Genomic DNA, 45211 nt, shown 5'->3' with positions numbered 1-45211 from the left:
TTTGTGGTTAAAAACATTGTACCGTATCAGGCACTCATATGGCCTTTTCTTTTTACACAATTATATGGACTTTATCCATCAAACACTTAGTGGTTCAAAGCTTTATTACGAAATCAACAAAATTAATTTTCTTGAAGGACTGTATCATGTAAAACGCGGGAATCAAGAAAAAGGGTTAGCCCTTGCTAATAACGCTCTTATGATAATGAAAAATTTGAAGGACTTTGAAAGTGCTCAACGTCATGAAGAAATTTTACAACAATATTTAAAAGAATAGCGCTACTCCCAAAAAACGATAAACACCTCAAAATATCTTAAAAAGATGCTTTGAGGTGTTTTTATTTTATACTGAGTTTAATCCTTCACCATCTTGTTGGACAATGAGATAAAGAATCGATTTTTCTTCACGCACCACAGCGCCATTACGAGGACCTTTTCTTGTGTGGTAGCACACTGGTTAGTCGCATTACTATCTGCTTGATAATTTATTTCAAAAATAAAAATCTCCCAGTAAACCACTGTAAAAATAGTTTACTGAGAGCTTCGTGTTTCTTATTATTAATCATAAATATTTCTTCTATGTCCTATTTGTAAAGCTAAAACAACTAATCGTTCATCTTCAATCTCTACTACAATACGATAATTTCCTACTCGATACCGCCATTGACCAGACCAATTAGACGTTAAGCCTTTACCATACTTGCGTGGATTGTCAATTCCTTGAATATTTTGATATAGCCATCTTGTAATCAATGTGGCTTGATACCGATCCATCTTTTTTAATTGTTTACGAGCTTCAGGAGTAAATTCAAGTTGATAACTCATTTTAAATTCCCAAATTCTGTTAAAATTTCATCCATGGAAATAGTTGGTTTTCCTTTTTCTTGCCAATATTTTAAAGCAACCTCAGCCGTTTGGCGGTCATACTCATCTTCCAGCTCTTCCATGGAATAGTTTTTGATTAAATCAGATAAACTCACTCCGTAAAACTCTGCCATATAGGATAACCATTCTTTTTCTGCATCACTAACGCGAATCGTAATTGTTGCCATAGCATCTACACACCCTTCCGTACTACATTGTAACACAAAAGGGTGTGTAGTGTAACTATTTTCACCAGCTCTTGTCTAGAATCTGTCCACAAAAAAACGTAACCTCATCTGCGATACAAGATGATGTTACGCTTTTTACTTTCACTTAAATGCGTTCAAAATAACGGTGATGACCAAAACTAAAACGTAACTGGTGTTGAAGAGTAAGAAGTTGTCGATGGAACGTTTGAAACTAATGGGATGAGGAACTTCTCGTTGGTGACGTTTTAATGTTTGAATGGCTTTAGGTAAGGTTAACAAGGTCAAGAGCACCGGCCATTGGAAGACGCCCGCGACAAACCCCACCACCATCACTAAGTAGCAAGACAGCATCAATACTTCAAATAAAATAATGCCGTGAGGCCGTCCTAAATAATACACTAGCGTAAAACGTTCATTGACGATATCCGTGTCTAAATCCCGCAAGTTGTTGGCTAGCATGATGTTGGCAATCGTAAAGACCAAAGGCAGACAGGCCCAGACGAGGGCTACCACCGCCGAAATTTCTCCGGTTAAAGCAAAGGTATTGTCTTTCATTTCAAAAAAGAAAAGTTTGTCATTAAAGGTATTGAGATAAACAGTCATGGCGGGAATTCCAATCCCCATGGTCACGCCGGAAAAAATTTCTCCTAAAGGCATACGGGATAAAGGAATTGGGCCGAAAGTATAAAAAATACCGATGAAGCAGCAGACCGCGCCAATGAAAAAGAAGAGCCAGCCGGACAACACGCTGAGGATTAAACCAATCAACATCGCCATGCCCCCCATGCCAAAAATTAGTTTCCGCACGGTGGACTCTTCTAAGTTGGCCTTACCGATAATATTTTCTTCATACTTATAATGTTCGTCCACAGCTTTCACGTAGTCTTGATAATTATTAATCGCCGTCGTGGTCATATCGAATAAAATCATAGCAATAAAAAAGAGAATCATATAAAACCAGTTGACGGTATGAAAATAACTCCAAGAGAAAAATAAACCAATTAAAAAAGGATAAACGCTAGCAATTTTCGTTTGGATTTCTACTAGCTTTAAAAAGTCTTTTAATTCCATTGATACACCTCCACTATACATAAATAGCACAACTCTTCACAAAAAAAAAGAAAAATCAACAAAATCTGCTGATTTTTCTTAATCACCTTATAATTTATTGCGATCGCCGTAAGTATAGCCGGATTCGTCGTTTAAGACAAATTCATCCTTGACGCCGTCAGTGACAAAAATTTCATCGTCTGTTGTGACAAAAATTGCGTCAACACCATCTAGACTTTCTACGTATTCCAATCCTTTTTTCACACCCATGGAAAAGACCGCCGTCGACAATCCATCGCCATCAATGGATAAGTCGCTAATAATCGTCACACCGGCAATGCCATTGTCAAAAGGATAACCTGTTTTGGGATCAAACAAGTGGTGATACGTTTTGCCATCCACCACCAAGTAGCGCTCGTAAATGCCGGAAGTCACTAAAGACTTATTGGTTTCAGGCACTTGTCCCACGGTCGTGTTCCGCGCTTGGTTCGGATCTTGAATTCCCACGGTCCAATCCACCGCTTTTTCCGGTGTCGAACGAACGCTGTGGCCTAAGACATAGACGTTCCCTCCCAGGTCAACAATCGCCGTTGTGACACCCGCATCTTTTAACAAGCTCACCACTTCATCAGTAATGAAGCCCTTAGCAATCGCTCCTAGGTCCAACTTCATCCCTTTTTCCTCTAGGTAAATGGTTTGCTTCTCATCATCTAAAATAACTTTATGATAGTCCACCAACTTTAACGCTGCGTCAATTTCAGCTTGGCTCGGCTTACGGGCATCATCAAAGCCAATGTGCCACAAACTTGTGATGGGACCAATGGCCATATCAAAGCCGCCATTGGAATCTTGGCTATATTCGTAAGCTTTTTTCGCTAAACGATAGACATCATCAGACACGGCTACCGGCGCAACCCCAGCTTGCTCGTTCACTGCATCCACTTCAGAACCTTCTTGGTTAACAGTGATTTTATCGCCAAGTTCTTTCACGCGGGCAAAAGCATCCTTTAAGGCTTGCTCTTTGCCGTTGTCGTACACTTTAATATTCACGTAAGTCCCCAATAAAAATTGCCGATCCTCGTAAGGTTCCTGATTAATATTGCTGTTGGCTGTTGTCGTCCCACTACTACTGCTGGTGGTGTCCGCCTTTTTACCAGTGCAACCCACTAAGCCAATCATTAGTAAAAGGAGTACAGCCATACTCCCGTATATCTTTTTTCTCGTCATGCTTTGTCCTCCTCTTTAGCCGGGGTGACGGCTAACCACGCAAGTGCTTTTTGAATCCACGTATCCCAAAATTGCCACTCATGCCCCCCGGGACCTTCTTGCCAGTCGACAGTGAAGCCTGCCTTTTGTAAAAGGCCTTGGTAATACGCACCAGCTGGGTGTAAGGGATCTTCTGTGCCGCACGCAACAAAAAATTCTGGTTTTGGGCTAGTCTTGGAAAATTCCCGCACCCAAGTAAACGGATCATGGCAACTATTGGCGAGATCAGCCAACGGTCCAAAGATACCTTCCCAATATGCGCGGTCCCGTGTTTCTAAAAGCAACGCTTCTTGACCTTGCAACACTAATGGCGCCGATAAAACAATTGCTTTGCCGAAACGTTTCGGTTGCAACAGCGCCCATTTACAAGCTCCGTAACCCCCCATGGAAAGTCCTCCCACAAAAGTTTTTTCCCGTTTGGTTGTTAAAGTTGGAAAAAATTGTTGCATCAGTTGTGGCAGTTCTTCAGAAAGGTACGTCCAGTAACGCAAATCATAGGTGGTATCTGTATACCACGCTAAATCCGTTGCGGGAAAAATCACCGCCAATTGTGCTGCTGTGGCGTAACGCTCAATGGATGTCTTCCGCAACCAAACCGTCTCGTTGCCTCCCATACCATGGAGCAAATATAAAACAGGAATGTCCGTCACGGGTGCTGTCGAACTTGTCCCAATTTTTTTGACGGTTGTCTGGGGGATAATGACGTTCACTGCCACTTCCATCCCTAAAACATTTGAGTAAACATTACATTGAAATAAAGCCATCTCGCCACCTCCTTTCATACTTTACCATGAATAGAATAGCTTTGCCAACTCGATTGGAAGTGCTGGCATAAGACAGAAGACACGGAAAATTGTTCTACAAATTTTTTGTGGCTTTTGGCTTATGACCGACTCTTCTAGTTGGCAAAGCTGGACAACAGAAGAGGTAGACAAGCTTGGGAAAAATTTGGATGATAAGTCGGAAAGGACTGGAAAATTGCTCCTCAGATTTTTTAGGACTTTTCACTTATCACTACAAAAAAACGAAAAAAAGAACCACCCTGACGAATCAGGGTAGTCCCCGTAAAGATATTCTTATTTACTCATCACAATGTTGTCTACTTCGATTGGTGTCGTGTCACCTTTTTCAGCAGCGTTTAATAATTGTTGTGCATAAAGGATGAAGCCATGTGTACTGTGCGTTGCACCTGTGACAACTTCTACATCAGCTGCAGAGCCATCTTCTTCTCCCATTGCTTTTAAGAAGCTATCGTTTAGAGCTGGAATAAATTCAGCAGGACCTACGCCAGATTTAGCTTTCATGTTTGTTTCGTATTCGGTGTCATCTTTTTTAGATTTGCCGTCAGCGTTCTTGTAATCGAAGTTAGATTCAGTTACTTTTCCGCCACTAACCGTGATGGCAAAGTCTACATGATAACCATTAGAATCATTTTTTTCTGTTAATTGGTAAGTGCCGTCTTTCAAGTCAGCACCGTTATCAATTTCAATTGTATCGGTTTTACCAGCTTGTGCTGCTTGAATTAATTGTTGTGCATAGTTTTGGAAAGATTCACTAGTGTGTGTCGCACCAGTTACGACTTCGACGTCGCCAGCGCTTTGTGTAGCTACTAAGCTTTCGTTTAAGGCTGGAATAAATTCAGCAGGACCTACGCCAGATTTGGCTTTCATATTTGTTTCGTATTCGGTATCTTCGGTTTTAGATTTGCCTGCTTCATTCACATAGTCACCGTTAGATTCGGTGATTTTGCCGTCTTTTACAGTAATGGCAAATACTGCCCGGTATCCGTTGCTGTAATTTTTTTCTTCTAACTTGTACGTGCCGTCTTGCAAATCAGCACCTGCTGTTTTCGCTGGTGCAGAAGATTCCGTTGTTGCGGCATTGGAACTTGACGTTGCCGTGGTAGATGAAGCTGTCGTGCTGGCAGAGCTAGCTGCGCTGTCTTTGTTATTGTCTGAACTACAAGCTCCTAAAACCAAGGCTGAAAATGTTAAAACACTTAATCCTACCATCAATTTTCTAACTTTCATGAGTGTCTCTCCCTTTTTGTTTTTGTGGATTTTTTCACAAACCCGCTTACTTTTTATTTTAAAGAAATCTTCGGGGATGTCAACCTTTTTTTAAGCGCATTTATGAATTACCAGGTAAAATTTCCCATTTGTGCAACTTTTTAAATAGCGAGTGTCATCTGTGAAAAAAAATTCACAAATTTTTAGTGAAAAGTTAGACAAAATGGTCCTTTTTCTTTATAATTAGGTCGGTTGTAACTTAACTTAATTTATTGAGGAGCGAATAAAATGACTACACAAAAAATTGTCGTAGTGGGGGCTGGGTATGCCGGGGTTTCTGCCACTAAGCTGCTTTCAAAAAAATTGAAAAAAGCTGACGTAGAAATTACGCTAATCGATCGTCACTCTTATCACACCATGATGACAGAACTCCATGAAGTTGCCGGTGGGCGCGTGGAACCAACTGCCATTCAATATGATTTGCAACGTCTATTCTGTCGTCGGAAAAACGTGAAACTCGTTACAGACACCGTGACAGGTATTGATAAAGAAAATAAAGTCGTCCGTACGGCTTTAGGCACCTATCCTTTTGATCATTTGATTTTAGGGATGGGGGGCGAACCTAACGACTTCGGTACGCCTGGGGTTAAAGAGCACGGCTTCACTTTATGGAGCTTTGAAGATGCTTTGCGTTTACGGGAACACATTGAAGCTACCGTGCAAAAAGCGGCTTTAGAACCTGATGCTAACTTGCGGAAACAAATGTTAACTTTCGTCGTTTGTGGTTCTGGTTTTACCGGGATTGAAATGGTGGGGGAACTCATCGACTGGAAAGATCGTTTAGCTAAAGACTACAAGTTAAACAAAGATGATTTCACTTTGATGGTCGTGGAAGCTTTACCAACTATTTTAAACATGTTAACGCGAAATGACGCGGCGAAAGCAGAACGCTACTTGGCAAAGAAAAATGTTGAATTAGTGTTAAGCTCACCAATCATTGAAGTTGATGCCGATCACATCGTCTTAAAGGGCGGTCGTAAGATTCCCACCAACACCTTGATTTGGACAGCTGGGGTTAAATCTAACTCTGATGCGGCAGACTTTGGTTTAGAAGCAGCGCGTGGTAACCGTTTAGTAGCCAACCAATACATGCAAGCTAAAGGTTATGAAGATAAAAATATTTACATCGTTGGGGACCAAGTGTACTTCGAAGAATTCGAACACACACCAACACCACAAATCGTCCAAGCAGCTGAACAAACTGCTCATGCGGCAGCTGGTAGCATCATTGCCGACATTAAAAAGACGGATAAGCATCCTTTTAAATCCAATTACCAAGGGTTCATGGTTTCCATTGGCGCTAAATGGGGCGTGGCTAACTTATTCGATAAGATTCATTTAAGTGGTTTCTTAGCCATTATTATGAAACACATCGTCAATTTGAAATACTTCTTTGATATTCGCTCTGGTTATTATATGTTCCAATACTTGATGCACGAATTCTTCCACATTAAAGACGATCGTAACGTAGCGCGTGGTCATTCCTCTCGTTATGGGAACGTTTTGTGGTCCGTGCCTTTGCGGATTTTCTATGGTTTAGTTTGGTTAGTTGAAGCAGGTAAAAAAATTATCGGTAACGGTGAAATTTTAAAACCTAGCACTTGGTTTGGAGAAGGTTCTTGGTTTACTGGTAATTCCGTTTTCCCTTGGACTTGGGGCTACCCAGCGGCTGACGCTGCAGCTACCACGGCTTCTTCTTCTGATGTAACATCTGGCGCTTCCACGCTAGCTTCTACTGTTGCTTCCACCGTTGCTAGTTCTGCTGATGTGACTTCAGCTGCTTCGGCTGCTACCACCGCTTCTTCTGGTGCGAGTGATGCGGCAGCAACCACCGTTACTAACGTAGCTCACTTTGGTTTAAGTTATGCTTACGGCGAACAACCCATGGTGGTAATTGAAAAATCACCAAACTGGTTCACAAAAATGATGCAATTCATCATGCCTAACCAAGACGTTGCCATGTTCTTCCAAAAATTCATGACTATTTTTGAAGTCTTGTTGGCTTTAGCTTTAATCGCTGGTCTATTCACTTGGTTATCTAGTGCCACCACCATCGTCTTAGTCATCGCCTTTTGTATGTCCGGGATGTTCTATTGGGTAAATATCTGGTTTGTGCCAGTAGCCTTTGCCTTAATGAATGGTTCTGGTCGGGCTGTCGGGCTAGATAAATGGGTTGTACCATTCTTACAACGGACACTGGGCCGTTGGTGGTACGGGACCGAGCGCAGTTTATATCAAGATAAATAATTTCTTACACCGTTGACTTGAAGGACTGTGACCGTGGTCACAGTCCTTTTTGCTCAATTCGTTCCTTTTAGCGCGGCTTTTTTCGTGATTTTTTCATGAGGAAAACGTTTTAAGGAGCCCCTTTTTATCCCAGAAAAATGCAACCTATGCTATCATAAAAAAGAAAAGTCGAAGGCTGCACGCCAGAAAAAAATTCTTTAGCAAATAGCCACTGGCGTAATCGTAACAAGACAGCTCAAACGTTGATAAAAAGAAAGGATGGCCCCATGAAAGAATTTATTCATAAAAGTCGCTTAAAGCCGTGGGATGCGGTCATCATTGTCTTTTTAATCCTCATGTCTTTTTTACCGGTAGTAATCTTTGGCTGGCAAGAAAAAAAATTGGCGGAACGAACTGACAATGTAACATACGAAGCGGTCTTGTCTGTCGATGGTCAAGAAATTAAATCGTTTCCTTTAGTGGCTGGTGCTAAAAGCTATACGTATCGCTACGAAGATGCCGATGGGGATTATAACCTTATCGTCGTTGACGGGCGCAGGATTCGCATCGTGGAAGCTAGCTGTGGCGATCAAGTCTGTGTGCAACGGGGTTGGATTGAAAAGTCGAAGGAAACCATCGTCTGTCTGCCCCACAAATTAATCATTGAAGTCATCGCCTCTGACGGGAGTCAAGACGGCAATTTAATCTACTAGAGGGTCGTGCCTATGGAAAAACGTTTATCCAAACTTATTTATATCGCCCTATTAGTCGCTCAAGGTGTCGTCATTGGCTTGTTGGAAAATATGATTCCTTTTCCCTTTGGCTTTGCGCCAGGAGCGAAATTAGGGCTAGCCAACTTAATTACCATCATCGCCATTTTCACCATGAAAAAACGCGATAGTTTTCTTTTGGTGTGGCTGCGTCTTTTTTTAACCACGTTACTGGGGGGAACCCTCTCTACTTTCTTTTATAGTATGGCTGGCGCTATCTTAAGTTACTGCGGCATGCTGTTGGTGAAAAGTTTAGGCCCTAAGCGCGTCAGTATCATTGGCATCAGTGCCACTGGCGGTTTTTTGCATAACGTGGGACAATTAGTAGTAGCGAGCTTTATCGCCCAGTCTTGGTCCGTGATGCTTTACTTACCGGTGCTTTCCATCATTGGGATTTTTGCCGGCATCGCTTTAGGTGTTTGTGCCAATTATTTATTAGGCCACGTGGCGACACTACGGAAGTTCCAACAAGCTTACGAAAAGCCTTTAGCCCCGCAAAAAAGATTTACCCAACTGCCTTAATTATCGACTAATTTTTACAAAGGAGTTTCTATGAAGATACATGCTATGTGGCAAAATTACCCCACCATTCAAAAGGAACTGAGTCAAACGTTAACTTTAATGGAAAAAACGATTCAGCTGAATAACGCCGAAGTGCAAGGGGCCATCTTAGACATGATTCACGCTGGCGGCAAGTTATTACGCCCTGCTTATCAGTTATTATTTTCCCAATTAGGACCCAACAGAGAACCGCAAAAAACCATCGCTTTAGCCGCATCTTTGGAATTACTCCACACTGCGACTTTAATTCATGATGATATTGTGGATGTCTCCCCTTTACGCCGTGGTCTGCCTACGATTCAAGCGCGCTTTGGTAACGATGTTGCAGTTTACGCTGGGGATTACTTATTTATCTGTTGTTTCAAGTTGTTGACGCAATATACTAGCTCCTTAAGAAGCATTGAATTAAATTCCAACAGTATGGAAAAAATTCTCGTAGGAGAGCTAGGGCAAATGAATATGCGCTACGACTACACTGGTGGCAAGGACGCTTATCTGGATAATATTCGCGGCAAAACTGCTGAACTTTTTGGCCTAAGTTGTTTTGTTGGCGCTTATGAAAGCGGGCTGAATCAAGTGACCGCCAATAATGCGCGGCAAATTGGTTTAAACATCGGGATGGCCTTCCAAATTATTGATGATGTCTTAGATTATTCCGAAGATGCTACGACGATTGGCAAACCTGTTTTACAAGACGTGCAACAAGGGGTTTACTCCTTACCATTGTTGTTGGCCTTGGAAAGTAAAGCCGCTGCCTTATTGCCCTTACTAGCCAAAAAAGAGCAGCTGACAGACGAAGAAGCACAAGAAATTTTTACTTTAGTCCAACAAAGTGACGGTGTGGCTAAAGCTCGTCAGTTAGCGGCCAAGTATACTGACGACGCTTTAAAAGGGATTGCTAAACTCCCGGAGACGCCGCAAAAAACGCGGGAAAATCTCTTGCAGTTAACGGCGACGATTTTAAAAAGACATAGCTAAGGAAACAAAACACAAAAAGAACTGTCGGTTAAAAAAACACGATAGTTCTTTTTTTAATTCATCAAATTCTTATTGTAAAAGCGTTTTCAATATAGGAGAATAAGAATGTAAAATAAATTTCCATCAGCAAAAATTATTTTTAGATAACATTCTTTTTCTGTTGATTGTTTCATTCACATTTATTTTCCTTAAGGAGGCGCATCATGTCACAAAAAATTATGGCCATTAACTCAGGTAGCTCGTCTTTGAAGTTTCAATTATTTTCCATGCCGGAAGAAGAACTTTTAGTGAAATGTCTCTTTGAGCGAATTGGCTTAGGTCAAGGGCTCACGTTTACTTACACCTATCAAGGCGTGAAGGAAAAAATGGCCATTGCCGGCAACACCCACGCTGATGCTGTGGCTTATTTGCTAGACTTTTTATTGGCCAAAGAAATTGTCGCCGACTTAAAAGAAATTGTTGCGGTAGGCCACCGGGTTGCTCACGGTGGCGAAACCTTCCAAAGTGCCAGTCTCATTGAAGAGGCCGAGTTACAACAAATCGAAGCGCTCTCTCCTTTAGCGCCGCTTCATAATCCTGTCAATGCCATGGGGATTAAAGCTTTTCAAAAAGCTTTACCTCACTGCCGCCAAGTCGCAGTCTTTGATACCTCCTTCCACCAAACCATGGCGGCGAAAAATTATATTTATCCCATTCCTTACAAATATTATGAAGAAGATGGCATTCGTCGCTATGGCTTCCACGGCACAAGTCACGCTTACGTGGCGCAAGAAGCGGCCAAACATTTAAATAAAGATTTAGCGGATTTAAAAATTATTACTTGTCACTTAGGGAACGGCGCTAGCCTTTGTGGCATTGCCAACGGGGAGTCGGTGATTACGTCCATGGGCTTCACACCTTTAGCCGGCCTCATGATGGGGACCCGTTGTGGTGATATCGATCCTTCCATCTTACCTTTCCTGCAAAAAAATAAAGGTTTATCCAGTGAAGACATCGACCGCATGATTAATCACGAATCGGGCCTCTTAGGCGTGTCTGAAATTAGTAGCGATTTTCGCGATGTGATGGAAGGCGACGTTTCTCAATATGACGGCAATCCAGAATTGGCGGTGGATATTTTTACCACCAAAGTCAAGCAAACCATTGGCTCTTATGCCGCTGAACTTGGGGGCTTAGATGTTTTAATCTTCACGGCTGGTCTCGGGGAAAATTCTTACGAAATTCGACGTGACAGTTGCCAAGGCTTAGAATTTTTAGGCCTTGAAATTGATCCGGAAAAAAACTTTACCAACCAACTGATTATTAGTACAGAAAATAGTAAAATTCCCGTGATGGTGGTTCCTACCAACGAAGAGTTAATGATTGTGCGGGATACTTTTGAAATTTTAGGTGCTTAAACTAAAAGTTAAACCGATGCTGGATTCGTTAGAGTCCGGCTAGTTTTGGCTTTTTTACGTCGCAAGTCCTAGCAACTTTTCCGCCTGACGCCAGAGGTGCAGAACATTTTTTCATGGTAAGTTAAGATTATGGAGGAATGTGATGAAAAAAATTGTTTACGCTCTCGTTTTGATTATTGGTTTGCCTTTGTTGGTGGGTTTCGGGGCTAAAGTTGCTACCACCAACAGCACTAGTGACATTGCCAGTGCCGTGGATTCTTTGAATCCCTTAGTGCGCCCCAGTACGGTCTACGTGAAAACGGTAGCGCCGCAAAAGGTGGATCATCATGGGATGGCTTTTTATCAGCAAATGGCCGTAACCAAAGATGGTGGGACGCGGCCCATTGCGTTTATGGGCATGAAAGAATTACAAGTGGATCACTATTTAGCCATCGACATTAAAGGCGCTTACGTGAAAACCTATCGCGAGGTGGCCAGAGAAGATTTACCAGCCGCCGTTTTAGCTGAAATTGATGAAGAAAAATAAAAACAAAAAAGACTGATCGTCAACAAGTTAATCCTCAAAGACAGAGGACTAACCCGTTTAACAATCAGTCTTTTTTTATTCCGTTACGGCCCAGTTGCCGTTTCTAAAAAGTGGTACCCGCGTGCCATCTGCCCGCACGCCGTCAATATTAGTGTTGGGTGAACCAATCATAAAGTCCACGTGCACTTGACTGCGGTTCAGACCAGCAGCAATCAATTCTTCTTCTTTCATCTTTTCGCCACCTTGCAAGTTAAAGGCGTAAGCTGCCCCTAACGCTAAGTGGTTCGAAGCATTTTCATCAAAGAGGGTCGTGTAAAAGGTAATATTACTTTGGGAAATTGGTGACTCATCAGGCACCAAAGCGACTTCTCCCAAACGGCGGGAGCCTTCGTCCACTTGCAATAAACTTTGCAACACTTCATCGCCTTTTTCCGCGTGACCGGCGACGACTGCCCCATCTTTAAAGGTTAAAGTAATCCCTTCAATAATCGTTCCAAGATAACTTAAAGGTTTAGTGCTTTTCACGATGCCGTCCACCCGCTGAGCATCGGGTGCGGTGAAGACTTCTTCTGTCGGCATGTTGGCCATAAAGTTCACGCCACTGACACTAGTGCTGCTGGCAGCATCCCAAAAATGATTTTTCGGCAACCCCACCACTAGGTCCGTACCCTCTGCCGTAAAATGCAAGGCGTTAAATTGTTCCGCGTTTAGTTCTTGCGCTTTTGCCACTAAAATATCCCGGTGATGTCGCCACGCCGCAATGGAATCTGGCGTATAAATACGCGTCGTTTTAAAAATTTCATCCCATAAAGCGGGAACTTGTTCAGCGGCTGGCAGTTCCGGGAACACTTTAGCCGCCCACTCTGGACTGGCGGCACCTGATAAGTTCCAACAAACTTTGTTGGCTTGCGCCGCATTGCGAAAACCGGCTAATTTTTTATTAGTCGCTTGTTGGAACAAAGCTAAGCGCTCTTGCGGTACGCCGGCATAAGCGTCTGGTGCCGAAGAAACCAAGTTGATGCGGCTAGCGCCTTTGGCTAAGAGCCGTTTCCCTTGCAACATGACATCCTCCGGCACCTCGCCAATTACTTTTTCGTCGGCGTGAAGCAAAGTTTCTTTTTGAATAAAATCGTCTTCCCAGTTGACGACGACTTCGCTGGCTCCTTTGGCGTAAGCTTCTTTAACAATCAGGCGCGCTAAGGGATATTGATTAACCCGCGCTTGTAAAACGACAGTTTGGCCGGGCTGTACGTTAATTCCAAATTCCACAATCAACTGTGCGTATTTTCCTAAGTAATGTTGAAATTCTTGTGGTTCCATCAATAGTCCTCTCCTTTGAAAAAAGTCGACAATTCGTTGAAAGCACGAACTGCCGACTATTTATTTCTTGCTTAGTTCGTTACTAATTCTGGCGTTTTAACTGTGGCCACCGTTTTAATTAATTCCACCACTAAGTCCACCGCTTTTTCCATTTCGGCAATGGAAACATATTCCTTCACCGTGTGAATTTCTTCGTAACCGATGGATAAGTTCACTGCTTCTAAGCCATTGGCATTGAAAGCATTCGCATCACTACCGCCACCGCTAACTTCTTCTTGCACTGTCAGACCTAATTGATCACACGCTGTTTGCAACGTTTGCATCACTTTTTGCTCTTTGTTGATTCTAAAACCGGTAGCATATTGATTGATTTCAATTTCCACTGAGCCGCCCATTTCCACAGCTGCCGTTTCAAAGGCTTCTTTCATTTCGTCTAATAAAGTTTCTACCTTACTTAAATCGATGGAACGCACTTCACCGTAAACCGTCAATTTGTCTAAGACGATGTTGGTTACTTCACCGCCATGGATGGAACCGATGTTGGCTGTGGTTTCCGCATCAAGACGACCCGTTTTAATTTTAGGCAAAGCTTGCGTTAAAATGTCCACACAAGAAATTCCGGTTTCTGGTGCTAAACCAGCGTGGGCGGATTTTCCAGTAATCGTCACGTTATACTTGAATAAGTATGGACTAGCAATCGTTACCCGACCGACTTCGCCAGCACTATCTAAAACATAGCCCCGTTTCGCTTCCAATAAACTGAAGTCTAAAGCTGAAGCTCCTACTAAACCTAATTCTTCCCCTGGGGATAAAACGAATTCTAATGGTCCAGTTTCAATGCCTTCTTCTTGAATTCTTTGGATAGCTTCCAACATAATGGCAATACCCGCTTTATCGTCAGCGCCTAAAATCGTTTCGCCTTTGGAGTAAAGCATGCCGTCCCGCTCTTCTACTTCAATTCCTTTCCCTGGGACCACTGTATCCGTGTGGGAAGAAAAGAAAATCGGTTCTGCATCAAGGGTCCCTGCTAGTTTCGCTACTAAGTTATTAGAGCCTAATTTGGTGGTTGCCATACTGTTATCTTCAAAAGTGGTTAACCCTAACGATTGAAATTTATCCAGTAAATAACGGTGCATTTCTTGTTCGTGCCAAGTCTCTGAATCGATTTTTACCATTTCAATAAATGTATTTAGCATTCTCGTTTTTCCCATAAAGCGCCTCCTAATAAGTTATAGTTCATCACTGCACTTAAATGATAGCACTTTCAATAACGATGAACAATACTATTTTAAATAATAAATAGTGTTGTTCATCACTTTTTAATTTAAATAAAATAACAATATTTCTTTATAAATAAAAATGGCTGACGGAATATTTCCATCAACCATTTTTTATTTAAGTTAAAGTGACGTCCCGCTTTTTGAAAATTAAATTGGCTAAAAGGTAGACGACTAGTGAACTCAAGACTAGCCCCAAGGCCATTTGCCAAGTGGACACGTAAAGGTTAGCGACTTTATCCACGCCAACACTGTAATGCTTCATGGCTTCTGCGTAACCTTCCATGACGGAATCTTTAATTTGTAAAAAGTTTAGGGGGTTCCATTTGAACCAAGGGTACTTCGTCATGATTAACATATTAATCATGCTTAACACCGAGCTGCCGAATAAAAAGGCCACGCCAAAACCCACGGCTAGCGCTTGTGAGCGGGTTAAAGTTTGTAATAAGAAGACGATGGCTAAGTAAAAAAGAATTAAGAAAAAGTTTAAACCCAGCTGCGTCAAGGCGGCAATTAGAGCCGGCTGTTGATACGTTTCGATTTGGACCATTGGTGATTGTGGTTGTAAAAAGATATTGGTTAAAGCCAAAGTCGCTGCGAAAAGTAAGACACTAAACACGAGACTGTAGATAATCATCACGATAAATTTCGCCAACAAAATTTGACTGCGGGTGTACGGGCGAATCAGTAAAAATTTTACTGTCCCTTTAGAAAATTCGGCTGAAACCATGCCAGAAGCAATCACTACGATACCTAAGTTCATTAACGTGGGTAAGCCCATCAAGCCGGCTAAAAAGCTGCCGGAATCTGGAACTTCCATTGAAAAGTTGCGAATTGCCGCTAAATATAAAATACTCAAAATAAGTACAATTAAGGGAACTACCCAACTAATTTTTTTCTTTCGTAGTTTAAAGAGTTCTAAATGAATCAAGTTCATCATACTAATTCTCCACCTTTCGTCCAATTTAAGAAGTTGTCCTCTAAGGTTGGTTTTTCTAGCATAATGGTTAAGACATCTAGTTGGGCTTCCACCAACAACTTCACAATGGCGCCACGGGTATCTGTCATTAAGTGGAGACGCAAGACGTCCTCTGCTACCGTCACTTGATAGCCGGCAGTCGTTAAGAGAGCGGCGGCTTTTTCATTGTCGCTAGTTTCAATATGCAAGAGTCCGGTCGTCACTAAGTCAGCGGTGGTTTTTTGCAAGCTTTCTTGACGAGTCACCACACCTTTTTGTAAAATAATTAACTCATCACATAAAATTTCAATTTCACTCAATTGGTGGGAAGAAATTAAAATTGCTACACCTTCTTTAGCCAATTGAAATAATAATTCCCGGAACTCCCGCATCCCAGCTGGATCTAGTCCATTCATAGGCTCATCAAAAATTAAAACGCGAGGATTGTGGACCATCGCTTGGGCTACGCCTAAACGTTGCCGCATCCCTAGTGAATACGTCCGCACTTTTTGATCCTTTTGCTCTTTTAAATGCACAAAAGCCAGTACTTCTTGAATCCGTTCTTCTGTGATGGTCCGGTCTGACATTTTCGCTAAGATACGTAAATTTTCCGTCCCCGTCAAATAATTATAAAACTCTGGTGTCTCGATAATCGAACCAATTTCCCGCATCGCCTTGGCAAAGTCCTGCTGTAACGGTGCGCCGGTGATTTCAATTTTGCCGGTTGTCGGTTGCATCAATCCCACCAACAAACGAATAATCGTCGTTTTCCCTGCGCCGTTTGGTCCCAATAAACCGGTAATTTTCCCTGCGGTTAGTGTAAAGGAAACATCATGGACGATGGTCTTGTTCTTGACCTTTTTCGTTAGCTGCTCCACCACTAAAGGTGTTTTTCCCAAGTGAACCCCTCCTTCATTTCTACCTAGTGTAGCAAAAAAATGAGCAGCTGACCTCGGACTTAAGGTGTAAAAAATAAAAGTTATTAAATTTTTAATGGTTGGTGGAGCTGCCCCGCCTAAGAAGGCTAACTATGGGTACTTAAATATGCTATAATGTGACGGTAGAAAAGTTAATGACGGTGGCTATCTTTTGGAAGGTGGTGGTGCTTATGTATGTAGCGCTGAAATCTAAGAAAGGAGATGCCTTTTGTCTGCATATGAAACAATCCAGACTATGCTGGGCTTTGGTATGTTTACCATTGCTTTGATTAGTCTGGTTGTAACATTGCTTAAAAATGACAAAAAGAAATAACCGTCTACTTTAGCGAGAAACGGTTATTTCTTTAACCCTAAGCTACCGTCTTAAACGGTTCTACGAGAGAGGTATGTTAGCGCATATCTCTCTTTACATATGCATTATAGCATCTCTTTGGGCGATACGCAAAATTAGCGACAAGCTCCTTACTGTCTTAACCTTCAGCAATCCTTTGGCGCTGAAGGTTTTTTAATTATGCCAACATCATTTTTTCTTGGCTCGCTTCTTCAGCAGTTTCTTTTTCGTAGTCTTCCGTAAGATAAGTAATCCCTATCCTTTTTTCCGCATCAAGAAAATACCCACAAGGGCGCCTAACAAAACAAAGGGCGCCAAGCGCACAAAAAGCCACTCCAAGGCGTGTAATCCGACACCCACCACCGCCGTTTCTGGATTGCTGTAATCCCACGTTAAATACGGCGACTTGAACTTAATAATCAGGACAAAAGTTAAGACAATCAGGCCGCACAAAGCCAGCAGAAGTCCCCGCAAAATTTTTCGTCTAGTCTCACTTTTTTGCGCTAGTTGTAAGTTAATTAATGCCAATTTTTCAGCCAGAACGGTTACGTCCTGATCATGGGCTGGCGTCTCCTTCTCCGCAGTTGTAGCTCCTAGCAAAGTGCTGACTGACGTCTCCAAGGCGTCGGCGAGGGCGATTAATAAATGCGCATCTGGTACCGACAATCCTTGTTCCCATTTAGAAATAGTTTGCCGCACCACATGCACTCTTTTTGCCAGTTCTTCTTGCGAAAATCCTTTTGCTTGGCGGCTTGCTTTAATATTTTTACTTAACATCAGCTATCCCTGCTTTCTTTTTCTTACTTCCATTGTATGAAAAATCAGCCGTTGCCGCTAGCAACGCTGGTTAACATCAGGTTTTGTTAAAGAAAATAGCCCTATCTTTAACTGGATAGGACTAGCTTCTGAAATAATTTATTTTTTCTTACGAATCATATCCCCGACAGCCACCGGTTCTGCTACCGGCATGTGTAAAAGCATCATGGGATTTGGTGCGCGGTCAATGGACTCGCCCTCTTCATTGGTCATTTCCGTTACCGTTTGGTGGAAATGATGGAAGCCCGGCCCGTAAAATTCAATTTCATCGCCAACCGAAAAATGATTGCGCTGACGAATGGTGGCCATTTTAGTCGCCGGATCATAGGCTAAAACTTCCCCGATAAATTTGTAAACAGGAATTTTCCGCCGTGGTCCAAAGAGTTGTTCGTTTTCCGTTGGCGTTTTAAAGTAAAAACCAGTGGCTAACTCTCGTTGCGCAACCTTCCATAACTCGTCAATCCACTCTTGCTTGCAGACGTAATTATCAGGGTCGGCCATATAGCTGTCGACAGCGGCTTTATAGACGTTAGAAACCGTCGAAACATAATGAATGGATTTCATGCGGCCCTCAATTTTAAAACTGTTGACGCCGTTTTGAATTAATTCGGGAATGTGTTCAATCATGGTCATATCCACCGCACTCATGGAAAATTCTTCGGCAACTTTTCCTTTGACGGGGCGCCGTTCTTCCCCAAAAGGCATGTCGTACAATTCGTACTTCCAACGACAAGACTGACTGCAGCCGCCGCGGTTGGCATCCCGCATCGACATGTGATTAGACAACACACACCGACCAGAATAAGAAATACACATGGCTCCGTGAATAAAAGCTTCAATTTCTACTGAAGTTTTGGCCCGAATCGCTTCAATTTCCGCCATGGAAACTTCCCGCGCCAAAACCACGCGTTCCAACCCTTCCTTGCGCCAAAATTCCAGCGTTTCCCAGTTGGTTGCTGAGGCTTGCGTGGACAAATGGACTGCTAGCCCTGGTGCTTCCGTAATGGCAATTTCAATTAAAGCTGGATCACTGACGATCACCGCATCAATGCCAATATCCCGCACTTTGCGGAAAAATTCCCCAGCTCCTTTTTCGTTGCCTTCATGGGTCACCATGTTGGCGGCCACATAAACTTTCGCGTTGTGGGCGCGGGCGTAAGCCAGACCTTCTGCCATTTCTTCATAGGTAAAGTTGCCGGCGCGCGTCCGCAAACTGTAGGCATTGCCGCCAATATAAACTGCATCGGCGCCGTAATGAATCGCCGTTTTTAATTTTTCTAACGTGCCGGCTGGTGCTAAAACCTCTGGCCGCACTAATTTTTTCTTACTTGTCCCCAAGATATTTCCTCCCTTTCTTTGGGTCAGGTGTTACTGAATCGCCGCTGGATCGATTTCAAAGAAACCTAAATCCAAACCACGTTTCGCTGGATGGGTCCGCCGTACTTCGGCGGTTAAATGATCCCGCACTTGCGGTGTAAAATCTCCCGCCAATAAGCGCTCCTTGGCTTCCACAAAACGAGTCGCCACCTTGACAAAGTCAGCTGTCGGTGTGAACAAACCATCTAACTTCCAATGATCATAGCCACACGCATAAAGCTCTGGCAAGACTGGTAATAAATTCAAATCATTGTTGGCAAAAACGTGGGTGCCGTTGCCATCTTCAAAAATTGCATAGTGGGTTTCCGGTTTTTTCGGCTCGGATAAAAACCATTCCCGCTGCCGATCTTTCTTTTCTTCCACTTTCGTATAGTTAAAATAATTTTGCAGTAAAGGACGCTTAGATTGATGGATACAAGTAGGGCCAAAGACTTGAATTTCACCGAAGACGTTTAAAGCTGGAGCCATCGCTTGTAACTCGGCAAAAGGAACCTCCCGCGCAATAACGGCGCCAATTGCTCCCCGTTTACTCCAAAAGTTGACTTGCCGTGCGCTAGTGACTAGCGTTTCGGCGTCATATAAGTAAGGAATTGCTAAATCTTGCGTTTGCATCACATAAACAATCCCCGGATCCCCTAAAGTAATTTGATCCACTTGGGCTTCTTTTAAAAAGGCTAGGTAAGCTGGAATCTGCAACATTTTTTCGGGATGCATAATACCATTGACGGCTACCGTCACTTTTTTCTGGCGGGCATGGGCTTCTGCAATCATGGTGCGCTGTTCATCCCAAGTAAAACTTACAGGCAAACGCAAACCAAACTCTTCCATCCCGATATATAGTGTATCCACGCCGGCGTCCAACAAGGCAATTCCTTGTTCGATGGAGCTAGCTGTAGCTGTGATTTCAATCATCCTTGTACCTCCTTTGATAACTAACTTATCTTATCATAGCTTTTCTTAAGTTTAAAGGGGGTTTTTCGAGTAAAAAACGAATGTTTTGGTAAAAATTTATCCGCGCTATTTGTGAAAAAATGACACAAAAAAACAGATGGATAATTGATAATCATCCACCTGTTACTTATTTTATTGATACTCACCAACGTACTCATTGTAATTTCCGTCGTAGTAATAAACCGTCATTACTTGCTCGCCGTCTTCTTCCGTTAATTCCACTCTGTCTGCTTCTTCTAAATCAACGTCACCGAAAAACAAACGATCATCATCCACATCCACAAAGTAAACATCATGGAAAAGATAAGCGTCCACTTCTACTAATTGCGAGCTGTCTACATCTAAAAATTCTTCTAAGTCATCGTAGCTTAAATCTATCGGACTGCCCGCTTCTAAAAAGTAGCCTTCTACAATATCGTAGCTGCCATAATTTGCTAAATCAAAGAGGAAAGTTTCAGTGTATTCTTCTTCATCTTCCACGACTGCATCTAACTCTTCCACTTCATCTTCTTTTGGCGTTTCTTCTTTTTCTTTAGCAACCGTAGAGGTAGTGGTCTCTTTATTGCGATTGCCCCCACTGTCTTTAGAATCATTACCACAAGCGGCTAAACTGCCAGCTCCTAGTGCTAAAATCATCCCCATTGCGACTAATTTTTTTGCTTTCATCCTGTAGTCCTCCATTTTCTTATTGTTTCTTACAATTATAACAATATCATGAGAATAGATTAAGAACAAATTAGAACACTAGTGATTTTTTAATGCCGGGACAATAAAACTCTCTAGCTATCCCACGATAGCTAGAGAGTTCGTTCAATATTAATTAATTTAGTTGCAGTGCTTTTGCTTCCCGTTTATCATTTTTCACCGCTACTGTAATCTTGCCTTTGGAAGCGCCAATGGTGACGTGATCGCCTAAAGCGATTTGGCTAGACAGTAAGGCTTCACTTAAACGGTCTTCGATTTCTTTTTGTAAAGCACGGCGAATTGGGCGCGCGCCATATTCAGGATCAAAACCAGCTTTGGCAATCACATCGATGGCTGCTGGCGTGATTTTTACCGTCACATCTTGTTCTTTCAAACGTTTGACGATGGCTTTACTCATAATTTTGACGATTTCGTGGAGCTCTTCTTTGTCTAAGGACTTAAAGACAACGGTCTCGTCAATCCGGTTAAGAAATTCAGGACGGAAAGCTTTTTTCAGCTCTTCTAAGATGCGTTTTTCCATCGCCCGGAAATCTTTTTTCGTATCGGCAATAGCAAAGCCGACGTTTTTTTCTTCTCGCAATTGGGTGGCCCCAATGTTGGAAGTCATAATTAAAATCGTATTGCGGAAGTCCACCTTGCGCCCTTTGGAATCCGTCAGGTAACCATCATCTAAGACTTGCAGTAACAAGTTAAAGATATCGGGATGGGCCTTTTCCACTTCGTCTAAAAGTACCACGGAATATGGTTTTTGGCGAATTTTTTCCGTCAATTGACCGCCTTCTTCATAACCCACGTAACCAGGAGGCGAGCCGATCAAACGGGACGTGCTGTATTTTTCCATATACTCGCTCATGTCCACACGAATCAAGGCATCTTCGGAACCAAACATCGCTTCAGCTAGTGCTTTAGCCAATTCTGTTTTCCCCACCCCTGTTGGGCCTAAGAACATAAAGGAACCAATGGGACGATTAGGATCTTTCAAACCAGAACGAGCGCGACGAATGGCGCGAGCCACGGCTTTCACGGCTTCGTCTTGGCCGACAACCCGTTGGTGTAAGACGCTCTCTAAATCTAACAAGCGTTCACTTTCGCGTTTTTCTAATTGTTGCAAAGGAACACCGGTCCATTGGGAAACGACACCAGCCACATCTTCAGCGGTTACTTTGTTGCCGTAGCCACTCGCTTTTTTCGCTTCTTTGGCAATCAATTGGTTCAACCGTTCCCCTTGTTTTTTCTCTTCTAGTCGGAATTTAGCCGCATCTTCAAAGTTTTGACTTTCGATGGCGGCTTCTTTGGCCCGTCCTAAATCATCCACGCGATTTTTCAAGGCGGTAATAGCGTTAGGTTCATCTGCTTGGTCTAGCCGCACTTTGGCCGCCGACTCATCAATCAAGTCAATCGCTTTATCCGGCAACTGACGAGAGTTAATGTAACGCACCGACAAACTCACAGCCGCGTGAATCGCATCATCAGTAATTTCTACTTTGTGGTGATTTTCGTAACGACTCTTTAAGCCTTGCAAAATTTCTTCAGCTTCTTCTGGCGTGGGTTCGTCCACTTGAACTTTAGCAAAACGGCGTTCTAAAGCCGTATCTTTTTCAATATATTTTTGGTATTCCCCTAAGGTGGTGGCCCCAATCGTTTGGAGTTCCCCCCGAGCTAGGGCTGGTTTTAAAATATTGGAAGCATCAATCGCCCCTTCAGCACCCCCGGCACCGATTAACGTATGCAACTCGTCAATAAAGAGGATAACCTCACCGTCGCGATAAATTTCATCGATAATTTTTTTCAAACGGTCTTCAAATTCCCCACGATACTTGGTGCCGGCTACTAATGAGCCCATATCTAGCATCATGAGGCGTTTATTTTTCATATCGTCTGGTACTTCGCCGTTAATAATTTTTTGCGCTAAGCCTTCTGCAATGGCGGTTTTACCCACTCCAGGTTCCCCCACTAACACGGGGTTATTTTTCGTGCGGCGACTTAAAATTTGAATAATGCGCCGGACTTCTTTACTGCGGCCCACCACCGGATCCATCTTGTCTTCCCGCGCCAATTTCGTCAAATCCCGCGCTAAAGAATCCAAGGTTGGCGTGCCTTCTTGTTCGCCACGACCTTTGACTTTCGGCCGAGCAGCACTAGCTAATTGCTTCGCATCATCGACACCAATTTTTTTCAAAACGAGTTGCCGCGTCTTAGGTAAATTTAAACCGAGATTGGCTAAAATCCGCGCCGCTAAAATATCTTCATCCCGCAATAAACCTAATAATAAATGTTCCGTGCCAATTTTTTCCGACCCTAACCGTTTAGCCTCATCACCAGCGTAGACAAATACTTGTTTCACACGAGGAGAATACGGTAGGTAGGCGTTTTTCGGATAACTTTTCACGCCCCCGTGGCCCGTCATATGTTCAATTTCATCAATAATATCGGTGGGATTGGCTTGGGCTTGCCGTAAGGTTTTCCCCGCCACCCCTTCTGGTTCCAAAATCAAAGCTAACAACAAATGCTCTGAACTAACTGCTTGATGGTGAAACGCTTTGGCCTGCTCTTGGGCAATGGCTAGCGCCGCTTTGGCCCGTTTAGAAAAGAGTTCTTGCATCTTCATCACTCCTCATCTTCATAACTAAGACGCTCCAAAAAAGCTTGCATCAGGTGCGCCCGTAAGTAATTTTCCTCTTGAAAGATCCCCAATACTTGGGGACTTAAGGTGGCTAAAAATAAATTGCCTTCCCGCTTCGTAATCAATTGTTCCTCATAAAGTTGCTGTAACAAAAGTTGCGCTTCTTTAGCCGTCATCATTTTACCGACAGCTCGTTTTAGCTGCTTCAAATAACTCCGTTGGTCGGAAAAACGTAACTTAACGATGCGAATATAGCCGCCCCCACCGCGTTTACTTTCCACTTGATAGCCTTGTTGGGTAGTAAAGCGGGTATTGATCACATAATTAATTTGGGAAGGCACGCATTGAAACAACTCCGCCATCTCACTGCGCCGAATCTCAACTTGGTCATTGCCGGCTAAAATTTTCTTCAAATAAGCCTCAATCAAGTCTGAAGTATTGCGATTACTCATGGAAATCATTCCTTCGTTTGACTAATATTGACCTTTATTATACAAGAAAAAATTTGATTTTCAAAACAATAGGTTTTACAGCTTGCGCACGGAATCCCGCTGAATAATTTTCGGGGTAAAAAGAATGTCGCCACCGATTTTTTGTTTGCTGACCGCTTCAATAATCCACTGGCCACAGGCAATCCCCATCGCCTCTTTCGGGTGGGCAATAGAAGTTAAAGGCACTCTTCCTGTGACGGCCAAATTGGAATCGTCTAGCCCCACAATGGAAATATCTTGCGGCACCCTTTTACCGTGGGTGCTGAGAGCTTCCACCAGTAAATTAGCGCACTCGTCGTTATAACACACAACCCCCGTCACGATGTTATCGACTGCCGCCAAACGTTGCGCCAAACTTTCCACTACTGCCAAACGATTTTCCGTGGTAAAAGGCACCACCGCACTCGGTTGAAAAGCTAGATGGGCTTTTTCGTGGGCGTGGATAAATCCTTCTAACCGTAACTTTCCTTGTAAATCGTCCGTTTTAGAGAGCAGTGCTAAGTGCCGGTGCCCTTTTTGCAATAAATAATCTGTCGCTTGTTGACCGGCTAAGACATCATCGAGGACAACTTTCGGTAACTTCAACGCCTCGTAGCTGGCGTTCATCATCACCACCGGAATCCCCGCTTCTTTTAAAGATAAATAATAGGAAAGATTAGGATTAAACTCATTACTTTTGGTGGGCTCCACGATTAAACCATCTACGTGGTAAGCCAACATCTTTTGCAAACACGCTTCTTCCTGTTGGAAATCATTGTTAGTGCTGGCTAGCAACAGGCCATAACCTTGTTGCCGCAATTCCTTTTCAATCCCCCGAATAATGTCGGGAAAAATATAGTCCGATAAATACGTCATAATGACGCCAATGGTTTTAAGCCCTGGTGTCACCCGTGGCTTTTGGTAAGCATCAATCACAAAGCTACCGGCGCCTTTGGTTTTTTCGATATAGCCTTCTTTCACCAAAACATTTAACGCTTGCCGCACTGTCGCTCGGCTCACTTGATAGTGTTCTTGCAACTTCAACTCCGAGGGTAAGCTGTCCTGTTTTTGCAGCTCCCCGGCTTGAATTTTTTCTTTTAATTCCTGGGCAATCACTTGATATTTCGCTAACATAAGTGCTCCTTTACAGACAAATTTTTGCAACTTGTCTCTATTATGCCATTATTTTTAAATTTGTACAGACAGGTGGTGGGTTTTACAAATAAAAAAATCCCCACTAGTTTTTTCCTAGTGGGAATTTTTTTAACCATTCACCGTCGCCATGGCGTTGCCTAAAGCGTCGTCTTTGGTTTCTTCTAAAATAATTGGTAGATAAGGTTTGTGACGGGCGATAATTTTTAAAATCTCGTCTCTTTTCATGACGCCATCGCCAAAGTTGACGGGTTTGATGCCACCTGTTTCTGTCACGACGAAATCTTTTAAGTGAAAGGCGATAATTTTATCACCAAACATGGCGAACGCTTTTTCTACGAGGGTAACTTGTTCTAAATAGGTTTCACCGCTAATTAAATTAGTAGGATCCAAGACGACGCCTACGTAATCGGAGTTGACTTTCGTCAAGAGTTCTTGCATCTTGCTTAGGGAATAAATAGGATGGTTGCGACCGGGTTCGACACCGATAAAGGTCTGATATTTTTCCCCAGCTTGGGCGAGACGTTTCACGGATGAAACGACTTTGGCAAAGGCCGCGGGGGTGAAATTTTCTTCCGTGTATTTAATTTCGGGGAAAACGCCGCCAGTTTCTGAAGCCACCATGGGAGCGCCAAAGTAGCGGGCGTATTTGACGTAAGCTTCAAACTTACTTAAAAGCTCATCCCGCACCGCTTCATCAGGGTGAATCATGTTAATGTAGCAACTTAAAATCGCCACTTGGATATTTTTTTGTCCTAAAATATTTTTCACGTACGTGCCAAAACCGGGGCTCAAGTTAGCGCCTTCCGTGGGTAAATTAGGAAAAGATTTACCTAAAGCTAATTGGACGTTAGGCATCCGTTGGCTAGCTAATTTTGCCGCTAAATCTTCAAAGCCCGCCGCTGTGGTAATGTCGTGGCCCCGTGCGCCTAAATTGTAAAATGTTTTATCGCTCATAACTGTGCTCCTTTTCTGCTGTTTCTGCTTTAATTTTAATATTGACATTGTTAAAAGACAAATCCGTTACGCCGGTAATTTTGCCAAACTCGGAGACGGTGAGGTCCAGATCTTTAAAGGTGATGCCGGTCATGGGTTCTTCCAAATTTCCTTCTAAATAAAAACCACAGGAAAGAGGAATGTCATCAAAATCGGCGGTCACTTTTTCAATGTGGAGGTTGCTGACCTGCGTTAAACCCGCTGGACCTTTGACGTCAGCGATAATTTTTTGCCAATGTTCCGGCATCGCCGCGATATCTTCCACCGGGCCAGAGTAACTATACGCCGGGAACCAATTCAACATCAAACGGAAAGGATATTGCACATTTTTCATGGTGAGATTTTTTACGTGAATATCTTTAATGTAGCCGCCACGATTGCGGGAAGATTTAATACGGAAGCCCACACCCGTGTGATCAAAATAATTATCACAAATCGTGATGTCTTCAATCCCACCAGAAACTTCGCTGCCTAAAGTAATCCCGGAGCCGGCGCCTAAATGACAATTTTTAATGGTGACGTTTTTAGTGGTGTGCCCTTCTGCCTGCGCTTCTAAACCACGGCCAGATTTAATACAAATATTATCGTCATTGCATTCTACATAACAGCCCTCCACCACCACATCTTCCGAAGAGTCGATGTCAATGCCATCGGTGCTAGGACCTTGGCCATTTTTAATGGTGAGTTTTTCTAACGTAACGTGGCGACTGTCTAAAACTTGCGTATTCCAAAAACCAGAATCTTGTGAAGTAAAATCAGCTAAGGTCACCTTTTGACAATTTTGTAGCAAAATATTGCGGGGGCGTTGGCAATCGTAATCCACGTTCCAGCGGAGACCTTTAGCTTCATAGTCGGCTAACATAGCGCTTTTTTGATCTGCACCCCAAAATTTCAGCCACCAAATTTTTCCTTGGCCGTCAATTTTACCTTGGCCACAAATGGTGACATTGTGACAATCAATGGCATTCACTAACGCCGCCGGCCACGTCATGCGAATGCCGGCAATACGGGTGGCAATTTGCGGATAGTCTGCTAACTGTTGACTGCCTTTTAAACAAACATCTTCATTTAAAACTAGCGTCATGGCACTTTTTAAAAAGATAGAACCAATCTCGTACTCGCCAGCAGGTAGTGTCACTGTGCCCCCCACCGGACAAGCGTCAATCAGTCCTTGGATATATTGTGTCGTTGTTTGAATACTCATGATAACCCTCCTCTAAGCTCTGCAATACTCCCCTTCATTATAACGATTTTAGAAAACGAATTCATTTCAGCATCTTAAGAGATGTTTGCATTATATTGGTAGAAACTTATAGTGATGCAAAAAGGACCTTGAGGCGTAATCCTCAAGGTCCTTACTTTTTTATTATTGCGCTTGAATGATGGTGCCGCCCTGATTATCAGGACGCGCGGTATAAAGTGTCACTTCTTGATTCACGTTCCCCACCACAAAAGTAAATTCCACGTTGGTAGCTACACCCCAATCACCAGTGTTATTCATGGCAATTAAGGAAAACGCTCCGGCTTTACCGTAACGTTTCGTCAGTTCCGCATCAAAGCTATAAACAGCTTCATCACACGCTGCTTGTGGCGTTAAGCCAGCCTTCATTAGGCGGACAATCTCGTAGGAAAGACAGCCCTTCATTAAATCTTCCCCGAGACCCGTGGCACACGCGCCCCCCACTTCAGCGTCCACATATAACCCAGAACCGGCAAGAGGCGAATCCCCCACCCGTCCAGGACGTTTCATAAAAAGACCTGAAGTTGAAGTGCCGGCCACCATGGAGCCTGTGTCATCCAAGCTCACCATCCCCACCGTATCGTGGCCGTCATAAGGACTGAGATTACTTTCCGCCATCGCCTTTAACCGTTCTTGGTAGGCTTGCGCCGCTTTTTCCGTCAGCATTTCCGTCATAGTAAAGCCCACTTCTTTAGCGTAGGCTGTGGCGCCGGCCCCCACTAAAAAGCTATTAAACTTTTCGTGACTTAACTTGCGGGCCACTTTGATGGGATTTTTCACGTCAGTAATGCCCGCTACGGCCCCTAGTTGAAAAGTATTACCATCCATGTAGGCCGAATCCATTTCCACCACGCCTTGCGCATTAGGCAACCCGCCATAACCCACCGATTGAAAAGTCGGTTCATCTTCCACCGCACAAATTGCTTTTTCTAAAGCATCCGCAGCGGTACCTGAATTTTTCAAGTGGGCTAACCCCTTTTGTAAGCCATCATAAGCCATTTCCCACGTCGCAATCATGCCATATGTCATTTATCTTACCCCATTTCTCTTGTCGTGTTCATCATAGCAAATTGTCTCCCACTTAAAAAGAATTTCTCTTGATGAAACCGTTTTCTTTACAATTTAAACATGATACACTAACCTTGTAGTCCTGCTCTGTCGTGCGTTCCCGTAAGTTTGGAGGTCCATCATGAAAAAGAAAACTTTTTACATCCTCGTCTTTGCTATCTTGGCGTTTAATCTCGTCCTCTTGGCTAGCTCCTTACGTTTGCGCCGCCAATTACCCACAACAAAGAATACCGCCACGGCGGCAGTGACGATTAACCTCGCGACTTTAGAAGAGGAACTGCGCCAACTTACCCAAGCCCCCACTGACCAAACTCGCGTCAGTGTTACCGCCTACGACGGTCGCAAAATTTTTGGCGTCTTTACATATCAAGACCAAGACACCTGCCAAAGCTATCTGTTCCGCGGCGAATATTGGTCAGACGGTAGCGTCACCCAACTGAAAACCTTAGCTGCCGACGCTGATTACAGCGCATTTATTCCTGAAGCGACAGTAAATGAATTATTTCAAGAACAACTGAGTGCGTTTGTTGCAGGAAACCAAGAGGCGTTGGCGGGGGAATAGTTTGAAGTTGTTAGCGAATAGAAGCGAACATAAAAAAGAAAAAAGTCTTTCCGGAAAACCTAGAAGTCTCCCTTGTCGCAGCTACTTGCTTTTCAAAATTGCCCTTGCTATAATTCAGGTGTAGGGAAAAGACATTTGGGGTGTCTCTTCCAGTTTCTACATGGCAATGGCCGAGTGCGACTCTAAAGATTACTCTTTAGGGTCTTTTTTTAGTTCATGGGCGATTTCAATCATCAACTTAATGATGATTAAAATGTGCCAAATGCTTTCCAGCATTTTTAGAACCTTTCCCGCTTCCCGGCGATTCTTTCATTGGCATCCGCCTCCTTCAGCACCAACTTTTCTAGAATTCGTTGATTGTTGCTTCGGAGGTGACCAAAGTCCATGTGAACTACACCTGAACGATAGCAAGGACATCATTTTGTCCTCTTACAAAGAAGATACGCAAAAGATTCTGAAATGCCCTCTATTAAAATAATTTTTAGGCGGATTACTATTTTTACGTTTACCCAACTATCCGGAAAAATTTAACCATATGAAAAGAGGTACAAGCACTGTCAAAACAGCCTTTGTACCCCTTCAAAAAATTATAATTCCTTAATTGTAAAAAAAGCGGTGAACGAATTCACCGCTTTTAAGTGCGCTCCGCAAAGCAACACCGCTATTAGTAATGACAGTATACCATTGATAAGCAATTAAACCTATACAACTAATTACAAAAAATTTCAAAGCTTCAACGCAGTACTACTTCTTATTATCATACATCACTAAAAATTGTTGACGCGTCTCATTGCTATCTTCTTTGCGAAATATCTCCATAAACTTTTGATAATCTTCACGATTTTTTTCTGGGATAGGAATCAGCTGCGGTTGTACTACATCCGTTTGATTTAGCCCCCAACTACTTAATAGCGCAAATAATTCATCAGAAATTCTAATATCTCGTTCTCGAATATCACTTAAGCCCCAATCTTGATGGCTTTTGGATAATTCTAACAAAATAGTAACAGTTGACTGCTCATAACTAGCTTGCTTCTTAGCAAAGTAACCATTGGAGGCTACAATATTCAATTTCTTTTCAAAGGGAATCTTATTGCCAATATGCTCCACAATTTCTTTTACTTCTTCATCTGAACTTGTCGAAAAGTAACTATTTTGCCACTTTTGCGGTAAAATGTGCTCAATTTCCCACTTTTCAGGCAATAACTTTTCTTGATGTTGATAAGCCAATATTTTTAAAATCATCCGTACCGTATTGCGATGGGCATCTTTAATTTTTTCTTTTAACTGTTGCTCGTTAATCCTACTAAAATCAAATTTCGGTGTGGGGGATTTCATAATTTCGGCGTTGAGATTTAAAATACCCCCTTTAACTGCATTAATTGTAGGGGTAACAATGTATCTTGCCGCCAAAACAGCCAGTAAACGCTGTAAAAATTTCAAAAAGTTATTCTCAAAATCTGATTGTTGATGATATTTCAAGTAATAATTCACTACTGGATATTTCCAAAATTCATTAGGATAGGAATCCAAAGCATCTAAAGCTTGTCTAATGGCCATATTTTGAGACCAAGACTGATTTTCGATTTCAATTTTATTATTCACTACAATCCAAAGGTTAAGAATCGTACTTAAATCATCTAAGACTTCTTCTTGGTATAATTTTTCAAAATTGTTTTTGGAATAATACTTACGAATACCTGGAGTAGTAGTTTTGCGGTCGTTTTCTAATGCGCGCAAGTAAAACATATAATAATAAAAGAGTTTTTGAATACTTTCACCAACATCCGTAGCATCTTCATCTAGTTGTTGCCACTTTTCAATAAAAATTTTCTTTTCAGCTTGGGGCAAATGATTATAAATTTTAGCTTTAAAAATATCTGCATCTGAAAGAGCTAAACCACGATCATTTAACGTCGAAAAAATCGTTAAAGCAGTATCCTGTGAATCTGCCGTGATAGGGAGCATTATCGCTTTATTTAAAACATTGTTAATGAAGTAGTAAAAGGCGATAGGATCTTTTGCAGCGTATGTTTCTAACAGTTGTTGAAAAAGTTGGTAATTTTTTGTGTAGTTACTACAAGAGTTTGGATTGATGGAACCTGTCTGTAAAATTTCACTGAACTCTGTGTTCCCTTCATTCCCCATTACGCGTGAGCTGATTAGAACTTTATCTTGTTTTACTTCGCCAGTTAAATTATCTTGTTCCCATAATGCCGGCTCCATTTGACTTCTTAAATAAATAGCTTTCTTTTCTGTGCTTTGCTCCAATTTGACATACAATGCTCGCAACAATAAAAACAATGAAGTAATTCTTTGTTGACCATCGATAATTTCTTGCTCACCCTTTTCATTCTCATAAGCAACAATTGCCCCTAAAAAGTAAGTGCCTCTATCATTTTCGTTGTTTTCACTATTATTTTCTGTAAACTCTACTAAATCATCAAAGAGCGTCTGTGTCTGCTCTTCAGTCCAAGCATAAGGCCGTTGGTATTCAGGAATGACAAATTTACTTCTTTTCCCAGTTTCTAACAGTTGTTTCACACTTTTTTTATTTACTTCAATGGATGTCGCCATATTTATACTCCTATCTAATTATTCACTTTTTTTCAAAGAATACGTCCGATCTTTGTTCCCGCCATGAGCTTCCAAAAGACCTAAAGAAACAAAACTAGCTAAATACTTGCGAACTGTTGCCGCTGATTTGCCAAGAAGTTTAACTGCTGTGGCAGTTTGAATCTGCTCGTGCTCTAATAAATATTTTCTCAACAAAGGATAAGCTTGACCAGCAGCTCCTGTTAATCCTATTGGAATTTCTACTGCCGCTTTTGCTATGGGTAACACACTTGTTTGATAAGTTTGCAGTGTCTCCAGAATAATGGCTAACATAAATTCAATAAATATATTTGATTCATTCTCTTGGTCAGCAAATCCCAGTGTCTCATAGTATTCTTTCTGATGTTCATAAATCATCGTTTCAACCGGGAGCCAAGCAAATATTGGATGCCAGTTGGCAAGAATAACCGTTTGCCATAGTCTACCCATCCGACCATTACCGTCAGCAAAAGGATGAATCGTTTCAATTTCATAATGAAAAACACAACTTTTAATAATTTCTGGCGTATCATCTGTTACTCCCCATTGAAACAAGTCCGTCATTAAGTTGCCGACAAATTGCGGGCGTGCACCCATATGAACAACATTCCCGTAATCATCGAAAATACCCACGTCCTTTTGCCGATATTGCCCCGCTTCCTGAACAATACCCGTAGTTAACAGGGAATGAGCTTTTAAAAAGTCCTCTTGACGATAAGGATTGAAAGTTAAAATTTCTTCGTAAGCATCATAAGCATTTTTTACTTCCCGAATTTCTTTAGGATTCCCTAGTACACGTTTTCCAGCAATAATAGCCGTCACCTGTTCTAAAGAGAGAGAATTTGCTTCAATAGCTAACGAAGAGTGAATCGATTGAATTCGATTTTCTTTTCGCAACTTTAAATTGCGTTCCACTTGAAATTCTAAATTACCGATAACTTTAGAAATTTCCACAACTTTATTCAACATGTTATTGGTAATAGAAAATGGTGGCTTCATCTTTTTCTCCTAGGTTTTTCTTTTTATTATACGCTAAAAATAAATTTATCGCTCATTTTCAAGCGATAAACGAGCGATAAATGAGCGATAAATTTTATATTTGGTGCATTCACTTTTAACCGTTTGCAATTCCAGACGATTAAAAATAAACTTGCTTGGTTCCCGATAAAATTCAGTTGTTGCCAAAATGGAAACAACTGAACATTTTCATCAAAAAACCTCCCCCAGCCACAAAAGCTAGGGGAGGTCTTCCTGTTAACAATGAAAAATTAAATTTGTGCCCAAACACTTTCTAAGACATTAGTTTGGGTCCGGTCTGGTCCTACTGAGAAAGTAGAGATGCGGACGTTGACTAATTCAGAAATGCGATGCACGTAATTGCGAGCATTTTCTGGTAGCTCGGCTAATGTTTTACATTGGGTAATATCTTCCGTCCAACCAGGAAGTTCTTCGTACACTGGTTTGCAACGGGAAAGTTCTTTTAAGCTGGCTGGATAATGGTAAATCAATTCACCATCTAAATCGTAAGCTGTACAAATTTTTACCGTTTCAAGACCGGTTAAAACATCAATGGAGTTTAAAGATAAGTTAGTAATGCCTGACACGCGTTTCGAGTGGCGCATCACGACCGTGTCAAACCACCCTACTCGACGAGGGCGACCAGTTGTAGTGCCGTATTCATGTCCCACTTCGCGAATTTGGTGACCGACTTCGTCAAACAATTCAGTTGGGAATGGTCCATCGCCAACCCGGCTGGTGTATGCTTTACATACGCCGACAACTTTATTAATTTTAGAAGGACCGACACCACTACCAATCGTCACACCACCAGCAACGGGGTTAGAAGACGTTACAAAAGGATAAGTTCCTTGGTCGATATCCAACATTACTCCTTGTGCTCCTTCAAACAAGACGCGTTTGCCGTTGTCTAAAGCATCATTCAAAATAACGGAAGTATCCGTCACATATTTTTTAATTTCTTGACCATAAGCGTAGTATTCTTCAAAAATGTCATCGAATGCTAATGGTGCATGGTCGTACATCCGCATAAAGATGCGATTTTTTTCCGCCAAGTTGGTTTTTAAGCGTTCTTCAAAGATTTCTCGATCTAATAAGTCAGCAATCCGAATCCCCACGCGAGCAGCTTTATCCATGTACGCTGGTCCGATGCCTTTAATAGTAGTCCCGATCTTTTGGTCCCCTTTGGCATCTTCTTGCAATTGATCCAACAAAATATGGTAAGGCAAAATAACGTGGGCGCGATCGGAAATCCGCAAATTGTCCGTCACCACACCATGATCGTGTAAATAATTTAATTCTGTCACTAAGGATTTTGGATTCACCACGACGCCATTACCAATGACGCTAATTTTTTCTTTGTAAAAAATCCCAGAAGGAATCAAATGCAACTTGTACGTTACGCCATCAAAACGAATCGTGTGACCGGCGTTGTCCCCTCCTTGATAACGAGCGATAACTTCGGCATTTTCACTTAAGAAATCCGTAATTTTTCCTTTTCCTTCATCGCCCCACTGCGTTCCTACTACAACCACTGAAGACATATGATTGACACCTCTTTTTAATTAGTCAATAACCCTATCCATTCTAACAAGGTTTTAGCAAAAGGGCAACTAAAATTCGAATGTTAGCTTTTTAAAAGTTTTTTTTATTATTAAAACACGAACAATATAGCTTGTTGTCAAAAAATAAAGCGAAAGAAACGAATTCTTTCGCTAATTCTCCATCATATTGGAAATGGAGGAAAATTTATTAAATTCCTTCAGGAAAAGCAGTTCCACTGTACCGCGGGCACCGCTCCGGTTCTTTTCAATAATGACTTCCACGATATTGTCACGGCCTTCGTGTTCGTTGTCATCATCGTCGCCACCTTCCCGCTCATAGTAATCGTCCCGATATAAAAAGGCAACGATATCGGCATCTTGTTCGATGGATCCGGATTCCCGAATATCAGAAAGGACTGGACGTTTATCTTGTCGCTGTTCCACACCCCGGGAAAGCTGGGATAAGGCAATTACCGGCACTTTTAATTCTTTGGCTAATTTTTTTAATTGGCGGGAAATTTCCGAGACTTCTTGTTGGCGATTCTCGCGTCCGGTGCCTTCAATCAGCTGCAAGTAGTCAATTAAAATTAAGCCCAGATTACCTTTTTCTTGGGCCAGCTTGCGGCATTTGGCGCGAATCTCGGTAATTTTAATGCCTGGCGTATCATCAATATAAATATTGGCCCGGGACAAACTCCCCATGGCGATAATTAAATTTTGCCATTCCGCTTCTGAAAGTTGGCCCGTCCGCAAGTGGCTAGCGTCAATAGAACCTTCCGCACATAACATCCGGTTGACGAGGGATTCAGCCCCCATTTCCAGACTAAAGATGGCGACAGCTTTGTCGGTTTTAGTCCCGACGTTTTGGGCGATATTTAAGGCAAAAGCCGTTTTCCCTACTGCCGGACGAGCGGCTAAAATAATCAGCTCTTCTGGTTGTAAGCCGGCGGTCATTTTATCGAGGGCCGGATAACCGGTGGCTAAACCGGTGATTTCTTCGTTATTTTGGTAAAGTTGGTCGATGTTGGCAATCGCTTCGTTTAAAACATCAGCAATGGCTAAAAAGCCGCTGCGATTTCTTTTTTCAGAGACTTGGAGAATACTGCGTTCCGCCTCGTCTAAAATCGCCGTGACATCTTCTCCTTGTTCAAAGCCTTGGGTCACAATATTGGTGGCCGTTTGGATTAAGTTCCGCAAAAGGGATTTTTCTTCCACAATTTTAGCGTAGTAGACAATGTTGGCTGCCGTGGGGACCGCTAAAGCTAGTTCTGACAAATAGCTTAAACCGCCGGCATCTTCTAAGACGTTATCTTGTTCCAACTGGTTTTTCACCGTCACAATGTCGATGGCTTGATTATATTCGTTTAAGCTGAGCATGCTTTGGAAAATTAAACGGTGACTGCGTTTGTAAAAGTCATCCGCTGTGAGATATTCTTGGGCTTCCACCAAACGATCCGCATCTAAAAAAATTGAACCTAAGACGGCTTGTTCCGCTTCAATATTTTGCGGTGGGATGCGTTCTTGTAAAGCTTCGTTCATTTTGGTGGCCCTCCTCTTTTAAACTTTTCTTTCTCTATTGTATATAAAACGTGCTAAAACTACAACGCCTTTTGCCTTTGTAAATGAAACTTCATCTTTGTAAACAAACTATCGGCAGCCGAAAATGAACCGCTAAAACAAAAGTAGGAATCCTCCTGGCAAACTCAGGACAATTCCTACTTTTTAAATTTTCTTTATGCTAAATCTAATTTAACCGATACTTTTTGCACCGGTACGTCGTAAAATGGATCTTCCCGTCGTCCTAAGAAATCTTTGGCTTGTTGTGGGAACAAAGCGTACATTAAGACATCTTCTTCGCTTCTGGCATATTGTTTAATTTCTTCCCGGAATTTTGGTAATTGCGGGGCGATTAAATCAGCCGGACGGACAGTAATCACTTCATCGTTGCCGATAATTTTTTCCCGCAGCACAGGATCAATTGGTGCTGGGGATTTTCCGTAAAAGCCGCGGACATAATCTTTAATTTCCATGGGAATTAATTTGTAACGTTCGCCGGAGATGACGTTCATTAAAGATTGGGTTCCCACCATTTGGGAAAGTGGGGTTACCAGTGGCGGATAACCAAGGTCAGCCCGCACTTTTGGCACTTCTTTTAAGACTTCTTCGTACTTATCTTCTAAGCCTTGTTCTTTTAATTGGCTTAAGAGGTTGGAAAGCATGCCGCCCGGTACTTGATAAATTAAAGCTTTAGGTTCAGTGTCTTTAACTTTCGGATTCAATTTGCCTTCATTGCGGAATTTATCCCGCACTTGGTTAAAATGTTCGGCAACTAAGGAAACTTTATCCATATTAAGCCCGGTATCATAGCCTAAACCTTCTAAAGCTAAAGCCACAGATTCCGTTGCTGGTTGACTCGTCCCACCGGAAAAAGAAGAAATCGCCGTATCGATAATATCAGCGCCAGCTTCCACAACTTTTAAGTAAGTCATTTCTGAAATACCAGCGGTGGCATGGGTATGGACTTCTAAAGGTAAGTCTGTTGCATCTTTAATCCGGCTCACTAATTCAAAACCAGTGGCTGGCGTTAAAACGCCGGCCATATCTTTGATACAAATGGAATCGGCTCCTAAAGCAGCCATTTCTTTGGCTAATTGCGCAAAGTATTGCGGCGTATGAATTTTAGAGGTGGTATAAGAGATGGCGGTTTGACAGTGGCCGCCAGCTTCTTTAGCGGTGGTGATGGCGGTTTGTAAGTTGCGAACGTCATTTAACGCATCAAAAACACGAATGACGTCAATCCCATTTTGAATGGATTTTTCCACAAAGTCCCGCACCACGTCATCAGCATAGTGTTTGTAGCCTAAAAGGTTTTGTCCTCGTAACAGCATTTGTAACTTAGAATTTTTAACGATTTTCCGTATTTGACGAAGTCGTTCCCAAGGGTCTTCATCTAAGAAACGGATGCAGGAGTCAAAGGTGGCGCCCCCCCACATTTCTAAGGAGTAATATCCCGCCTCATCCATGGTTTTTAAAATAGGCAACATATCTGAAGTAGGCATTCGAGTGGCGATTTGGCTTTGTTGACCATCGCGAAGAACTGTTTCCATGAAACGTATTTTTTTTGCCATGTTAGTTTTTTCCTTTATTAATTATTTCTGCAATTTTTCCTTGCATTTCTAAAACGGAATGTCGGCGGGCACGACCGCAAACTTTCGCGTCTTCCTCACAAATCAGGCAGCGCCGGGGAGCAAAGCCAATCGCAGTACGACTTAGCCCCGTCACTTGACCATCTTTTAAAAATAAAACATCTAAATCAAAGAGCCGCCCGTAAGGATGGTTGCTCTCAATGGCAATCATTTTTTCTTTTAAAGTTACCGGATCTAAATTTAAAACGGCAAAACATTCTGATCCCGTCTTTTTCGCTAAAATTTCTTTCCGCACCAAGACGTCTTCCCCTAAGTTGCGAAAGACTTCCCGCAACAAAGAGAAAAAGACTTCGGTTAAAACAGGAGAATTTTTAATTGCACCAGGAATATTCATGGTGGCACACAGGAGACTAGCGCCAGGAGCCGCTGTCGTTAGTAACGCCAGCTGTTTAGCACTACGGTTCTCCCGGGCCATCATCATGTCACTTAAATTTACCGGGGTGCCTTGGAAAACATCCTTAGACATTTTTAACAACGTCAATAATGGAGCCATCACGGTATTCAATTAAAGCGACAACTTTATCGCCGTATTGAATTGGATTTGGCCGACCAACGATGCTGTAAGCTTTTTCTTTTAATTCTTCAATGGTAAATTGTGGCACGTCTAATTTCTTGAAGGCTTCCACTAAATCAGGACGGTTCGGGTTGATGGCTACCCCAAGTTCAGTAACTACCACATCCACACTAGTCCCTGGTGTAACCACGGTATTGACTTGTTCCACAACAGTGGCAATCCGACCACGAACAAGAGGCGCAATCACCATGGACATCTTGCAGGCAAAACTTGTGTCAGAGTGACCACCAGAAGCGCCCCGAATCACGCCATCAGAACCGGTAATGACATTGACGTTGTAGTCAGTGTCGATTTCTAGGGCAGACAAGATTGCGATATCCAATTGGTTAATAGCTGAACCTTTGCTTAATGGTGAAGCGTACATGTTGGCGTCAATTTCATAGTGGTTTTTATTTTCCCCTAAAGAAATAGCGGAAGGATGGTCAAAGTCTTGCACGTCTAATAATTTTTCTACGAGACCTTCTTCTAACAATTCCACCATAGCGTTGGTAATCCCGCCAAGAGCGAAGTTGGCTTTAATGCCATCTTTAATCATGGATTCTCTTAAGAAACGAGAAACAGCTAAGGAAGCGCCACCCGTCCCTGTTTGGAAAGAGAAGCCTTCTTTGTAGTAAGGAGAAGCAGTAATCACTTTGGCTGCATATTCAGCGATCACTAATTCTTTCGGATTTTTAGTGAAACGGGTTGCTCCTTTGGCAATCCCATTTGGGTCACCAATGGCATCAACAGTTACTACATAATCGACATCTGTTTGCGGAATAGAAATTGGTGTGTTAGGGAATGGTACTAAGTGGTCCGTAATAATGACTACTTGATCAGCATATTTAGCATCAATCATGGCATAACCTAAAGAACCACAAGTGGCGTTACCCACAACCCCATTGGAGTTACCGTATTCATCAGCACTTGGGGCGCCTAAGAAAGCCACGTCAATGTGAATGTCGCCAGCAGCAATGGCCCGCGCGCGGCCACCATGAGAACGAATCACCACGGGATTTTCCATAATGCCTTCAGAAATAGCGGCACCGACTTTATCCCGTAAACCAGAAGAAGTGATGTTAGTAATCACGCCTTGTTTGATGTAATCAATAATCGGTTCATGAACGTTAGCGATAGAACTTGGGGCAATGGAAATATTTTTAATCCCCATTTTCGCAATTTCTGCTAAGACCATGTTCATGACAAAGTCACCTTCACGGAAATGATGGTGGAAGGAAATGGTCATGCCGTCTTTTAAGCCGGTTTTCACAATAGCATCATGAATGCTGTTTAATAATTTAGAATCTTGCGGTTTCACAGGGTGAACTTTCCGACTAGCTTCTTGATAATCTTTAATATGTGCTAATTCGCCTTCATAAACGCCATATTCATCAGCGTATGTTTGGGGAATTTCTCTACCTACTTTGTTTAAGACCATGATTACAAATCCTCCTCTGTGATTAATTTGGCAGCTTTAGCTAAAGCAATCACCCGTTCTGCCCGTTCCACAATTGGTTTATCCACCATTTTTCCTTTTAAGGAAATCACGCCGGAACCTTTTGCTTCGGCTTCCCGAATTGCCCAAATAACTTCTTTAGCGTTTTGAATTTCTTTTTCTGTTGGCGCATAAATTGCATTTACTAAAGGAATTTGGCGCGGATTAATCACGGATTTACCGTCAAAGCCTAATTGTTTAATCATGGTAACTTCAGCTTTAAAGCCTTCTGGATTATTTACATCAGAGTAGACCGTATCAATAGCGGCAATGCCAGCAGCCCGAGCAGCGTGTAAAATCATACTACGAGCAAAGAATAATTCTTGGCCGTCAGGGAAACGACGGGTTTTCATGTTAGTAACGTAATCTTCAGCTCCTAAAGCAATCCCGATTAAGCGGTCAGAAGCCGTAGCAATATCCCGGGCATTTAAAACGCCGACAGCTGATTCAATCGCCGCCATCATATGGGTGGTGCCCACTGGAATATTGTTTTCTTTTTCAACTTTAGTAATCACTTCATCCACGTCGACAATATCTTGAGCCGTTTCCGTTTTTGGTAAACGAATCACGTTTACGCCAGCTAAAACCATGGCTTCAACATCTTGTGCGCCACCAGCTTCTAAAGCATTAATGCGGACCACGGTTTCTACTGAGCTGTAATCAAAAGTCCGTAAAGCAAAATGAACTAAAGCGCGGGCGGAATCTTTTTCTTTTAACGATACAGCATCTTCTAAATCAAACATAATGGAGTCAGCGCCGTACAAGGTAGCATCCCGTAACATAGCAGCATTAGCACCTGGTACAAACATCATTGTTCTTCTTAAGCGTTCCATGAGTCAATCTCCTTCCAAGCAAAAGCTTCTTGGCCGCAAGCGCGGTAAGCAGCCGTAATCGTGCGGGCTTGAATGGTGCAATCTAAAGCACCTTTATCGACAGCCGTAACTTTAACAGCTTTCAATCCTAATTTGGTTAAAGTTGCGGTAATCAAGGCCCGAATTTGCGGACCGTATTGTTTTTCCACGCTACTATCTAAAGAAATGGCAATTTCTTCTTGGGAATTTGGTTCAATGGTAATCATGATATCGCTAGATTCAACTGTTCCAGCGACGGCAGTTTGTTTAATTTCCACTTTCTTCACCTCTAAATTTTATTTTGATTCTTCATATAATCAAAAGTTGTCGGTGGCAATAAGCTTTGTAAAAGCTCGAGATTCTCTTCTTTCATTGCTTGGCGAACTTTTGTTGCACTAATGACTCCCCCGTTGATTTCTTTCCGCGGTAGGATTTTTAAAACTGGCGACCCTTGAAAAACTGCCGCCATGGCCTGGTTATAGACTTCCGTTACTGGTGAAAGAGGCTCACTCCCCACGTAGCGACGAGTAATATTTAACACCGGCACAATTTTTTCTTTAAACAAAGTCGCATCCAAAGTGGCTTGCTCCTTGGCTTTGGCTAAATCGGCGTGTTCCTTTAAAAAGTAATCGGGAAAAGTAGAGCTAGAAACTAGGTAATCGGCTGTTTCTAAAACGGTAACGTTGGCCAGGTCAGCCACGCCAGCTTTCACCATCGCCACCCGATCTTCCGTGGAAAATAAGGAACGATCTTCGGATAAAACAAAGACGTAGACGTGATTATTTTCCGCAGCGGCCGTTTCCACCAAGTAGCGGTGCCCTTTGGTAAAAGGGTTAGCATTCATGACGATGGCTGCATTTGCCCCTGATTGACGCAGAGCCTGTAACTTTTCTAGATAGCTCTTAAAGTCCGGACTTCCTTGTTCCATAAACAACACATTTTGGGTGGCGACAATTTTCTTAAAACCCAAAGACTGGAAGAAAATTTCATTTTTCGGTTTCGTATAAACGAAGCTATGCAATTGGTTTTCTTCCCGCAAACGTTCTTGTAAAGCGGTCATCACTTGCGTTAATAAGTTTTCTTGCTGATACTTTTGACAGACAATGACACATTTAATGATGTTTCCTAAAAGTGAGCCCGTGGCAATCAAGGTGTCCTCATGAAAAATCCCCACCGTATAATCGACGGTTTCATTGGCACTTAAACCACCTTGTTGCAAAAGCTCTGACCATTTGGCCCGCATCGCGGCGTCTTTGTCCAACCATAATCTTTTTAAAGGATACATAGGATTCACCTACTTTTGCGCTTTATGCGCCGGGAAAAACTTCGTTAGTAACATGGAAGTGATGTAGATAATTCCTAAAACTAGGAATACGCCACCCCAACCAAAGAGTAATAATCGAAAAGCTGTGAGTAAGTCTTCTGACATTGTGGTTCCTCCTTTGATTTTATCTAGACTTTCATTACGCTAAGAAGGAAAGCAATAAGCCCCCAGCGATAACTGAAGCAATTTGACCCGCGACGTTAGCGCCAGCGGCATGCATCAAGATAAAGTTTTGCGGATCTTCTTCAGTGGCCATTTTTTGAATAACCCGACTAGACATTGGGAAAGCAGAAATACCGGCCGCCCCAATCATTGGGTTGATTTTTTCTTTGCGGAAAAGATTTAAGAATTTCGCAAACAAGACGCCACCCACAGAGTCCATCACAAAGGCCACTAAACCAAGACCGATAACCATTAAAGTATCTAATTGTAAAAATTCGTTGGCTTGCATCCGGACGGAAATAGAAATTCCTAGTAAAATACTAATGATGTTGACTAATTCATTTTGCGCTGTTACAGATAAACGGTCTAACACACCACATTCCCGTAATAAGTTCCCAAACATTAAGAAACCAACTAACGGTAAGGAAACAGGGGCAATTAAACCAGCTACAACTGAAATGACAATTGGAAATAAAATTTTTGCTGTTTGGGAAACTTCCCCAGCTCGGTAATTCATGCGAATTTTCCGTTCGTGTTTCGTAGTTACCATGCGAATTGCTGGTGGCTGAATAATCGGCACTAACGCCATATAAGAGTATGCCGCCACCATGATAGCCCCCATGTATTTGGAATTTAAGGTGTTGGCCACAAAGATGGACGTTGGACCATCAGCCGCTCCGATAATCCCAATAGAAGCCGCATCATTTAAATCAAAGCCTAGTAAGACAGCGGCGATAATCGTAAAGAAAATCCCAAACTGCGCGGCCGCCCCAAACAATAGTAAGAAAGGATTTTGTAATAGCGGACCAAAGTCAATCATGGCCCCAATCCCGATGAATAAAAGTAATGGGAATAACTCAGTCGTAATCCCGGCATCAAACAACACTTGGAAAGGACCCGCTTCACCCCCGGCTGATAACACGCCGGAATTTGGGAAGTTCACTAAAATCGTTCCTAGCCCCATGGGTACTAATAAAGTTGGTTCATATTCCTTTTTAATTCCTAAATACATTAAGACGCAACCAATGACCATCATGACGATGCGGCCTGGTTCTTCACCTAAACCAATAACACCTTGTACTAAAGTATCCAATCCATGCACTTCCTTTTCTTTATTGAATAGTAATTAAAGGATCCCCTGGGTTCACCATGGCTCCTTTGTCAACGTGAATGCCCACTACGGTACCGTCTGTTGGCGCAACGATTTCGTTTTCCATCTTCATGGCTTCTAAAATCATCACCGGTTGGTTTTTCTTCACGGCATCCCCGGGGTTCACGAGGATTTTTAAAATAGTCCCGGGCATTGGGGCAGTTAAAGCATCACTACCGGCAGGAGCTGAAGCCACTGGTGCAGCTGGCGTTTCGGCAGGAGCCGCAGGAGCTGGTGTTGGGGCAGCCACCGGTGCGGCAGCTACTGGTGCTTGAGGGGTGACGGGTGCTTGGGGAACGCCGCCAATTTCTTCCATCTCCACTAAATATTCTTGACCGTCAATGCTAATTTTGAATTTACGTAACATGAGAAGTCCTCCATTAATTGATTTTTTTTAAAATTCTTTTCACTACAAGTTGGTTGTCTTCAGCAACTTCGCTAGCCAAGCTAGCAGCGATAATGGCCACTGTTTTTGCTTCTGGGTTGCGTTTTAAAATCTTTTTCACTACGAATTGACTGTCAGGATGATCCCCGGCTGCAACAGCTGTAGCAATGACACTAACCAGGCGGTATTCTTCCGGGTCAGCGGCGATAAAGCCAGCAAGTTCAGCCCAGTCTTTTTCTGCCGGTGCGGCACTAGCCGTGACTTCCACCGACGGACTGGTGACTTCTTCCTTATGGTCAGCTTTCTTGAAAAATCTACTAAAAATACCCAAGAGTCTGCTCCTTTCTTTATTTTTATTGTCAACTCTATTATAAAGTCCTTTCAAATTTTTTTAACAATAAAAAAGTTTTTAAATTGTTCTTTTTTTATTTTTGAACTTCTTGAAAAAAAGATTATTTTTTTGAAAAAGTGCAATCTCGCCAATTAAATAATTTGCTTATAAATTATTCACAATTTATTAACAATTGCTAAATTTTAATGTTTTTTTGTTGTTCTTAATGCCCAAAAGGAATAGTCAAAGTTACGAGAATTAGCTATTCTACCATTGAAAGCGATACCGCTACCTGACAAAAAATATTAGCAGCAATTTTTTTTTCTGGGGCAGTAACGTCAAAAAAAATTCTTTTAAACAAGAAAGGAAGGCCTTTATGTTACTTACTATTTTATCTTACTTGATGATTATCGTCTTCATGTTTGTCATCATGAAAAAGAAAATGTCACCACTAACAGCTTTAGTTATTATTCCAATGGTCTTTACCATTATTGCCATGCTGTTCGGCGTTTCCGCCAAAGGGAATATTGGAGATTTCGTTTTAGATGGTGTTGCCACCACCGCGAACACCGGGATTATGTTACTCTTTGCGATTCTCTACTTCTCCATCATGTTAGATGCTGGTTTATTCGATCCAATTACTAATAAAATGATTCACTTTGCTAAAGGGGATCCAATGAAAGTTTTGATGGCTACGGCCATTGTTGCTGCTGCTGTTTCTTTAAACGGTGATGGAACCACCACGACTTTAATTTGCTGTTCTGCTTTTATTCCAATTTATAAAAAATTAGACATGAAACTCATGAACTTAGCCGTCTTGGTTATTTTACAAAATACTATCATGAACTTGTTACCTTGGGGCGGACCAACAGCCCGAGCTATGAGTGTGTTGAATGTTGATGCTGATATCTTAACTTACTTATTACCAGGGATGATTATTTCCATCCTTTACGTTATCCTCGTTGTTGCCCGTAGCATGGGTAAAAAAGAACGCGCTCGTTTAGGAATTAAAGAATTAACCGACGCTGAAATTGATGAAATGACCACTGTGGTTGATCCTGATACTTTAGCCATTCGTCGGCCAAAGAACTTTATCTTTAATGGCGTCTTAACCATTGTTTTAATCGCTTGGTTAGTTGCTAGTTCCTTTATTAGTGCCATCGCTGTTCCTCCTCTGCTTTTATTCTTAGTAGGTACTTGTATCGCTTTAATCTTCAACTATCCAGTCTTAAAAGATCAATCAGCTCGGATTGGGGCTAACGGTGGAGACGCCGTGCAAGTGGTTATCTTAGTGTTCGCTGCTGGGGTCTTCATGGGCTTTTTCCAAGGTTCCGGAATGGCTGACGCTTTAGCACAAAGCTTCACCACAATTATTCCTAAACAATTAGCCGGCTTCTGGGGCTTAATTATCGCCTTGATTTCCGCACCAGGGACTTTCTTCTTATCTAACGATGGATTTTACTATGGTGTGTTACCAGTCTTAGCTGAAGCTGGGAAACAATACGGCTTCACGAATATGCAAATGGCTTTAGCTTCTGTTATGGGTCAAGCCTTCCACTTATTAAGCCCATTAGTTGCCTTCATCTACTTGTTATTACGTTTAACAGGTTTAGATATGGGTAAATGGCAAAGAGAAACGGCTAAATATGCGATTGTGGTTTTCATCATCTTCGTAGTAACCGTCATGGTCTTTGGTCACTTACCTTTATACATTCCGCAAAACTAAACAAGCAATCTTTAAAACGGGCAGTAGGTTGCGACCTACTGCCCGTTTTTTTTATCGTGAAAAATTTTTTAGTGCCGAAGCACGATTTTTTTTAATGTCAAGCGAAAGGGAAATTGTCCCAAAATGTGGCCCCTCATTTGTCTCAAAAGTTTTTCAAACTTTCTATACAAAT

At 42.3% G+C, this 45211-nt stretch carries 43 protein-coding genes and 1 pseudogene; 10 read left to right on the top strand and 34 right to left on the bottom strand.

Annotated elements, in window-relative coordinates; genetic code table 11:
• Window positions 1-277: Rgg family transcriptional regulator (locus FFM57_RS09860; RefSeq protein ID WP_170999914.1), on the top strand; the 277-nt coding region annotated here is incomplete at its 5' end.
• Window positions 278-558: 281 nt separating this feature from the next.
• On the opposite strand, the gene FFM57_RS06250 is transcribed toward FFM57_RS09860, so the two are convergent.
• The 6 genes from FFM57_RS06250 to pplA form a co-directional block, all read right to left on the bottom strand.
• Window positions 559-825, bottom strand: coding sequence for a type II toxin-antitoxin system RelE family toxin (locus FFM57_RS06250; protein WP_137599673.1), 267 nt, complete (start codon window positions 823-825; stop codon window positions 559-561).
• Window positions 822-1052: a type II toxin-antitoxin system RelB family antitoxin gene (gene relB, locus FFM57_RS06245; RefSeq protein ID WP_137599672.1), complete on the bottom strand. Its 231-nt coding sequence runs from the start codon at window positions 1050-1052 to the stop codon at window positions 822-824. Before relB ends, FFM57_RS06250 begins: the two co-directional genes overlap by 4 nt.
• A 141-nt stretch (window positions 1053-1193) precedes the next feature.
• Window positions 1194-2144: a 1,4-dihydroxy-2-naphthoate polyprenyltransferase gene (menA, locus tag FFM57_RS06240; RefSeq protein WP_137599671.1), complete on the bottom strand. Its 951-nt coding sequence runs from the start codon at window positions 2142-2144 to the stop codon at window positions 1194-1196.
• A gap of 87 nt (window positions 2145-2231) precedes the next feature.
• Window positions 2232-3350: an FAD:protein FMN transferase gene (locus FFM57_RS06235; RefSeq protein ID WP_371851245.1), complete on the bottom strand. Its 1119-nt coding sequence runs from the start codon at window positions 3348-3350 to the stop codon at window positions 2232-2234.
• On the bottom strand, window positions 3347-4153 hold the full coding sequence (locus FFM57_RS06230) for an alpha/beta hydrolase (RefSeq protein WP_137599670.1): 807 nt from the start codon (window positions 4151-4153) through the stop codon (window positions 3347-3349). The genes FFM57_RS06235 and FFM57_RS06230 overlap by 4 nt, the downstream gene beginning before the upstream one ends.
• A 312-nt stretch (window positions 4154-4465) precedes the next feature.
• On the bottom strand, window positions 4466-5419 hold the full coding sequence (gene pplA / locus FFM57_RS06225; RefSeq protein ID WP_137599669.1) for an extracellular electron transfer flavoprotein PplA: 954 nt from the start codon (window positions 5417-5419) through the stop codon (window positions 4466-4468).
• 267 nt (window positions 5420-5686) lie between these two features.
• Between pplA and FFM57_RS06220 the strand changes: the two genes are divergently transcribed.
• The 6 genes from FFM57_RS06220 to FFM57_RS06195 all read left to right on the top strand — a co-directional run bounded on the left by FFM57_RS06220 (window position 5687) and on the right by FFM57_RS06195 (window position 11916).
• Entirely contained in the window at window positions 5687-7705 is a 2019-nt protein-coding gene (locus FFM57_RS06220) for an NAD(P)/FAD-dependent oxidoreductase (protein ID WP_137599668.1), read from the top strand.
• A 266-nt stretch (window positions 7706-7971) separates the two neighbouring features.
• On the top strand, window positions 7972-8397 hold the full coding sequence (locus FFM57_RS06215; protein ID WP_137599667.1) for a NusG domain II-containing protein: 426 nt from the start codon (window positions 7972-7974) through the stop codon (window positions 8395-8397).
• Between the two features lie 12 nt (window positions 8398-8409).
• The gene (locus tag FFM57_RS06210) at window positions 8410-8976 is read left to right on the top strand and encodes a Gx transporter family protein (protein ID WP_137599666.1); all 567 of its coding nucleotides are present in this window, start codon (window positions 8410-8412) and stop codon (window positions 8974-8976) included.
• 30 nt (window positions 8977-9006) lie between these two features.
• Window positions 9007-9993 (top strand): polyprenyl synthetase family protein, encoded by a 987-nt coding sequence (locus FFM57_RS06205; RefSeq protein WP_137599665.1) that lies wholly within the window; start codon window positions 9007-9009, stop codon window positions 9991-9993.
• Between the two features lie 203 nt (window positions 9994-10196).
• Complete coding sequence (locus tag FFM57_RS06200) at window positions 10197-11390, top strand: acetate/propionate family kinase (RefSeq protein ID WP_137599664.1); 1194 nt, start codon at window positions 10197-10199, stop codon at window positions 11388-11390.
• A 142-nt stretch (window positions 11391-11532) separates the two neighbouring features.
• Window positions 11533-11916, top strand: coding sequence for a YxeA family protein (locus FFM57_RS06195; RefSeq protein WP_246023426.1), 384 nt, complete (start codon window positions 11533-11535; stop codon window positions 11914-11916).
• Window positions 11917-11991: 75 nt separating this feature from the next.
• On the opposite strand, the gene FFM57_RS06190 is transcribed toward FFM57_RS06195, so the two are convergent.
• The 4 genes from FFM57_RS06190 to FFM57_RS06175 all read right to left on the bottom strand — a co-directional run bounded on the left by FFM57_RS06190 (window position 11992) and on the right by FFM57_RS06175 (window position 16370).
• A complete protein-coding gene (locus FFM57_RS06190; RefSeq protein WP_137599662.1) occupies window positions 11992-13236 on the bottom strand; it encodes an aminopeptidase in 1245 nt (414 codons plus the stop codon).
• Window positions 13237-13307: 71 nt separating this feature from the next.
• Window positions 13308-14447 (bottom strand): M20/M25/M40 family metallo-hydrolase, encoded by a 1140-nt coding sequence (locus tag FFM57_RS06185; RefSeq protein WP_137599661.1) that lies wholly within the window; start codon window positions 14445-14447, stop codon window positions 13308-13310.
• A 184-nt stretch (window positions 14448-14631) separates the two neighbouring features.
• On the bottom strand, window positions 14632-15453 hold the full coding sequence (locus FFM57_RS06180; protein ID WP_137599660.1) for an ABC transporter permease: 822 nt from the start codon (window positions 15451-15453) through the stop codon (window positions 14632-14634).
• Window positions 15450-16370 (bottom strand): ABC transporter ATP-binding protein, encoded by a 921-nt coding sequence (locus FFM57_RS06175; RefSeq protein ID WP_137599659.1) that lies wholly within the window; start codon window positions 16368-16370, stop codon window positions 15450-15452. The genes FFM57_RS06180 and FFM57_RS06175 overlap by 4 nt, the downstream gene beginning before the upstream one ends.
• A gap of 232 nt (window positions 16371-16602) precedes the next feature.
• On the opposite strand from FFM57_RS06175, the pseudogene pepG1 reads away from it, so the two are divergent.
• Window positions 16603-16722 (top strand): annotated as a pseudogene (gene pepG1, locus FFM57_RS06165) (type I toxin-antitoxin system toxin PepG1); the annotation flags it as partial.
• Between the two features lie 273 nt (window positions 16723-16995).
• Here pepG1 and FFM57_RS06160 read toward each other — a convergent pair.
• From FFM57_RS06160 to FFM57_RS06115, 10 genes are all read right to left on the bottom strand, one after another.
• Window positions 16996-17517, bottom strand: coding sequence for a helix-turn-helix domain-containing protein (locus tag FFM57_RS06160; protein ID WP_137599657.1), 522 nt, complete (start codon window positions 17515-17517; stop codon window positions 16996-16998).
• A gap of 138 nt (window positions 17518-17655) precedes the next feature.
• Window positions 17656-18894: a peptidase U32 family protein gene (locus tag FFM57_RS06155; protein ID WP_137599656.1), complete on the bottom strand. Its 1239-nt coding sequence runs from the start codon at window positions 18892-18894 to the stop codon at window positions 17656-17658.
• A gap of 30 nt (window positions 18895-18924) precedes the next feature.
• Window positions 18925-19845 (bottom strand): peptidase U32 family protein, encoded by a 921-nt coding sequence (locus tag FFM57_RS06150; protein ID WP_137599655.1) that lies wholly within the window; start codon window positions 19843-19845, stop codon window positions 18925-18927.
• A gap of 171 nt (window positions 19846-20016) precedes the next feature.
• A complete protein-coding gene (locus FFM57_RS06145; protein ID WP_137599654.1) occupies window positions 20017-20550 on the bottom strand; it encodes a hypothetical protein in 534 nt (177 codons plus the stop codon).
• A gap of 154 nt (window positions 20551-20704) precedes the next feature.
• Complete coding sequence (locus tag FFM57_RS06140) at window positions 20705-23191, bottom strand: ATP-dependent Clp protease ATP-binding subunit (protein WP_137599653.1); 2487 nt, start codon at window positions 23189-23191, stop codon at window positions 20705-20707.
• A 5-nt stretch (window positions 23192-23196) separates the two neighbouring features.
• A complete protein-coding gene (locus FFM57_RS06135; protein WP_137599652.1) occupies window positions 23197-23664 on the bottom strand; it encodes a CtsR family transcriptional regulator in 468 nt (155 codons plus the stop codon).
• A gap of 75 nt (window positions 23665-23739) precedes the next feature.
• Complete coding sequence (locus FFM57_RS06130) at window positions 23740-24816, bottom strand: GntR family transcriptional regulator (protein ID WP_137599651.1); 1077 nt, start codon at window positions 24814-24816, stop codon at window positions 23740-23742.
• A gap of 129 nt (window positions 24817-24945) precedes the next feature.
• The gene (locus FFM57_RS06125; protein ID WP_137599650.1) at window positions 24946-25791 is read right to left on the bottom strand and encodes a sugar phosphate isomerase/epimerase family protein; all 846 of its coding nucleotides are present in this window, start codon (window positions 25789-25791) and stop codon (window positions 24946-24948) included.
• On the bottom strand, window positions 25781-27034 hold the full coding sequence (locus FFM57_RS06120) for a glycoside hydrolase family 28 protein (RefSeq protein ID WP_137599649.1): 1254 nt from the start codon (window positions 27032-27034) through the stop codon (window positions 25781-25783). Before FFM57_RS06120 ends, FFM57_RS06125 begins: the two co-directional genes overlap by 11 nt.
• 162 nt (window positions 27035-27196) lie before the next feature.
• A complete protein-coding gene (locus tag FFM57_RS06115) occupies window positions 27197-28099 on the bottom strand; it encodes a glycosylasparaginase (RefSeq protein WP_137599648.1) in 903 nt (300 codons plus the stop codon).
• A gap of 160 nt (window positions 28100-28259) precedes the next feature.
• Here FFM57_RS06115 and FFM57_RS06110 point away from each other — a divergent pair, with 160 nt between their 5' ends.
• Window positions 28260-28700: a hypothetical protein gene (locus tag FFM57_RS06110; RefSeq protein ID WP_137599647.1), complete on the top strand. Its 441-nt coding sequence runs from the start codon at window positions 28260-28262 to the stop codon at window positions 28698-28700.
• A 744-nt stretch (window positions 28701-29444) separates the two neighbouring features.
• Here FFM57_RS06110 and FFM57_RS06105 read toward each other — a convergent pair.
• From FFM57_RS06105 to FFM57_RS06045, 14 genes are all read right to left on the bottom strand, one after another.
• Complete coding sequence (locus FFM57_RS06105) at window positions 29445-31277, bottom strand: DUF262 domain-containing protein (RefSeq protein WP_137599646.1); 1833 nt, start codon at window positions 31275-31277, stop codon at window positions 29445-29447.
• Between the two features lie 18 nt (window positions 31278-31295).
• Entirely contained in the window at window positions 31296-32294 is a 999-nt protein-coding gene (locus tag FFM57_RS06100; protein WP_137599645.1) for a Fic family protein, read from the bottom strand.
• A 269-nt stretch (window positions 32295-32563) separates the two neighbouring features.
• Entirely contained in the window at window positions 32564-33856 is a 1293-nt protein-coding gene (locus FFM57_RS06095) for an adenylosuccinate synthase (RefSeq protein WP_137599644.1), read from the bottom strand.
• 171 nt (window positions 33857-34027) lie between these two features.
• The gene (gene dnaB, locus FFM57_RS06090; RefSeq protein ID WP_137599643.1) at window positions 34028-35395 is read right to left on the bottom strand and encodes a replicative DNA helicase; all 1368 of its coding nucleotides are present in this window, start codon (window positions 35393-35395) and stop codon (window positions 34028-34030) included.
• Between the two features lie 194 nt (window positions 35396-35589).
• Window positions 35590-36984, bottom strand: a complete 1395-nt coding sequence (locus FFM57_RS06085) for an oxaloacetate decarboxylase subunit alpha (RefSeq protein ID WP_137599642.1) — start codon at window positions 36982-36984, stop codon at window positions 35590-35592.
• Window position 36985: 1 nt separating this feature from the next.
• Entirely contained in the window at window positions 36986-37555 is a 570-nt protein-coding gene (gene citX / locus FFM57_RS06080; RefSeq protein ID WP_137599641.1) for a citrate lyase holo-[acyl-carrier protein] synthase, read from the bottom strand.
• Window positions 37521-39053, bottom strand: coding sequence for a citrate lyase subunit alpha (gene citF, locus FFM57_RS06075; RefSeq protein ID WP_137599640.1), 1533 nt, complete (start codon window positions 39051-39053; stop codon window positions 37521-37523). The genes citX and citF overlap by 35 nt, the downstream gene beginning before the upstream one ends.
• A 2-nt stretch (window positions 39054-39055) precedes the next feature.
• Window positions 39056-39943, bottom strand: a complete 888-nt coding sequence (gene citE / locus FFM57_RS06070; protein WP_137599639.1) for a citrate (pro-3S)-lyase subunit beta — start codon at window positions 39941-39943, stop codon at window positions 39056-39058.
• Entirely contained in the window at window positions 39931-40239 is a 309-nt protein-coding gene (gene citD / locus FFM57_RS06065) for a citrate lyase acyl carrier protein (RefSeq protein WP_137599638.1), read from the bottom strand. The genes citE and citD overlap by 13 nt, the downstream gene beginning before the upstream one ends.
• Before the next feature lie 11 nt (window positions 40240-40250).
• Window positions 40251-41246, bottom strand: a complete 996-nt coding sequence (gene citC / locus FFM57_RS06060) for a [citrate (pro-3S)-lyase] ligase (protein WP_137599637.1) — start codon at window positions 41244-41246, stop codon at window positions 40251-40253.
• Window positions 41247-41255: 9 nt separating this feature from the next.
• Window positions 41256-41390, bottom strand: a complete 135-nt coding sequence (locus tag FFM57_RS10040) for an OadG-related small transporter subunit (protein ID WP_281275734.1) — start codon at window positions 41388-41390, stop codon at window positions 41256-41258.
• Between the two features lie 34 nt (window positions 41391-41424).
• Window positions 41425-42540, bottom strand: coding sequence for a sodium ion-translocating decarboxylase subunit beta (locus FFM57_RS06055; protein ID WP_137599636.1), 1116 nt, complete (start codon window positions 42538-42540; stop codon window positions 41425-41427).
• Between the two features lie 19 nt (window positions 42541-42559).
• The gene (locus FFM57_RS06050; RefSeq protein WP_137599635.1) at window positions 42560-42964 is read right to left on the bottom strand and encodes an acetyl-CoA carboxylase biotin carboxyl carrier protein subunit; all 405 of its coding nucleotides are present in this window, start codon (window positions 42962-42964) and stop codon (window positions 42560-42562) included.
• A gap of 13 nt (window positions 42965-42977) precedes the next feature.
• Window positions 42978-43313, bottom strand: a complete 336-nt coding sequence (locus FFM57_RS06045) for a cupin domain-containing protein (protein WP_137599634.1) — start codon at window positions 43311-43313, stop codon at window positions 42978-42980.
• 376 nt (window positions 43314-43689) lie between these two features.
• Here FFM57_RS06045 and FFM57_RS06040 point away from each other — a divergent pair, with 376 nt between their 5' ends.
• The gene (locus FFM57_RS06040; protein ID WP_137599633.1) at window positions 43690-45039 is read left to right on the top strand and encodes a CitMHS family transporter; all 1350 of its coding nucleotides are present in this window, start codon (window positions 43690-43692) and stop codon (window positions 45037-45039) included.
• Window positions 45040-45211 lie beyond the last annotated feature (172 nt).

The organism is Enterococcus nangangensis, from assembly GCF_005405245.1.
GTDB classification, from domain to species: domain Bacteria; phylum Bacillota; class Bacilli; order Lactobacillales; family Enterococcaceae; genus Enterococcus_J; species Enterococcus_J nangangensis.
The sequence above is the reverse complement of the archived record's forward strand: the minus strand, read 5'-3'. Positions and strand labels throughout refer to the sequence as shown.

What these genes read in the sequence shown, in the direction of transcription:
- FFM57_RS06250 (WP_137599673.1), bottom strand. Translation starts at nt 825, where the DNA reads ATGAGTTATCAACTTGAATTTACTCCTGAAGCTCGTAAACAATTAAAA.
- relB (WP_137599672.1), bottom strand. Translation starts at nt 1,052, where the DNA reads ATGGCAACAATTACGATTCGCGTTAGTGATGCAGAAAAAGAATGGTTA.
- menA (WP_137599671.1), bottom strand. Translation starts at nt 2,144, where the DNA reads ATGGAATTAAAAGACTTTTTAAAGCTAGTAGAAATCCAAACGAAAATT.
- FFM57_RS06235 (WP_371851245.1), bottom strand. Translation starts at nt 3,350, where the DNA reads ATGACGAGAAAAAAGATATACGGGAGTATGGCTGTACTCCTTTTACTA.
- FFM57_RS06230 (WP_137599670.1), bottom strand. Translation starts at nt 4,153, where the DNA reads ATGGCTTTATTTCAATGTAATGTTTACTCAAATGTTTTAGGGATGGAA.
- pplA (WP_137599669.1), bottom strand. Translation starts at nt 5,419, where the DNA reads ATGAAAGTTAGAAAATTGATGGTAGGATTAAGTGTTTTAACATTTTCA.
- FFM57_RS06220 (WP_137599668.1), top strand. Translation starts at nt 5,687, where the DNA reads ATGACTACACAAAAAATTGTCGTAGTGGGGGCTGGGTATGCCGGGGTT.
- FFM57_RS06215 (WP_137599667.1), top strand. Translation starts at nt 7,972, where the DNA reads ATGAAAGAATTTATTCATAAAAGTCGCTTAAAGCCGTGGGATGCGGTC.
- FFM57_RS06210 (WP_137599666.1), top strand. Translation starts at nt 8,410, where the DNA reads ATGGAAAAACGTTTATCCAAACTTATTTATATCGCCCTATTAGTCGCT.
- FFM57_RS06205 (WP_137599665.1), top strand. Translation starts at nt 9,007, where the DNA reads ATGAAGATACATGCTATGTGGCAAAATTACCCCACCATTCAAAAGGAA.
- FFM57_RS06200 (WP_137599664.1), top strand. Translation starts at nt 10,197, where the DNA reads ATGTCACAAAAAATTATGGCCATTAACTCAGGTAGCTCGTCTTTGAAG.
- FFM57_RS06195 (WP_246023426.1), top strand. Translation starts at nt 11,533, where the DNA reads ATGAAAAAAATTGTTTACGCTCTCGTTTTGATTATTGGTTTGCCTTTG.
- FFM57_RS06190 (WP_137599662.1), bottom strand. Translation starts at nt 13,236, where the DNA reads ATGGAACCACAAGAATTTCAACATTACTTAGGAAAATACGCACAGTTG.
- FFM57_RS06185 (WP_137599661.1), bottom strand. Translation starts at nt 14,447, where the DNA reads ATGGGAAAAACGAGAATGCTAAATACATTTATTGAAATGGTAAAAATC.
- FFM57_RS06180 (WP_137599660.1), bottom strand. Translation starts at nt 15,453, where the DNA reads ATGATGAACTTGATTCATTTAGAACTCTTTAAACTACGAAAGAAAAAA.
- FFM57_RS06160 (WP_137599657.1), bottom strand. Translation starts at nt 17,517, where the DNA reads ATGTTAAGTAAAAATATTAAAGCAAGCCGCCAAGCAAAAGGATTTTCG.
- FFM57_RS06150 (WP_137599655.1), bottom strand. Translation starts at nt 19,845, where the DNA reads ATGATTGAAATCACAGCTACAGCTAGCTCCATCGAACAAGGAATTGCC.
- FFM57_RS06145 (WP_137599654.1), bottom strand. Translation starts at nt 20,550, where the DNA reads ATGAAAGCAAAAAAATTAGTCGCAATGGGGATGATTTTAGCACTAGGA.
- FFM57_RS06140 (WP_137599653.1), bottom strand. Translation starts at nt 23,191, where the DNA reads ATGCAAGAACTCTTTTCTAAACGGGCCAAAGCGGCGCTAGCCATTGCC.
- FFM57_RS06135 (WP_137599652.1), bottom strand. Translation starts at nt 23,664, where the DNA reads ATGAGTAATCGCAATACTTCAGACTTGATTGAGGCTTATTTGAAGAAA.
- FFM57_RS06130 (WP_137599651.1), bottom strand. Translation starts at nt 24,816, where the DNA reads ATGTTAGCGAAATATCAAGTGATTGCCCAGGAATTAAAAGAAAAAATT.
- FFM57_RS06125 (WP_137599650.1), bottom strand. Translation starts at nt 25,791, where the DNA reads ATGAGCGATAAAACATTTTACAATTTAGGCGCACGGGGCCACGACATT.
- FFM57_RS06120 (WP_137599649.1), bottom strand. Translation starts at nt 27,034, where the DNA reads ATGAGTATTCAAACAACGACACAATATATCCAAGGACTGATTGACGCT.
- FFM57_RS06115 (WP_137599648.1), bottom strand. Translation starts at nt 28,099, where the DNA reads ATGACATATGGCATGATTGCGACGTGGGAAATGGCTTATGATGGCTTA.
- FFM57_RS06110 (WP_137599647.1), top strand. Translation starts at nt 28,260, where the DNA reads ATGAAAAAGAAAACTTTTTACATCCTCGTCTTTGCTATCTTGGCGTTT.
- FFM57_RS06105 (WP_137599646.1), bottom strand. Translation starts at nt 31,277, where the DNA reads ATGGCGACATCCATTGAAGTAAATAAAAAAAGTGTGAAACAACTGTTA.
- FFM57_RS06100 (WP_137599645.1), bottom strand. Translation starts at nt 32,294, where the DNA reads ATGAAGCCACCATTTTCTATTACCAATAACATGTTGAATAAAGTTGTG.
- FFM57_RS06095 (WP_137599644.1), bottom strand. Translation starts at nt 33,856, where the DNA reads ATGTCTTCAGTGGTTGTAGTAGGAACGCAGTGGGGCGATGAAGGAAAA.
- dnaB (WP_137599643.1), bottom strand. Translation starts at nt 35,395, where the DNA reads ATGAACGAAGCTTTACAAGAACGCATCCCACCGCAAAATATTGAAGCG.
- FFM57_RS06085 (WP_137599642.1), bottom strand. Translation starts at nt 36,984, where the DNA reads ATGGCAAAAAAAATACGTTTCATGGAAACAGTTCTTCGCGATGGTCAA.
- citX (WP_137599641.1), bottom strand. Translation starts at nt 37,555, where the DNA reads ATGGCTCCATTATTGACGTTGTTAAAAATGTCTAAGGATGTTTTCCAA.
- citF (WP_137599640.1), bottom strand. Translation starts at nt 39,053, where the DNA reads ATGGTCTTAAACAAAGTAGGTAGAGAAATTCCCCAAACATACGCTGAT.
- citE (WP_137599639.1), bottom strand. Translation starts at nt 39,943, where the DNA reads ATGGAACGCTTAAGAAGAACAATGATGTTTGTACCAGGTGCTAATGCT.
- citC (WP_137599637.1), bottom strand. Translation starts at nt 41,246, where the DNA reads ATGTATCCTTTAAAAAGATTATGGTTGGACAAAGACGCCGCGATGCGG.
- FFM57_RS10040 (WP_281275734.1), bottom strand. Translation starts at nt 41,390, where the DNA reads ATGTCAGAAGACTTACTCACAGCTTTTCGATTATTACTCTTTGGTTGG.
- FFM57_RS06050 (WP_137599635.1), bottom strand. Translation starts at nt 42,964, where the DNA reads ATGTTACGTAAATTCAAAATTAGCATTGACGGTCAAGAATATTTAGTG.
- FFM57_RS06040 (WP_137599633.1), top strand. Translation starts at nt 43,690, where the DNA reads ATGTTACTTACTATTTTATCTTACTTGATGATTATCGTCTTCATGTTT.